Origin of the sequence: Streptomyces sp. NPDC005799, from assembly GCF_040630525.1 — a bacterium.
Taxonomy (GTDB): domain Bacteria; phylum Actinomycetota; class Actinomycetes; order Streptomycetales; family Streptomycetaceae; genus Streptomyces; species Streptomyces griseorubiginosus_B.
This window is the reverse complement of sequence record NZ_JBEXXQ010000043.1, coordinates 1-57,671: the sequence shown is the minus strand read 5'-3', so window position 1 is coordinate 57,671 and position 57,671 is coordinate 1. Positions and strand designations below refer to the sequence as shown.

Annotated in this window: 46 protein-coding genes and 1 tRNA gene (1 of these 47 running past the window's edge); 31 read left to right on the top strand and 16 right to left on the bottom strand. The window is 70.8% G+C overall.

Going from position 1 to position 57,671, the window contains the following annotated elements; all coding sequences use genetic code 11:
* On the bottom strand, nt 1-244 hold the start of the coding sequence (locus ABZ453_RS34820) for a zinc-binding dehydrogenase (protein WP_359021364.1). It extends 674 nt beyond the left edge of the window; only the first 244 of its 918 coding nucleotides appear in the window; its start codon is at nt 242-244; its stop codon lies beyond the left edge, outside the window.
* Nucleotides 245-336: 92 nt separating this feature from the next.
* Between ABZ453_RS34820 and ABZ453_RS34815 the strand changes: the two genes are divergently transcribed.
* Both ABZ453_RS34815 and ABZ453_RS34810 read left to right on the top strand, forming a co-directional pair.
* Nucleotides 337-777, top strand: a complete 441-nt coding sequence (locus ABZ453_RS34815) for a MarR family transcriptional regulator (RefSeq protein WP_359021362.1) — start codon at nt 337-339, stop codon at nt 775-777.
* A 19-nt stretch (nt 778-796) separates the two neighbouring features.
* Nucleotides 797-1,324: an isochorismatase family protein gene (locus ABZ453_RS34810; protein WP_359021360.1), complete on the top strand. Its 528-nt coding sequence runs from the start codon at nt 797-799 to the stop codon at nt 1,322-1,324.
* A 199-nt stretch (nt 1,325-1,523) separates the two neighbouring features.
* Here ABZ453_RS34810 and fdhD read toward each other — a convergent pair whose 3' ends face one another.
* Genes fdhD through ABZ453_RS34785 form a run of 5 tightly spaced genes read right to left on the bottom strand, consistent with a single transcriptional unit; the run spans nt 1,524 to nt 7,946 of the window.
* On the bottom strand, nt 1,524-2,372 hold the full coding sequence (fdhD, locus tag ABZ453_RS34805; RefSeq protein WP_359021358.1) for a formate dehydrogenase accessory sulfurtransferase FdhD: 849 nt from the start codon (nt 2,370-2,372) through the stop codon (nt 1,524-1,526).
* Nucleotides 2,373-2,379: 7 nt separating this feature from the next.
* Nucleotides 2,380-3,240: a 2Fe-2S iron-sulfur cluster-binding protein gene (locus ABZ453_RS34800; RefSeq protein ID WP_359021356.1), complete on the bottom strand. Its 861-nt coding sequence runs from the start codon at nt 3,238-3,240 to the stop codon at nt 2,380-2,382.
* Nucleotides 3,237-5,054: an NADH-ubiquinone oxidoreductase-F iron-sulfur binding region domain-containing protein gene (locus ABZ453_RS34795; RefSeq protein ID WP_359021354.1), complete on the bottom strand. Its 1,818-nt coding sequence runs from the start codon at nt 5,052-5,054 to the stop codon at nt 3,237-3,239. Before ABZ453_RS34795 ends, ABZ453_RS34800 begins: the two co-directional genes overlap by 4 nt.
* A 4-nt stretch (nt 5,055-5,058) precedes the next feature.
* Complete coding sequence (locus tag ABZ453_RS34790; protein WP_359021351.1) at nt 5,059-6,978, bottom strand: molybdopterin-dependent oxidoreductase; 1,920 nt, start codon at nt 6,976-6,978, stop codon at nt 5,059-5,061.
* Nucleotides 6,975-7,946 (bottom strand): 2-dehydropantoate 2-reductase, encoded by a 972-nt coding sequence (locus ABZ453_RS34785; protein ID WP_359021349.1) that lies wholly within the window; start codon nt 7,944-7,946, stop codon nt 6,975-6,977. The genes ABZ453_RS34790 and ABZ453_RS34785 overlap by 4 nt, the downstream gene beginning before the upstream one ends.
* Nucleotides 7,947-8,212: 266 nt before the next feature.
* Here ABZ453_RS34785 and ABZ453_RS34780 point away from each other — a divergent pair, with 266 nt between their 5' ends.
* The 20 genes from ABZ453_RS34780 (at nt 8,213) to ABZ453_RS34685 (ending at nt 31,846) form a co-directional block, all read left to right on the top strand.
* On the top strand, nt 8,213-9,547 hold the full coding sequence (locus ABZ453_RS34780) for an OFA family MFS transporter (RefSeq protein WP_359021347.1): 1,335 nt from the start codon (nt 8,213-8,215) through the stop codon (nt 9,545-9,547).
* Nucleotides 9,513-9,650: a hypothetical protein gene (locus tag ABZ453_RS34775; RefSeq protein WP_208781035.1), complete on the top strand. Its 138-nt coding sequence runs from the start codon at nt 9,513-9,515 to the stop codon at nt 9,648-9,650. The genes ABZ453_RS34780 and ABZ453_RS34775 overlap by 35 nt, the downstream gene beginning before the upstream one ends.
* Nucleotides 9,651-9,802: 152 nt before the next feature.
* Nucleotides 9,803-10,741 (top strand): beta-ketoacyl-ACP synthase III, encoded by a 939-nt coding sequence (locus ABZ453_RS34770; protein ID WP_359021344.1) that lies wholly within the window; start codon nt 9,803-9,805, stop codon nt 10,739-10,741.
* Between the two features lie 143 nt (nt 10,742-10,884).
* On the top strand, nt 10,885-11,562 hold the full coding sequence (locus ABZ453_RS34765; protein WP_359021342.1) for a GntR family transcriptional regulator: 678 nt from the start codon (nt 10,885-10,887) through the stop codon (nt 11,560-11,562).
* Between the two features lie 199 nt (nt 11,563-11,761).
* Entirely contained in the window at nt 11,762-12,943 is a 1,182-nt protein-coding gene (locus tag ABZ453_RS34760) for an ROK family transcriptional regulator (protein WP_359021412.1), read from the top strand.
* A gap of 137 nt (nt 12,944-13,080) precedes the next feature.
* Nucleotides 13,081-14,598 carry a sugar ABC transporter ATP-binding protein gene (locus ABZ453_RS34755; RefSeq protein ID WP_359021340.1) on the top strand — a complete coding sequence of 506 codons (1,518 nt, stop codon included), beginning with the start codon at nt 13,081-13,083 and terminating at the stop codon, nt 14,596-14,598.
* A complete protein-coding gene (locus tag ABZ453_RS34750; protein WP_359021338.1) occupies nt 14,595-15,614 on the top strand; it encodes an ABC transporter permease in 1,020 nt (339 codons plus the stop codon). Before ABZ453_RS34755 ends, ABZ453_RS34750 begins: the two co-directional genes overlap by 4 nt.
* A gap of 52 nt (nt 15,615-15,666) precedes the next feature.
* The gene (locus ABZ453_RS34745) at nt 15,667-16,707 is read left to right on the top strand and encodes a substrate-binding domain-containing protein (RefSeq protein WP_359021411.1); all 1,041 of its coding nucleotides are present in this window, start codon (nt 15,667-15,669) and stop codon (nt 16,705-16,707) included.
* Nucleotides 16,708-16,766: 59 nt separating this feature from the next.
* Nucleotides 16,767-17,975 carry a Gfo/Idh/MocA family oxidoreductase gene (locus ABZ453_RS34740; protein ID WP_359021336.1) on the top strand — a complete coding sequence of 403 codons (1,209 nt, stop codon included), beginning with the start codon at nt 16,767-16,769 and terminating at the stop codon, nt 17,973-17,975.
* A 13-nt stretch (nt 17,976-17,988) separates the two neighbouring features.
* Complete coding sequence (locus tag ABZ453_RS34735; protein ID WP_359021334.1) at nt 17,989-18,987, top strand: sugar phosphate isomerase/epimerase family protein; 999 nt, start codon at nt 17,989-17,991, stop codon at nt 18,985-18,987.
* Nucleotides 18,988-19,085: 98 nt separating this feature from the next.
* A complete protein-coding gene (locus ABZ453_RS34730; protein ID WP_359021332.1) occupies nt 19,086-21,590 on the top strand; it encodes a carbohydrate-binding protein in 2,505 nt (834 codons plus the stop codon).
* Nucleotides 21,591-21,604: 14 nt separating this feature from the next.
* Entirely contained in the window at nt 21,605-22,945 is a 1,341-nt protein-coding gene (locus tag ABZ453_RS34725; RefSeq protein ID WP_359021409.1) for a ThuA domain-containing protein, read from the top strand.
* A gap of 157 nt (nt 22,946-23,102) precedes the next feature.
* Nucleotides 23,103-24,314, top strand: coding sequence for an inositol-3-phosphate synthase (locus ABZ453_RS34720; RefSeq protein ID WP_359021330.1), 1,212 nt, complete (start codon nt 23,103-23,105; stop codon nt 24,312-24,314).
* A gap of 296 nt (nt 24,315-24,610) precedes the next feature.
* Entirely contained in the window at nt 24,611-25,504 is an 894-nt protein-coding gene (locus ABZ453_RS34715; RefSeq protein WP_359021328.1) for an SCO3242 family prenyltransferase, read from the top strand.
* Entirely contained in the window at nt 25,501-26,472 is a 972-nt protein-coding gene (locus tag ABZ453_RS34710; RefSeq protein ID WP_359021326.1) for a sugar phosphate isomerase/epimerase family protein, read from the top strand. The genes ABZ453_RS34715 and ABZ453_RS34710 overlap by 4 nt, the downstream gene beginning before the upstream one ends.
* Nucleotides 26,469-27,314 carry an EboA domain-containing protein gene (locus ABZ453_RS34705; protein ID WP_359021325.1) on the top strand — a complete coding sequence of 282 codons (846 nt, stop codon included), beginning with the start codon at nt 26,469-26,471 and terminating at the stop codon, nt 27,312-27,314. Before ABZ453_RS34710 ends, ABZ453_RS34705 begins: the two co-directional genes overlap by 4 nt.
* Entirely contained in the window at nt 27,314-28,162 is an 849-nt protein-coding gene (locus ABZ453_RS34700; RefSeq protein WP_359021323.1) for a TatD family hydrolase, read from the top strand. Before ABZ453_RS34705 ends, ABZ453_RS34700 begins: the two co-directional genes overlap by 1 nt.
* A 3-nt stretch (nt 28,163-28,165) precedes the next feature.
* Nucleotides 28,166-29,335 (top strand): metabolite traffic protein EboE, encoded by a 1,170-nt coding sequence (gene eboE, locus ABZ453_RS34695; protein WP_359021321.1) that lies wholly within the window; start codon nt 28,166-28,168, stop codon nt 29,333-29,335.
* Nucleotides 29,332-30,771, top strand: a complete 1,440-nt coding sequence (locus tag ABZ453_RS34690; protein ID WP_359021319.1) for a nucleotide pyrophosphatase/phosphodiesterase family protein — start codon at nt 29,332-29,334, stop codon at nt 30,769-30,771. The genes eboE and ABZ453_RS34690 overlap by 4 nt, the downstream gene beginning before the upstream one ends.
* 46 nt (nt 30,772-30,817) lie before the next feature.
* Nucleotides 30,818-31,846, top strand: a complete 1,029-nt coding sequence (locus tag ABZ453_RS34685) for a sugar phosphate isomerase/epimerase (RefSeq protein WP_359021317.1) — start codon at nt 30,818-30,820, stop codon at nt 31,844-31,846.
* A gap of 66 nt (nt 31,847-31,912) precedes the next feature.
* Here the strand turns inward: ABZ453_RS34685 and ABZ453_RS34680 are convergent, their stop codons facing one another.
* From ABZ453_RS34680 to ABZ453_RS34660, 5 genes are all read right to left on the bottom strand, one after another.
* The gene (locus ABZ453_RS34680) at nt 31,913-33,304 is read right to left on the bottom strand and encodes an OFA family MFS transporter (protein WP_359021315.1); all 1,392 of its coding nucleotides are present in this window, start codon (nt 33,302-33,304) and stop codon (nt 31,913-31,915) included.
* A 2-nt stretch (nt 33,305-33,306) separates the two neighbouring features.
* Nucleotides 33,307-34,695: an OFA family MFS transporter gene (locus ABZ453_RS34675; protein ID WP_359021313.1), complete on the bottom strand. Its 1,389-nt coding sequence runs from the start codon at nt 34,693-34,695 to the stop codon at nt 33,307-33,309.
* Between the two features lie 121 nt (nt 34,696-34,816).
* Nucleotides 34,817-36,961: an acetate--CoA ligase family protein gene (locus ABZ453_RS34670; protein WP_359021407.1), complete on the bottom strand. Its 2,145-nt coding sequence runs from the start codon at nt 36,959-36,961 to the stop codon at nt 34,817-34,819.
* Nucleotides 36,962-36,965: 4 nt separating this feature from the next.
* Complete coding sequence (gene frc, locus ABZ453_RS34665) at nt 36,966-38,198, bottom strand: formyl-CoA transferase (protein ID WP_359021311.1); 1,233 nt, start codon at nt 38,196-38,198, stop codon at nt 36,966-36,968.
* 11 nt (nt 38,199-38,209) lie between these two features.
* Entirely contained in the window at nt 38,210-39,907 is a 1,698-nt protein-coding gene (locus ABZ453_RS34660; protein WP_359021309.1) for a thiamine pyrophosphate-binding protein, read from the bottom strand.
* Nucleotides 39,908-40,051: 144 nt separating this feature from the next.
* Between ABZ453_RS34660 and sucC the strand changes: the two genes are divergently transcribed.
* The 4 genes from sucC to ABZ453_RS34640 all read left to right on the top strand — a co-directional run bounded on the left by sucC (nt 40,052) and on the right by ABZ453_RS34640 (nt 43,956).
* Nucleotides 40,052-41,182 carry an ADP-forming succinate--CoA ligase subunit beta gene (gene sucC / locus ABZ453_RS34655; protein ID WP_359021307.1) on the top strand — a complete coding sequence of 377 codons (1,131 nt, stop codon included), beginning with the start codon at nt 40,052-40,054 and terminating at the stop codon, nt 41,180-41,182.
* An 11-nt stretch (nt 41,183-41,193) separates the two neighbouring features.
* Complete coding sequence (gene sucD, locus ABZ453_RS34650; protein ID WP_359021305.1) at nt 41,194-42,093, top strand: succinate--CoA ligase subunit alpha; 900 nt, start codon at nt 41,194-41,196, stop codon at nt 42,091-42,093.
* Nucleotides 42,094-42,145: 52 nt separating this feature from the next.
* On the top strand, nt 42,146-43,687 hold the full coding sequence (locus ABZ453_RS34645) for an aldehyde dehydrogenase family protein (protein WP_359021303.1): 1,542 nt from the start codon (nt 42,146-42,148) through the stop codon (nt 43,685-43,687).
* Between the two features lie 184 nt (nt 43,688-43,871).
* Nucleotides 43,872-43,956, top strand: a tRNA-Leu gene (locus ABZ453_RS34640).
* A 69-nt stretch (nt 43,957-44,025) separates the two neighbouring features.
* Here ABZ453_RS34640 and ABZ453_RS34635 read toward each other — a convergent pair.
* The 4 genes from ABZ453_RS34635 to ABZ453_RS34620 form a co-directional block, all read right to left on the bottom strand.
* Nucleotides 44,026-45,075, bottom strand: a complete 1,050-nt coding sequence (locus tag ABZ453_RS34635; RefSeq protein WP_359021302.1) for a hemolysin family protein — start codon at nt 45,073-45,075, stop codon at nt 44,026-44,028.
* A complete protein-coding gene (locus ABZ453_RS34630) occupies nt 45,072-46,487 on the bottom strand; it encodes a hemolysin family protein (protein WP_359021300.1) in 1,416 nt (471 codons plus the stop codon). Before ABZ453_RS34630 ends, ABZ453_RS34635 begins: the two co-directional genes overlap by 4 nt.
* Before the next feature lie 314 nt (nt 46,488-46,801).
* On the bottom strand, nt 46,802-47,257 hold the full coding sequence (locus ABZ453_RS34625) for a TerB family tellurite resistance protein (protein ID WP_133041939.1): 456 nt from the start codon (nt 47,255-47,257) through the stop codon (nt 46,802-46,804).
* A 136-nt stretch (nt 47,258-47,393) separates the two neighbouring features.
* Complete coding sequence (locus ABZ453_RS34620) at nt 47,394-48,434, bottom strand: sporulation protein (protein ID WP_359021298.1); 1,041 nt, start codon at nt 48,432-48,434, stop codon at nt 47,394-47,396.
* A 380-nt stretch (nt 48,435-48,814) separates the two neighbouring features.
* Between ABZ453_RS34620 and fusA the strand changes: the two genes are divergently transcribed.
* Complete coding sequence (gene fusA, locus ABZ453_RS34615) at nt 48,815-50,857, top strand: elongation factor G (protein ID WP_359021296.1); 2,043 nt, start codon at nt 48,815-48,817, stop codon at nt 50,855-50,857.
* A gap of 45 nt (nt 50,858-50,902) precedes the next feature.
* Here fusA and ABZ453_RS34610 read toward each other — a convergent pair whose 3' ends face one another.
* A complete protein-coding gene (locus ABZ453_RS34610; protein WP_359021294.1) occupies nt 50,903-52,672 on the bottom strand; it encodes a coagulation factor 5/8 type domain-containing protein in 1,770 nt (589 codons plus the stop codon).
* 211 nt (nt 52,673-52,883) lie between these two features.
* Here ABZ453_RS34610 and ABZ453_RS34605 point away from each other — a divergent pair, with 211 nt between their 5' ends.
* The 4 genes from ABZ453_RS34605 to ABZ453_RS34590 are packed head-to-tail and all read left to right on the top strand — an operon-like array spanning nt 52,884 to nt 57,436.
* A complete protein-coding gene (locus ABZ453_RS34605; RefSeq protein WP_359021292.1) occupies nt 52,884-54,200 on the top strand; it encodes a sugar ABC transporter substrate-binding protein in 1,317 nt (438 codons plus the stop codon).
* A gap of 5 nt (nt 54,201-54,205) precedes the next feature.
* Nucleotides 54,206-55,195, top strand: a complete 990-nt coding sequence (locus ABZ453_RS34600; protein WP_359021290.1) for a sugar ABC transporter permease — start codon at nt 54,206-54,208, stop codon at nt 55,193-55,195.
* 7 nt (nt 55,196-55,202) lie between these two features.
* On the top strand, nt 55,203-56,042 hold the full coding sequence (locus ABZ453_RS34595; RefSeq protein WP_359021405.1) for a carbohydrate ABC transporter permease: 840 nt from the start codon (nt 55,203-55,205) through the stop codon (nt 56,040-56,042).
* Nucleotides 56,043-56,071: 29 nt separating this feature from the next.
* Nucleotides 56,072-57,436, top strand: coding sequence for a GH1 family beta-glucosidase (locus tag ABZ453_RS34590; RefSeq protein WP_359021287.1), 1,365 nt, complete (start codon nt 56,072-56,074; stop codon nt 57,434-57,436).
* Nucleotides 57,437-57,671: the final 235 nt, after the last annotated feature.

Genomic DNA, 57,671 nt, shown 5'->3' with positions numbered 1-57,671 from the left:
ACAGGCCGGTCACCCGGTCTCCGGCGGCGAAGCGGGTGACGCCCTCGCCGGCCGCCACCACCTCCCCGGCGATCTCGCCGCCGAGCGGGACGGGCTCGGCCGCCTCGGTGACCTTGCGGACGACGGGGAGTGTGACGCCGACGGCCTCGCAGCGGACGAGGAGCTCACCGGGGCCGGGCTCCGGGACGGGGGCCTCTTCCACGAACAGGGGGCCACCGGCGGACTCGTAGCGGACGCGCCGCATCACACCTCCAGGAATCGCAAGAAATCGTTGGGATCCCCAACGGTATCGCGCATTCATTGGGAACTCCAACGAGTTTTGGCTAGGCTGCCGCCATGTCCGACGCCCCGCTCGCCGCGATCCGCTCCCTGCCCAGCTGGCTGCTCGGCCGTGCGGCCGCCCGTGGACGCGCCCTGGTGGCCGAGGCGCTCTCGGCGGAGGGCTTGAGGATGTGGCACCACGTGGTGCTCTCCGCCGTCCGCGACCTCGCCCCGGTCGCCCAGGCCGACCTCGGACGGAGCGTCCGGCTCGATCCGAAGGACCTGGTCGGCGTCCTCAACGACCTCCAGGCCGCCGGACTGGTCGTCCGCGAACCGGATCCCGCGGACCGCCGCAAGAACGCGGTGTCCCTCACCGGGGAGGGCGCACGGTCGCTGGCCCGCTGCGAGAAGGCGGCGCGCGCGGCCAACGACGAACTGCTCGCCCCGCTCTCGGCGGCCGAACGTGACCGGTTCATGAAGATGTTGATCCGGATTTCCGGTACTACGGAGGGCTGACGGCGGATAACGTTCCGTCATGACCGCACCCCTCGCCCTCGATCCCGCGCGCAGCGCCCTCGTCCTGGTCGATCTGATGGACCGGATCGTCGCGCTGCCCCTGGAGCCCCGCAAGGGCCCCGAAGTCCTGTCCACCGCCGAGGAGTTGGCGGCCGCCTTCCGCTCGGCGGGCGCGACCGTCGTGCTCGTACGTGTCGAACGCCCCGGCGTCGCCGAACAGCCGCCCGGCAGCGGTCTGGTGGCGGGCCTGGCCCAGGACGGCGACGTCGAGATCGTCAAGCGCACCATCGGCGCCTTTCAGGGCACGGACCTGGACGCCGTACTGCGCGAGCGGGGCGTCACGACCCTGGTCTTCGGCGGGATCGCCACCAACCTCGGCGTCGAGTCCACCGCCCGCGCGGCCGGCGACCTCGGCTACGACCTGGTCTTCGTCGAGGACGCCATGTCGGCCTTCACGGCGGCCGAACACGACGCGTCGACCCGCCTGGACTTCCCGAGACTGGGGACGGTGGTACGGGCGGCGGAGGTGCGGTTCGTCGCCGGCTGACCCATCTCCGGTGCGCACTGCCGGGCGGGCGGTCCTGACCTGCAGAACGGCCGATTTCGCGGACGGCAACGGCCCACCCACGCCCACTGGAACGGACGCGTCGGCCGCGAAGAGAGCCAGAGTGCCGGCGGGACCCCTGTGCGGCGCAGGGGGCGCTCCCCGCCGGTCGGGGCCCCGCCGCCGTGTCGCGGGGAGCCGGTCAGGCCTGGGCGGCCGCGGTCCGCAAGGTGAGCCGGTGTTCGCCCGCGTACACGTTCATGGAGCTGCCCCGCAGGAAGCCCACCAGGGTCAGGCCGGTCTCGGCGGCCAGGTCCACGGCCAGCGAGGACGGCGCGGAGACCGCGGCCAGCACCGGGATCCCCGCCATGACCGCCTTCTGCGCCAGCTCGAAGGAGGCCCGCCCGGAGACGAGGAGGACCGTGCGGGACAGGGGCAGGTTCCCGCTCTGCAGGGCGCGGCCGACCAGCTTGTCGACCGCGTTGTGCCGGCCCACGTCCTCCCGGACGTCCAGCAGCTCGCCGTCCTCGGTGAACAGGGCCGCCGCGTGCAGACCCCCGGTCCGGTCGAAGACCCGCTGGGCCGCGCGGAGCCGGTCGGGGAGGCCCGCGAGCAGTTCGGGATCGAGGCGGACCGGGGGAGTGTCGGCTATCGGCCAGCGGGCCGTCGTGCGCACCGCGTCGAGGCTCGCCTTGCCGCACAGGCCGCAGGACGAGGTCGTGTAGACGTTCCGTTCGAGGGTGATGTCGGGGATCGCCACGCCCGGCGCCGTGCGCACGTCGACCACGTTGTACGTGTTCGAGCCGTCGACCGTGGCGCCCGCGCAGTACACGATGTTCTGCAGGTCCCCCTGCTCGGCGAGCACGCCCTCGCTGACCAGGAAGCCCGCCGCCAGCGCGAAGTCGTCGCCCGGGGTGCGCATGGTGATCGCGAGCGGTTTGCCGTTCAGCCGGATCTCCAGCGGCTCCTCCGCGACCAGGGTGTCCGGGCGCGAGGAGACGGCCCCGTCCCGGATGCGGATCACCTTGCGTCGTTCCGTGACTCGTCCCATGTGTGCCTCAGTCCCGGTTCTGTACGTGCTGGTAGCCGAAGCGGCCCTTGATGCAGAGGTTGCCGTGGGTCACCGGGTTGTCGTGCGGCGAGGTGACCTTCACGATCTCATTGTCCTGCACGTGGAGCGTGAGGTTGCAGCCCACTCCGCAGTACGCGCACACCGTGGTCGTCTCCGTCTGCTTGGTCTCGTCCCACGTACCCGCCGCACGCATGTCGAACTCCGACTTGAACGACAGCGCTCCGGTCGGGCACACCTCGATGCAGTTCCCGCAGTACACACAGGCCGAGTCGGTCAGCGGGGCGTCCTGCTCGACGGCGATCCGGGCGTCGAAGCCGCGGCCGGAGACGGAGATCGCGAAGGTGTTCTGCCACTGGTCGCCGCAGGCGTCGACGCACTTGTAGCACAGGATGCACTTGCCGTAGTCGCGCACGTACAGATCGTTGTCGACCCGCGGTTCCTCGCCTAGCCGGGCCGCCTCCGGGCCGAACCGGTCCGGCTTCGCCCCGTACTCCTTGATCCATCCGGCGACCCGCGGAGTCGTCGACAGGTCGACCGAGGAGGCCAGCAGCTCGAGGACGATCTTGCGGCTGTGTCGGGCGCGCTCGGTGTCCGTGCGGACGACCATTCCGGGCTCGGCCCCGCGTGAGCAGGCCGGTACCAGGGTCCGGGAGCCCTCGACCTCGACCACGCAGACCCGGCAGGCGTTCTTGGGGCGCAGGGTGTCGCCCTGGCACAGGGTCGGTACGTCCTTCCCGGCCGCCCGGCACGCGTCGAGGACGGTCGAGCCCTCCGGGACCCGGACCTCCTGGCCGTCCAGGGTGAACTCCAGCAGCCGGCGCGGAATCCCGAGCGGTGTCACGGTCATTCGTAGGCCCCCAGACGGTCGATGGCGGATTCCACGGCGTTCCACGCGGTCTGTCCCAGACCGCAGATCGAGGCGTCCCGCAGGGCGCGCCCCACCTCCCTGAGCAGTGCGATGTCGTCGGCCGCGGCCGCCCCCGTGCGCCCCGCGATCCGGTGCAGCGCCTCCTCCTGCCGTACCGTCCCGACCCGGCACGGCACACACTGCCCGCAGGACTCGTCCCGGAAGAACTCGGCGATCCGCAGCAGCAGCCGGGGCAGCGGAACGGTGTCGTCGAAGGCCATGACGACGCCCGAGCCGAGCGTGGTGCCCGCTTCCCGGGTGCCTTCGAAGGTGAGCGGGATGTCCAGTTCGTCGGGCCGTACGAAACCGCCGGCGGCCCCGCCGAGGAGGACGGCCCTGAGGCCGGGGCGCACCCCGGCCAGCCGAAGCACCTCGCCCAGCGTCGCGCCGAACGGCAGCTCGTAGACGCCGGGCCGGTCCACGCTGCCGGAGACGCAGAACAGCTTCGGCCCGGTGGACTTCCCGGTGCCGATCGCCGCATAGGCCGGGGCACCCATGGTCAGGATCGGCAGGACGTTCACCAGCGTCTCGACGTTGTTCTCCACGGTCGGCCTGCCGAACAGGCCCTTGTGAACCGGGAAGGGAGGCTTGGAGCGCGGTTCGCCCCGGTACCCCTCGATGGAGTTGAACAGGGCCGTCTCCTCGCCGCAGATGTAGGCGCCCGCACCGCGCCGGATCTCGATGTCGAAGGCATGGCCCTGGCCGAGGACGTCGTCGCCGAGGAAGCCACGCGCGCGTGCCTGCGCGATCGCGTGCTCCAGACGGCGCAGGGCGCGTGGGTACTCGCCGCGCAGATAGACGTACCCCTGGTGCGCGCCGGTCGCGTACGCGGCGATCGTCATGGCCTCCACCAGCGCGTACGGGTCGCCCTCCAGGAGCACCCGGTCCTTGAAGGTGCCCGGCTCGGATTCGTCGGCGTTGCAGACCAGGTAGTGGGGGTGGTCGGGCTGCGACGCCGTGGCCTGCCACTTGCGGCCGGTGGGGAAGGCGGCGCCGCCACGCCCGACCAGGCCGGAGTCGGTCACCTCGCGGATCACCCCGGCGGGACCGAGCTCGAAGGCGCGGCGCAGGGCGGTGTAGCCGCCGTGGGCGCGGTAGTCGTCGAGGGAGGACGGGTCGACCGTCCCCACCCTGCCGAGCAGGACGAGTCCCGGGTCCCCGGCCTGCGGCACCGCCGTCGCCGCCGGCGGCTCCTCGGGCGCCGAGTCGGGGGCGGTCGCGGCGAGGACGGCCTCCCGCACGGTCGCCGGCGCCGACACCGCCGTACGCACCGGATCGCCCGCCCTGACGGCGAGTGCGGCCGGGGCACGTTCGCACAGGCCGAGGCAGGGGCCGCGCTGCACCGAGACGCCGGGACCGAGTCGTGCCTCGACCCCGGCGCTGAGGCCGGCCGCGCCCGCCGCCGTGCACGCGAGGTCCGTGCAGAGGTGGAGAACGGTCGCGGGGCGGGGCCTGAGCGAGAACATCGCGTAGAACGTGGCGACCCCGTACGCCTGTGCCGGCGGCACGGTCAGCCGCCGGCACAGGTAGTCCAACCCGCCCTCGCTGATCCAGCCGATGCGGTCGTTGAGGACGTGCAGCCCCGGCAGCAGCAGGTCGCGTCGGTCCCGGGCCGCGCGGCCGCCGCGGGCCCACCGCAGGTCGGCGTCGGACCGGTCGGCGCCCTCCCAGGAGGACTCCGGAGGCCCCAACAGGGTGTCGACGGCGGCCCGTTCGTCGTCCGTCGGCTTGCTGTCGCCGAAGTGCAGATCCATCAGGTCACCTCACGATGGTCGCGACGGGGAGCTTCTCGATCCGGATCGCCGAGGCCTTGAACTCCGCCGTCCCGGCGATCGGGCAGTTGGCCGCGATCGTCAGCTGGTTGGTGTCCACCTCGTCGGGAAAGTGCATGGTCATGAACGCGAGCCCGGGACGCAGTGCCGGGTCGATCCACACCGGCGCCACGACCGACCCGCGCCGCGAGGACACCTGTACCTCCTCGCCGACCACGACCCCGTAGTGCTCGGCGTCCTCCGGGGACAGCTCGACGTACTCGCCGCGCCGCAACGGGGAGGCGTAACTCCCGCTCTGGACACCGGTGTTGTAGGAGTCGAGACGGCGTCCGGTGGTGAGCCGGATCGGGTACTCCTCGTCGGTGAGGTCGACCGGCGGATCGTGCCGCACGATCCCGAAGGGCGCCGGCATCCCGCGCCTGACCGGGTCCTTCTCCCACAACCGGCCGTGCAGAAAGGTCGGTTCGAGCTCCTCGGTGCTCGGGCACGGCCACTGGATGCCCTGGTGCTCCTCCAGACGCCCGTACGTCATCCCGTAGTGGTCCGGCGAGACGGAGCGCAGCTCGTTCCAGACGGCCTCCGAGTCGGCGTACTTCCAGTCGTGGCCCAGACGTGCGGCCAGCTCGCAGATGATGTCGACGTCCTCGCGGGCGACGCCGGGCGGAGTGACCGCTCGCCGGACCCGCTGGACCCGCCGCTCGCTGTTGGTGGTCGTGCCCTCGGTCTCCGCCCAGCCGGCCGTGGCGGGCAGGACGACGTCCGCGAGCTCGGCCGTCCTCGTCAGGAAGATGTCCTGGACGAGGAGGAAGTCGAGCTGCCGCAGGCGCCGTACGGCCTGCTCGCTGTCGGCCTCCGACTGCGCCGGGTTCTCCCCGACGCAGTAGACGGCCCGGAGGGAGCCCTCCTCCATCGCCTCGAACATCTCGGTGAGGTTCAGCCCGTAGTGGGGTTCGATGACCGTGTCCCACGCCGACTCGAACTTCAGCCGGGTGTCCGCGTCGAGGATGTCCTGAAAGCCGGGCAGCCGGTTGGGGATCGCGCCCATGTCGCCGCCGCCCTGCACGTTGTTCTGACCGCGCAGCGGCTGCAACCCGGCGCCGTAGCGGCCCACTTGACCGGTCAGCAGGGAGAGGTTGATGAGCGCGCGGACGTTGTCGGTGCCGTTGTGGTGCTCGGTGATGCCGAGGGTCCAGCACAACTGGGCGCGCTCGGCGCGGGCGTAGGCATGCGCCAACTTCCGTATCGCGCGCGCCGGTACGCCCGTCACCTTCTCGGCGAGCGACAGTGTCCACGGCTCGACGAGCGCCCGGTACTCCTCGAAACCGGTGGTCGCCCGCTCGATGAACGCCTCGTTGGCCAGGCCCGCGTGGATGATCTCCCGGCCGATCGCGTGCGCCATCGGGATGTCGGTGCCGACGTTCAGTCCGAGCCAGCTCTCCGCCCACTCGGCGGTGGAGGTGCGCCGCGGATCGACCGCGTACATCCGCGCGCCGTTCCTGATGCCCTTCAGCACGTGCTGGAAGAAGATCGGGTGGGCGAAGCGGGCGTTGGAGCCCCACATCACGATGACGTCCGTGTGCTCGATCTCCTCGTACGAGGACGTCCCGCCGCCGGAGCCGAACGCGGCGGAGAGCCCGGCGACGCTCGGGGCGTGGCAGGTCCGGTTGCAGGAGTCGACGTTGTTGGTGCCCATGACGACCCGGGCGAACTTCTGCGCCACGTAGTTCATCTCGTTGGTGGCGCGGGCGCAGGAGAACATGCCGAACGCGCCGCGGTTGCGGTCCAGGCCGTTGGCCGCCCGGTCCAGGGCCTCCTCCCAGCTCGCCCGCCGGAACGGCTCGTCACGGGAGTCCCGCACCAGGGGGTGGGTGAGGCGGGTGTAGGTCTTCGGCTGACGCTTCCTCATGCGGCGCTCCTCAGCGCGAGCAGGTCCGAGATGGCGTGCACGGTGCGCAGGGTGGGCACCTCCACACCGGTGATCTCCGCCAGCTCGACGACTGCGGCGAGCAGCGCGTCGAGTTCGAGCGGCTTGCCGCGCTCCAGATCCTGGAGGGTGGAGGTGCGGTGGTCGCCGACGCGTTCGGCGCCGGCCAGCCGGCGTTCGATGGAGACGCCGACCTCGCAGCCGAGGGCCTCGGCGACCGCGAGCGTCTCGGCCATCATGGTCTCGATGACCTTGCGGGTGCCGCCGTGCCGGCACATCTGCCGCATGGTGGCGCGGGCCAGCGCGCTGATCGGGTTGAACGAGATGTTGCCCAGCAGCTTGAGCCAGATGTCGTTGCGCAGGTCCGGCTCCACCGGGCACTTGAGACCGCCGGCGACCATGGCCTCGCTGAAGTCGAGGCAGCGCTTGGAGACGCTGCGCTCGGGCTCGCCGACGGAGAACCGGGTGCCTTCGAGGTGCCGTACGACTCCCGGCCCCGCCAACTCCGTCGCCGCGTAGACGACACAGCCGACGGCCCGTTCGGGCGCGAGCACCGCACTGACCGCGCCGCCGGGGTCCACGCTCTCGACGCGGTGGCCGTCGTAGGGGCCGCCGTGCCGGTGGAAGTACCACCAGGGGATGCCGTTCTGGGCGGCGACCACCGTGGTGGTGTCGTGCAGAAGGGGCTCGATGAGCGGCCCGCACGCCGCGTACGAGGTGGCCTTCAGACCGAGGAAGACATGGTCGACCGGGCCGATCTCGGCCGGGTCGTCGGTGGCGTGGGCGTGCGCGGTGAAGTCGCCGCGCGGACTGAGCACCCGTACTCCGTGCCGCCGCATGGCCGCCAGGTTCGGTCCACGGGCCACCAGATGCACGTCGGCGCCGGCGCGGTGGAGCGCGGCACCGACGTAGGCGCCGATCGCACCGGCGCCGAGGACTGCGACTTTCATGACGAGACAGCTCCGTTCGGTCGAGGGATACCGAGGAGAGGGCAGCATTGCCGAATCTTGTCGACCGAATATTGTCTACAGTATGGAAGTTGGGGGGACAAGGCTTCGCGCAGCACCTGGGACACCGGGCGCCGGGACGGCCCGTGACCGTTCGTCGTCCGCCGCCGACCGTTCGTCGCGCCGTGCATACCGCTCATCGCATACGGTCGACGCTTTGCCCTCCCGTACCTTCCCAACTCCCGTACGGATTCCTAGGGTTCGGGATCATGAGCCCCCCTGTAGCGCCGCCCGGCTGGAGCCGCTGGCTCGTCCCCCCGGCCGCCCTCTCCGTCCATCTCTCCATCGGCCAGGCCTACGCCTGGAGCGTCTTCAAGCCGCCGCTCGAATCCGCGCTGAACCTCGACGGCACGGAGAGCGCGCTGCCGTTCCAGTTCGCCATCGTGATGCTCGGTCTGTCGGCCGCGTTCGGCGGCACGCTCGTCGAGCGCAAAGGGCCACGCTGGGCGATGACCGTGGCGCTGGTCTGCTTCTCCTCCGGCCTGCTGCTGTCCGCGCTCGGCGCGGAGACCAAGCAGTTCTGGCTGATCGTCCTCGGCTACGGCGTGGTCGGCGGCGTCGGCCTCGGCATCGGCTACATCTCGCCCGTGTCGACACTGATCAAGTGGTTCCCGGACCGGCCCGGCATGGCCACCGGCATCGCCATCATGGGCTTCGGCGGCGGCGCGCTGATCGCCTCCCCCTGGTCGGCGCAGATGCTGTCCTCCTTCGGCACCGACAACTCCGGGATCGCGCTGGCGTTCCTGGTCCTCGGGCTGTCGTACGCCGTCTTCATGTCGCTCGGTGTGCTGCTGGTGCGGGTGCCGCGCACCGAGAAGCCGGTCCAGGACGCACCCAGCGCCCTCGAGGGCGTGCAGGTCTCGGCGGCGAGCGCGGTGCGCACCCCGCAATTCTGGTGCCTGTGGCTCGTGCTGTGCATGAACGTGACGGCGGGCATCGGCATCCTGGAGAAGGCCGCGCCGATGATCACGGACTTCTTCGCGAACAGCTCGGCCGCCGTGTCGGCGTCCGCCGCCGCCGGTTTCGTCGCGCTGCTGTCCGCAGCCAACATGGCGGGCCGCATCGGCTGGTCGTCCACCTCCGACCTGATCGGCCGCAAGAACATCTACCGCGTGTACCTGGGCGTCGGCGCGGTGATGTACGCGCTCATCGCACTGTTCGGCGACTCCTCCAAGCCGCTGTTCGTGCTGTGCGCGCTGGTCATCCTCTCCTTCTACGGTGGCGGCTTCGCGACCATCCCCGCCTATCTGAAGGACCTCTTCGGCGCCTACCAGGTCGGCGCGATCCACGGCCGGCTGCTCACCGCCTGGTCCACCGCCGGTGTGCTCGGTCCGCTGATCGTCAACTGGATCGCCGACCACCAGAAGGACGCCGGCAAGACCGGCTCGTCCCTCTACACCCTGTCCTTCGTCATCATGATCGGCCTGCTCGTCGTCGGCTTCGTCGCCAACGAGCTCGTCCGGCCGGTCGACCCCCGTCACCACATCCCCGCACCGAGGAGGGCCGCCGATGTCGGAGCACGACAGCAGCCAGAGTCCGCCTGACCGGCGCCCGCTGATCGCCTTCGCCTGGCTGTGGGTGGGCGCACCGCTCGTCTATGGCGTCTACGAGCTCGTGGAGAAGGCGACGAAGCTGTTCACCGGGTGACCGTTCGGCAGGTGTTCGGGCGTCCGAGGGCCTGACAGAAGCCCACAACCCGGGCGCCCGATTCCTGTCGCCTCGGCTGCCGCCGTACTCGTGAGTCACTGATCAGACTGGTGGATCCCGCAACCCGAAGCAGCAACGAGGGGGATCCACCCATGAACGGCTCGCGCATCGCCGCCGTCGGCCATTACCAGCCCGCCAAGGTGCTCACCAACGAGGACCTGGCGGGCATGGTGGACACCAGCGACGAGTGGATCAGGTCCCGGGTGGGGATCCGTACCCGGCACATCGCCGGGCCGGAGGAGCCGGTCGACGAACTCGCCGCGCACGCCGCCGCGAAGGCGCTCGCGGCGGCGGGCCTCGCGCCCGGCGACATCGACCTGGTGCTGGTCGCCACCTCCACGGCCGTCGACCGCTCGCCCAACATGGCCGCCCGGGTCGCCGCCCGGCTCGGCATCCCCTCGCCCGCCGCGATGGACGTCAACGTGGTCTGCGCCGGCTTCACCCACGCCCTGGCCACCGCCGACCACGCGGTGCGCGCCGGTGCCTCGGCCCGCGCCCTGGTCGTCGGCGCCGACAAGATGTCGGACGTGACCGACTGGAGCGACCGCACCACCTGTGTGCTCGTCGGCGACGGGGCGGGGGCCGCCGTGGTCGAGGCCGCCGACCGTCCGCTGATCGGGCCGGTGCTGTGGGGCTCCGTGCCCGAGATGGGGCACGCGGTGCGGATCGAGGGGACGCCGGCCCGGTTCGCGCAGGAGGGGCAGAGCGTCTACCGCTGGGCCACCACCCAGCTGCCGTCCATCGCCCGCAAGGCCTGCGAACGCGCCGGGCTCGCGCCCGAGGAACTCGCCGGGGTCGTCCTGCACCAGGCCAACCTGCGCATCATCGAGCCCCTCGCAGAGAAGATCGGCGCCGTCAACGCCGTCGTCGCGCGGGATGTCACCGAGTCCGGGAACACGTCCGCGGCGAGCATCCCCCTCGCCCTCTCCAAGCTGGTCGAACAGGGCGCCCTCTCCACCGGCGACCCGGTCCTGCTCTTCGGCTTCGGCGGCAACCTCTCGTACGCCGGACAGGTCGTCCGCTGCCCGTGAGCGGGGGTGTGCCGGGCAGCCGTGTGACGAGACCAACTCGCCGTCCCCCTGGCGGTTGTGCGCCGTAGACTGTAGACGAAAGACAATCGATACTGGCTTTCCGGCTGCAGTTGCCCCGCGCTGCCCAGGAGGGGGACCGACCGATGTTGTCGACAGGACTGCCGCAGGGCGCGGTGCCCAAGCTCGAACGGCCCGGACCGCTGCGCGACCGCGTCTACGAGGCACTGCTCGAACTCATCACCACGCGCGCCCTGCAGCCCGGCCAGCACCTGGTCGAGAGCGAACTCGCCGGTCACCTCGGTGTGTCCCGGCAGCCGGTGCGGGAGGCGCTGCAGCGGCTGAACACCGACGGCTGGGTCGATCTGCGGCCCGCCCAGGGCGCGTTCGTGCACGAGCCGACGGAGGAGGAGGCCGACCAGCTCCTGACCGTCCGTACGCTGCTGGAGGCCGAGGCCGCCCGGCTGGCCGCCGCCAACGCGGGCAGCGCCGGCATCGCGGTCCTTCAGGAGCTGTGCACCGAGGGGGAGAAGGCGGTCGCCGCCGACGACGTGGACGGCGCGGTGGCGATGAACGCCCGCTTCCACGCCAAGATCATGGATCTCGCCGGCAACGCGGTCCTCGCCGAACTGGCGGCCCAGGTGGACCGCCGGGTGCGCTGGTACTACACGCCGATCGCGCGCCAGCGCGGCCGGCAGTCCTGGATCGAGCACCGCGAGCTGATCGCCGCGATCGCGGACCGGGACGAGCAGCGGGCCACGCGGCTGATGCGCGACCACACGGAACACACCCGGCGGTCGTACCACGAGCGGGAGGAATCCTGACCCGGGCGGGAGGGTCGAGCCGGCCTGACACCAAAGGACGGCCGGGTCTGGACTCCGCTCCCTTCTTTGTCCTGTGAGTGGAGAAAGTTGTAGCGAATTCGCGCACGGCTTCTTCTCAGGCTCGGCGTTCCTTGCTACGTTCCCCTCGAAAGCCGGAACACTGGTGGCCGACTGAGGCGGGGAGGGGCTCGTGAGACGCATGACGGCACGACCCGCCAACGCACATCAGGCCAAACTGCTCAAGCTGTTGCGCGACGCAGGACCCAACTCCCGTGCGCAGCTTGGCGATCAGGTCGATCTCTCCCGGTCCAAACTGGCCGTTGAGGTGGACCGACTGCTGGAGACGGGCCTGGTCGTGGCCGACGGACTCGCCGCCTCGCGCGGCGGCCGCCGCTCCCACAACGTCCGGCTCAATCCGGAACTGCGCTTCCTCGGCGTCGACATCGGCGCGACCTCGGTCGACGTCGCCGTCACCAACGCCGAGCTGGAGGTCCTCGGCCACCTCAACCAGCCGATGGACGTCCGCGAGGGCCCGGTCGCGGTCTTCGAGCAAGTCCTGTCCATGGCCGCGAAGTTGAGGGCCTCGGGGCTCGCGGAGGGTTTCGACGGCGCCGGCATCGGCGTCCCGGGACCGGTCCGCTTCCCCGAGGGCGTCCCGGTGGCCCCGCCCATCATGCCGGGCTGGGACGGCTTCCCCGTACGGGAGGCGCTCAGCCAGGAACTCGGCTGCCCGGTCATGGTCGACAACGACGTGAACCTCATGGCGATGGGGGAGATGCACGCGGGCGTCGCGCGTTCCGTGGGCGACTTCCTCTGCGTCAAGATCGGCACCGGCATCGGCTGCGGCATCGTCGTCGGCGGTGAGGTCCACCGCGGGGTGACGGGCAGCGCGGGCGACATCGGGCACATCCAGGCCGTGCCCGACGGGCGCCCGTGCGCCTGCGGCAACCGAGGCTGTCTGGAAGCCCACTTCAGCGGGGCGGCCCTCGCCCGGGACGCCGTGGAGGCGGCCGGGCAGGGGCTGTCGGAGGAACTCGCCTCGCGCCTTGCGGCGCACGGCACCCTCACCGCGGTGGACGTCGCCGCCGCGGCCGCCGCCGGTGACGCCACCGCCCTCGATCTGATCCGCGAGGGCGGCAACCGTACCGGCCGGGTCATCGCCGGCCTGGTCTCCTTCTTCAACCCGGGCCTGGTGGTGATCGGCGGCGGGGTGACCGGCCTCGGCCACACCCTGCTCGCCGCGATCCGCACCCAGGTCTACCGTCAGTCGCTGCCGCTCGCGACGGGCAACCTGCCCATCGTGCTGGGGGAGTTGGGCCCGAACGCCGGAGTCATCGGCGCCGCCCGCCTCATCAGCGACCATCTGTTCTCACCCGCGTAAGCGCTCGTTCCCAGTACGGCTCACGTGTACGGCGCCCTGTCGTGCCGTGCCCCGAACACACCTGCCCGCAGGCGCGCCGACCGAGCCTGCCCGCACGCACCCTGCAACCGGCCCGCACGCCCGCCAAGGGGATCCGCATGGCACCAGAACCACCGCTGCTCAGCATGTCCGGCATCACCAAGTCCTTCCCCGGAGTCCGGGCCCTCGACGGAGTCGACCTCGACGTCCAGGCCGGTGAGGTGCACTGTCTGCTCGGCCAGAACGGGGCCGGCAAGTCCACCCTGATCAAGGTCCTGTCCGGCGCCCACCAGCCCGACACCGGCACGATCGGCTGGCGCGGCGAGCCGGTCACCCTCCGCTCGCCCATCGCCGCCATGCGCCTCGGCATCGCCACCATCTACCAGGAACTCGACCTGGTGGAGCACCTGTCGGTCGCCGAGAACGTCCATCTCGGCCACGAGCCGACGGCGGCCGGGTTCGTCGTCCGGGCGAAGACGGCGAAGGCGTCGACCGCCGCTCTGCTGAGGCGACTCGGACATCCGGAGGTAGACCCGGCCCGGCTGGTGGGGGAGTTGTCGGCGGCCCAGCAGCAGATCGTGTCCATGGCACGGGCGCTCTCCCACGACGTACGGCTCATCGTGATGGACGAGCCGTCGGCCGCCCTCGACCCGGACGAGGTCGACAACCTCTTCCGTATCGTCGGCGACCTGACCGCCGAGGGAGTCGCCGTCGTCTACATCTCCCACCGGCTGGAGGAGATCCGCCGCATCGGCGACCGGGTGACCGTGCTGAAGGACGGACGGGCGGTGGCCCGCGGGCTGCCGGCGAAGTCGACGCCGACCCGTGAGGTGGTCGCGCTGATGACGGGCCGCAACGTCGAGTACGTCTTCCCCGAGCGGCCCGCCTCGGTACCGGACTCGGCACCGGTGCTGGAGGTTCAAGGGCTCGCGCGGGAAGGCGAGTTCGCGCCTCTGGACCTGGAGGTGCGGCCCGGTGAAATCGTCGGCCTCGCCGGACTCGTCGGCTCCGGGCGTTCGGAGATCCTGGAGACGATCTACGGCGCCCGCAGGCCGACCGCCGGTCACGTACGGGTCGACGGGGATCCGTTGCGGCCCGGGAGCGTACGCGCCGCGGTCCGGGCGGGGCTCGGGCTCGCCCCCGAGGAACGCAAGGCGCAGGCCCTGCTGATGCTGGAGTCCGTCACCCGCAATGTCTCGGTCTCCTCCCTGTCCCGTTTCTCGCGCGCCGGCTGGATCGACCGGGGTGCCGAACTGGGGGCGGCGCGGGCGGCTGCGCGCGAGCTGTCCCTGCGGCCCGACAACCCCTCCGTGCCCGTCCGCACCCTCTCCGGCGGCAACCAGCAGAAGGCCGTCCTGGCCCGCTGGCTGCTGCGCGGCTGCCGTGTCCTGCTGCTCGACGAGCCGACCCGGGGCGTCGACGTCGGCGCCCGCGCCGAGCTGTACGCGGTCGTCCGGCGCCTGGCCGACGAGGGCCTCGCCGTCCTGCTGGTCTCCAGCGAGGTGCCCGAGGTGCTCGGCCTCGCCGACCGCGTCCTGGTGCTCCGCGAGGGACACGTCGTCCACACGGCACCCGCCCGGGAGCTCGACGAACACCGCGTACTCGACCTCGTCATGGAAGGAAGTCCGGCGTCATGACGCAGCACGCCTCCCCGCCACGGGACAACACCGACAAGATGCCGACGACAGGCCAAGTCCCCGTCTGGCGCGGCCTGTTCGCCCGCGCCGACGTCCGCACCCTCTCCCTCCTCGGCGTCCTCGCGGCCCTGGTCCTGATCGGCGGCATCACCAAGCCCGACGAGTTCCTCGACACCCGCAACCTCCAGCTCGTCCTCACCCAGGCCTCCGTCATCGGCGTCGTCACCGTCGGCATGACCTTCGTCATCACCTCCGGCGGCATCGACCTCTCGGTCGGCGCGATCGTCGCCCTGGCCTCGGTGTGGGCGACGACGGTCGCCACACAGGACTACGGCTTCGCCGGGGTCCTCTTCACGGCGGTGATCGTCGGCGTGGGCTGCGGCCTGGTGAACGGACTGCTCATCGCGTACGGCAACATGGTCCCCTTCATCGCCACCCTCGCCATGCTCGCCTCGGCCCGCGGCCTGGCCCTGCAGATCACCGACGGCCGCACCCAGATCGTCACCATCGACGGCATCCTCAAGCTCGGCGAGCGCGACTCCTACGTGCTCGGCGTCCCGCCGCTGGTCCTGGTCTTCGCGGTCGTGACGATCATCGGCTGGCTGATCCTGAACCGCACCACCTTCGGGCGCCGCACGGTCGCCGTCGGCGGCAACGCGGAAGCCGCCCGGCTCGCCGGCATCGACGTCCGCCGTCAGCGGCTGTATCTGTACCTGCTGTCCGGGCTGTGCTGCGGCATCGCCGCCTTCCTGCTGATCGTCCTGTCCGGCTCCGGCCAGAACACCAACGGCAACCTCTACGAACTCGACGCCATCGCGGCCGCCATCATCGGCGGAACGCTGCTGAGCGGGGGACGCGGGACCATCACCGGCTCGGTGCTCGGCGTACTGATCTTCACGACGATCACCAACATCTTCGCCCTGAACAACCTGCAGAGCGACGTCCAGCAGATCGCCAAGGGGGCGATCATCGTCGCCGCGGTGCTGGTGCAGCGGCGTGGCGCGAGCACGTCCTGAGGACCTGAGGAAAGGTTTCGGTACTATGTCACATTCCACCGGTGCCAGTGCTGTGTCACAGGGCACCAGCCGCAGAGGCCTCCTCTTCGGAGCCGCCGCCGTCTCCACCACCGCTCTGCTCACCGCTTGCACGAGCAACGAGAGCAAGGACGAGAAGACCGCGGCCGACAACCGGCCCGCCGCGGACGACAAGCCGGGCAAGCACGTCACCATCGGCTTCGCCGGCCCTCAGGCCGACCACGGCTGGCTCAACGCCATCAACGACAACGCGGAGAGCCGCGCCAAGAAGTACTCCGACGTCACCCTCGAGATCACCGAGGGCTCCAACGACACGGCCGCGCAGATCGGCCAGATCGAGACCCTGATCAACAAGAAGGTCGACGTCCTGGTCGTGCTGCCCGCCGACGGCAAGGCCCTCACCCAGGTCGGCCTGAAGGCGATGCGCGCCGGCATCCCCGTCGTCAACCTGGACCGTATCTTCAACTCCCCGCAGGCGTACCGCTGCTGGATCGGCGGCGACAACTACGGCATGGGCCTCAACGCCGGCACCTACATCGGCGAGAAGCTGAAGGGAAAGGCGAACGCCAAGGTCGTCGAGCTGGCCGGACTGGACAACCTGGAGCTCACCAAACAGCGCAGCAAGGGCTTCGACGACGCCCTGAGGAACTACCCCAACATCAGGAAGGTGGCCCGTCAGGCCGCCGAGTTCACGGTCGAGTCAGGCCAGGCCAAGATGGCCCAACTCCTGCAGGCCCAGCCCAAGTTCGACGCGCTGTGGAACCACGACGACGACCAGGGCGTGGGCGCGCTGCGCGCCATCGAGCAGGCCGGGCGGGACGACTTCCTGATGGTCGGCGGCGCCGGAGCGCTCTCCGCCTTCCAGGCCATCAAGCAGGACAACGGCGTACTGAAGGCGACCGTCCTCTACCCGCCCACCATGGCCGCGTCCGCGATCGACCTGGCCCGCGCCCTCGGCCAGGGCAAGGGCGTGAGCGGCATGGCGGAGTTCGAGATCCCCGCCTCGATCACGCTCTACTCGGCCGTCGTCGACAAGGACAACGTCGAGCAGTACATGCCCACCGGCTTCCGCTGACCGCCCCGCACCCCCCACGGCACAGCCACGAACAGGACGAGGACGAGGAGGACATCCGTATGGCACAGCCCCAGCAGTCGGACGGACCGGAGGCCGCGAAGCCGCCCCTGCGCGTCGGCATGGTCGGCTACGCCTTCATGGGCGCCGCCCACTCCCAGGGCTGGCGCACCGCGGGGCGCGTGTTCGACCTGCCGCTGCGGCCGGTCATGGCCGCGATCTGCGGGCGCGACGCGACGGCCGTACGGGCGGCGGCCGACCGGCACGGCTGGGCGACGGCCGAGACCGACTGGCGGGCCCTGATCGCACGCGACGACATCGACCTCGTCGACATCTGCACCCCCGGCGACAGCCACGCCGAGATCGCCCTCGCCGCCCTCGCCGCAGGCAAGCACGTCCTGTGCGAGAAGCCGCTCGCGAACACGGTGGAGGAGGCCTCGGCGATGGCGGCGGCGGCCGAAGCCGCCCACCGGCGTGGTCAGTTGGCGATGGTCGGCTTCAACTACCGCCGGGTGCCGGCGACCGCCCTGGCCCGGCGGATGGTGGCGGAAGGGCGCCTCGGACAGCTGCGGCACGTCCGGGTGACGTACCTTCAGGACTGGCTCGTCGACCCGGAGTTCCCGCTCACCTGGCGGCTGCGCAGGGAACTGGCCGGCTCCGGCTCGCTCGGCGATCTCGGCGCGCACATCGTCGACCTCGCGCAGTATCTGGCGGGGGAGAGGCTCGCGGGCGTGTCCGCCCTGACGGAGACCTTCGTACGGGAGCGTCCGCTGCCCGTCGGCGCCACCAGCGGCCTGTCCGCGGCCTCGTCCGCAGGCACCGGGCAGGTCACCGTCGACGACGCCGCCCTGTTCACCGGCCGCTTCGCCTCCGGCGCCCTCGCCTCCTTCGAGGCGACCCGCTACGCCACCGGCCGCAAGAACGCCCTGCGCATCGAACTCAACGGCGAGCGCGGCTCGCTGGCCTTCGACCTGGAGCGGCTCAACGAGCTATCGTACCACGACGGCACGGAGCCGGGAACGCACGCCGGCTTCCGCCGCATCCTCGTCACCGAACCCGACCACCCCTACCTGGACGCCTGGTGGCCGCCGGGCCATGGCCTCGGCTACGAGCACACCTTCGTCCACCAGGCCCGCGACCTCGTCCACGCCGTCGCGGAGGGCCGCCGGCCCGAACCCTCCTTCGCGGACGGGCTGCAGGTGCAGCGCGTGCTGGCGGCGGTGGAGGAGAGCGCCGAGAAGAACTCCGTCTACACGCCCGTCGCCGTCTGAGGAGGTCCCGGACATGCCACGCCAGTTCACGCTCTTCACCGGTCAGTGGGCGGACCTGCCCCTGGAGGAAGTCTGCCGCCTCGCCCGCGACTTCGGCTACGACGGCCTCGAACTCGCCTGCTGGGGCGACCACTTCGAGGTCGACAAGGCCCTCACCGACCCTTCGTACCTCCGGTCGAGGCACGAGTTGCTGGAGAAGTACGGCCTCGAGTGCTGGGCCGTCTCCAACCATCTCGTCGGGCAGGCCGTCTGCGACGCCATCATCGACGAACGCCACCAGGCCATCCTGCCGGGCGAGATCTGGGGCGACGGGGACCCGGAAGGGGTACGGCGGCGCGCGGCGGACCGCATCAAGGACACCGCGCGGGCCGCGGCGGCCTTCGGCGTCGACACCGTCATCGGCTTCACCGGCTCCGCCATCTGGCACCTGGTCGCCATGTTTCCGCCCGCGCCCGAGTCGATGATCGAGCGCGGCTACGAGGACTTCGCCGAGCGTTGGAACCCGATCCTCGACGTCTTCGACGCGGCGGGCGTGAGGTTCGCCCACGAGGTCCATCCGAGCGAGATCGCCTACGACTACTGGACAACGCACCGGGCTCTGGAGGCCGTTGGGCACCGTCCCGCCTTCGGCCTGAACTTCGACCCCTCGCACTTCGTGTGGCAGGACCTGGACCCCGTCGGCTTCCTGTGGGACTTCCGCGACCGGATCTACCACGTCGACTGCAAGGAGGCCCGCAAGCGCCTGGACGGCCGCAACGGCCGCCTCGGCTCCCATCTGCCCTGGGGCGACCCGCGCCGGGGCTGGGACTTCGTGTCCGCGGGCCACGGCGACGTCCCCTGGGAGGACGTCTTCCGGATGCTGCGCTCCATCGACTACCAGGGCCCGATCTCCGTCGAGTGGGAGGACGCCGGCATGGACCGGCTCCAGGGCGCCCCCGAGGCCCTGACCCGCCTCAAGGCCTACGACTTCGAGCCGCCGTCGGCCTCCTTCGACGCGGCGTTCGGCAACTGAGCCTGAACCGAAGCCAGTTCATTTTCCGCATCTCCGGGATGACGGCGCATCCCGGCGTTCGCACCCGCCCGTACAACCGGCCCCCCATGGAGGCATTCGTGCACGGGAACGACCGAACCACCCGCACCGAAGGACTCACAACACACAGACGACGCTTCCGCCGAGCGGTCGCCCTCCTCGGCGGCACGCTCCTCGCGGGCGCCTCGCTCACCCTGACCACGCCCCAGGCCGGCGCAGCCGTCGCCGACCCGGGGACCGCACCGGCGGCCTCGGCGGCGGAGGACTTCCAGCAGGTCACCCTCGCCAAGGGGGAGGCGGAGGTCGGCGAACCCATGTCGCTCGCCGTCCTCCCCGGCCGCTCCGTCCTGCACACCTCACGCGACGGCGAGCTGCGCCTCACGGACGCCGCCGGCAACACCCGGCTGATCGGCAAGCTCGCTGTCTACTCCCATGACGAGGAAGGGCTCCAAGGCGTCGGAGTGGACCCGGACTTCGCGACCAACCGGGCCATCTACCTCTACTACGCGCCCCCGTTGAACACCCCGGCCGGTGACGCCCCCGAGACGGGCACCGCGGCCGACTTCGCCCCCTTCGACGGCGTCAACCGCCTCTCCCGCTTCGTGCTGAAGGCGGACGGCACCCTCGACACCGCCAGCGAGAAGAAGGTCATCGACATCCCGGCGTCCCGCGGCCTGTGCTGCCACGTCGGCGGCGACATCGACTTCGACGCGGCCGGCAACCTCTATCTGTCGACGGGCGACGACACCAACCCCTTCCAGTCGGACGGCTACACGCCCATCGACGAGCGCGCCGACCGCAACCCCGCCTTCGACGCCCAGCGTTCCGCGGGCAACACCAACGATCTGCGCGGCAAGATCCTGCGCATCAAGGTGAACGCCGACGGCTCGTACTCCGTCCCCGACGGCAACCTCTTCGCGCCCGGCACCGACAGGACACGCCCCGAGATCTACGCGATGGGCTTCCGCAACCCGTTCCGCTTCAGCGTCGACAAGAAGACCGGAATCGTCTACGTCGGTGACTACGGCCCCGACGCGGGCGCCGCCGATCCGGCCCGCGGCCCGGCCGGCCAGGTCGAGTTCGCGCGTGTCACCGGCCCCGGCAACTTCGGCTGGCCGTACTGCACCGGCGCCAACGACGCCTACGTGGACTACGACTTCGCGACGAAGACCTCGGGCGGCTCCTTCGACTGCGGGGCCCCGAAGAACAACTCCCCGCACAACACCGGCCGCACCGACCTGCCCCCGGCCCAGCCCGCCTGGATTCCCTACAACGGCCCGTCCGTACCGGAGTTCGGCGACGGCTCCGAGTCCCCCATGGGCGGTCCGGTCTACCACTACGACGCCTCGCTCGACTCGCCCGTCAAGTTCCCCGAGGCGTACGACGGCGACTTCTTCGCCGGTGAGTTCGGCCGCCGCTGGATCAAGCGGATCGTGAGCGACGGCAGCGGCACCGTGCAGTCCATCAACGCCTTCCCGTGGACCGGCACCCAGGTGATGGACATGGCCTTCGGACCCGACGGCGCGCTGTACGTCCTCGACTACGGCACCTCATGGTTCGGCGGCGACGACAACTCCGGTCTCTACCGCATCGAGAACGCGACCGACGGCCACTCCCCGGTGGCCCAGGCCGCGGCGAGCCGCACGTCAGGACAGGCCCCGCTGAAGGTGCGGTTCTCCTCCACGGGTTCGTCGGACCAGGACGGCGACGCCCTCACCTACAGCTGGGACTTCGGGGACGGCGGCAGGTCGACCGCGGCGAACCCGACGTACAAGTACAAGAAGAACGGCACCTATACCGCGACCCTGACGGCGAAGGACCCCGGCGGCCGTACCGGCAGCGCGAGCGTTCAGATCGTCGTCGGCAACACGGCACCGACGGTGACCGTCGAACTCCCGCGTGACGGACAGCTGTTCACCTTCGGTGACGCGATCCCGTTCAAGGTGCGGGTCACCGACCCGGAGGACGGCACGGCCGTCGACTGCTCCAAGGTGAAGGTCACCTTCGTCCTCGGCCATGACACTCACGGCCACCCGATCACCTCGGCCAACGGCTGCACCGGCACCCTCCAGACCACCGCCGACGGCGGCCACGACGACAACGCCAACATCTTCGGGGTCCTGGACGCCGAGTACACCGACAACGGAGGCGGCGGCCAGGCCCCGCTCACCTCCCACGGGCGCAACGTCCTGCAGCCCCGCCACCGCCAGGCCGAACACTTCGGCGACAGCTCCGGCGTCACCGTCGTCGCCCGGGACACCGCGCACGGCGGGAAGACGGTCGGCGACATCGGCAACGGCGACTGGATCTCGTTCACCCCGTACGCCCTGAGCAACGCCACCAAGGTCACGGCACGCGTGGCTTCCGGCGGCGCGGGCGGGCGGCTGGAGATCCGCGCGGGTTCGCCGACCGGCACCCTGCTCGGCAAGGCGACCGTCCCCGTGACCGGCGGCTGGGACACCTTCCAGGACGTCAGCGCCGCCCTGTCCCGCGCACCGAAGGGCTCGACCGCGCTCTACCTGGTCTTCAAGGGCGGTTCGGGCGCGCTGTTCGAGGTGGACGACTTCACCTTCACGACGAGCTGAGGGGAGGAAACGTGATGCGCTCAACCGGCCGCTCGGCAACCGTCATCGCGGGCGCGGCACTGGTCCTCGGCTGCGTCTCGGGTCCCGCCGCCTCGCACCCCGCCGACGCCGGGAAACGGGTGCTGGTCTTCTCCAAGACCGCCGGCTTTCGGCACGACTCCATTCCGGCCGGCGTGGAGGCGGTGCGGCAGCTGGGTAGCGGCGGCGGCTTCACCGTCGACGCGACCGAGGACGCCGGGGCGTTCACCGCCAAGAACCTGCGCCGCTACGACGCGGTCGTGTTCCTGTCGACGACCGGGGACGTGCTGAACGACGCCCAGCAGACCGCCTTCGAGGGCTACATGCGGCACGGCGGCGGCTACGTCGGCGTCCACGCCGCCGCCGACACCGAGTACGACTGGGCGTTCTACGGCGGCCTCGCGGGCGCCTACTTCCAGTCGCATCCGGCGATCCAGCCGGCGAAGGTGGCCGTCGAGGACCGGGCTCACCCGGCGACCTCGGGCCTGGAACGGACCTGGTCCCGTACCGACGAGTGGTACAACTACCGCTCCAACCCCCGGGACCGGGCCCATGTCCTGGCCTCGCTCGACGAGTCCTCGTACACCGGCGGCACCATGAACGGCGACCATCCGATCGCCTGGTGCCAGACCTACCAGGGCGGCCGGGCCTTCTACACCGGAGGCGGCCACACCAAGGAGTCGTACGCCGAACCGGCCTTCCAGCAGCACCTGTTGGGCGGTCTGCGATGGGCGACCGGCGACGTCCAGGCCGACTGCCGTCCCGAGAACGGCTACCGGCCGCTGCTCGACGGCACATCCCTGGACGGCTGGAAGCAGGCGGGCCCCGGCTCCTTCACCCTGGCCGACGACGGCACGCTGACGTCGTCGGGCGGTATGGGCCTGCTCTGGTACGCCACGTCGGGCTTCACGTCGTACTCCCTGAAGCTCGACTGGAGGATGGCCGGGCCCGACGGGGACGACAACTCCGGTGTGTTCGTGGGCTTTCCGCCCTCGGACGACCCGTGGTCGGCCGTGGACAACGGCTACGAGATCCAGATCGACGCCACCGACGTGCCCGACAGGACCACCGGGTCCGTCTACGGCTTCCAGTCCGCCGACCTGCACAAGCGCGACCGTGCGCTGAACCCGCCGGGGGAGTGGAACACGTACGAGATCCGCGTGGAGGGTGAACGGCTCCGCGTCTGGCTCAACGGCGTGCAGATCAACGATTTCACCAACACCGACCCGGCCCGGAGCCTCGCCGACGGACACATCGGCATCCAGAACCACGGAGCCGACGACCAGGTGTCCTTCCGCGACATCCGGATCAAGGAACTGCCCGGCAAGGGCGACTGAGCGGCGGCGGGCGAAGGACGCCGGACCTCCGCCCGCCGCCTTCCACCCCGCCCGGGGACCGCAGGATCAAGGAATTCCGTCACGCGGGATTCATCGATCCCCGGAGCTGTTGATTTGTGGTGCTTCGTACCCGACGCGTTCGACGAGGAGGCCGCCCATGTCCGCGTCCCTTTCCGTATCCCGGCCACGCGTCGGGGTATGGCTGATCGGGGCCCGTGGCTCCGTCGCCACCACCGTCGTCGCGGGCTGCGCCGCGCTGACCGCCGGCCTGCGACCGCCGACCGGCCTGCTCACCGAGACCCCGGCGTTCGCGGACACCGGCCTGCCGCCCCTCGCCGCGCTCGTCTTCGGCGGACACGACACCCAGGACTGCCCCCTGCCGAAACGTGCCGAGGCACTGGCGGCCGGAGGCGTCCTCCCGTCCGGCCTCCCAGCCGCCGTCCCGGCAGAACTGACCGCCGCCGAGGAGGAGATCAGACCGGGCGGCCCGGTGCCGGGCGACACCCGCACCGAGCAGGAGCTGATCGCCGCCTTCACCGCGGACATCCATGACTTCGTACGACGACGCGGTCTGGACCGCGCGGTAGTGGTGAACGTCGCCTCCACCGAGCCCCCGGCAACGGACCGTGCCCTCCCGCCGAGCTCCCTCTACGCGGCGGCGGCCCTGCGCGCGGGCTGCCCGTATGTGAACTTCACCCCGTCGACCGGCCTGCACCACCCTTCGCTGGCAGCCGCCGCGGAGCGGAGCGGCCTGCCGTACGCCGGGCGCGACGGCAAGACGGGCCAGACGCTTCTGCGTTCCGTCCTGGGCCCGATGTTCACCCAGCGCGCCCTGTCGGTCCGCGCCTGGTCCGGCACCAACCTCCTCGGCGGCGGCGACGGCGCGGCACTGGCCGACCCGGCCGCGGCCGCCGCCAAGAACGCCGGCAAGGAGCGCGTCCTGGCCGAGACGCTCGCGGTGACTCCCGAGGGCGAGGTCCACATCGACGACGTCCCCGCGCTCGGCGACTGGAAGACCGCCTGGGACCACATCGCCTTCGACGGCTTCCTCGGCACCCGCATGATCCTCCAGACCATCTGGCAGGGCTGCGACTCGGCGCTGGCCGCGCCCCTGGTGCTCGACCTGGCCCGGCTGACGGCCCGAGCGCACGAGGCGGGCCAGGCCGGGCCTCTGGGCGAACTGGGCTTCTACTTCAAGGACCCGGTGGGTGAGGGACCGGCCGCGCTGGGGGAGCAGTACGCGGCGCTCCTCGGGTTCGCGGAGCGACTGCGGGCGACGGGCGGGGGCCGGGGCTCCGACGGTTGGTCCGCCGATTCCCGCCGGCGCGCGGTTCACGGTGGTTCGGACCGGCAGGGGGACCCGCGATGAGCCGGCTGCGAGCGTGGGACCTCGGCCGGTGGACGGGCCGGAGAGTCGGCCGAAGTACCGGTGTCATGGCCCCGAAGCCGGTTTCCCAGTCGGATGCCGTTCAGGGAGGGGGTGGCGGTGGAGCTGTGGATGCGGCTGAGCGGGAGCCGGCTCGGCGGACGCCCACGGGGGCCGGAAGGACCGGCGGTGCAGCTGTGGATGCCGCTGAACCGATGCCGGCTTGTCGGACGCCTGCCGTAGGCGCCGGATGGCGGGCCGGTACAGGCCGGACGGTCACTGCCCGATCGGCCGGACCCATGCCGTCGCCGGACGCTGGGCGCACCGCCTCCCTCGCCGAACACACCCTCGCCTGGGCCGAACTGCTGCGGCTCCCCGCCCTGTTCACCGTCCCGGGTGACGCCCTCGCCGGCGCGGCCGCGACCGCCCCGGCCCCGAACGTCCGCACTCTCCTCGCCATCGGATCCTCCCTCTGCCTCTATGAGGCCGGCATGGCCCTCAACGACTGGTCCGACCGTGAGGAGGACGCGATGGAGCGCCCCCACCGACCCCTCCCCTCGGCCCGCGTCCACCCGGCCGCCGCCTTCTCGGCGGCCTGCGTCCTCACCGGAGCCGGCCTCGCGCTCGCCGCCCGTGCGGGCCGCCCCGCTCTGGTGGTCGCCGCCCCCCTCGCGGCCACGGTCTGGGCGTACGACCTCGGCCTGAAGCGCACCCCGGCCGGTCCAGCCGCCATGGCCGCCGCCCGCGGACTCGACCTGCTGCTCGGCGCGGCAGCCACGACCGGCCACCCGCGCAGCGCTCTCCCCTCCGCGGCACTGCTCGCCACCCACACCCTCGCGGTGACGGCCGTTTCCCGCCGGGAGACGACAGGCGGCTCACCCCTCGCCCCGCTGGCAGCCCTCGCCACCACCGGTGTCCTCACCCACCTCCTCACCCGCCGCCCCTCCCCGAAAGCCGCCCTGCGCTCGACGCTCGGCGCCGCCTACGCCGTCGCCGCGGCCCGCCCCTACGCCCACGCGGCCCTCAACCCGTCACCCCAGCTCACCCAACGAGCCGTCGGAAGCGGTGTCCGCGCCACGATCCCGCTCCAGGCCGCACTCGCCGCCCGCTCGGGCGCCCGGTCCACCGCGATGCTGGTGGCCGCGCTCGCCCCGCTCGGCAGGCGGTTCGCGAGGACGGTGAGCATCACATGAGCACCGAGAAGACGCACCGGCCGAACGGCACGCCGACCCCGGGGTCGGCAGCCGCCATCCCCGTCCGTTTCGGCTACGGCACCAACGGCCTCACCGACCTCCGGCTCGACGAGGCCCTCGGCCTCCTCGCCGACCTCGGCTACGACGGCGTGGGACTCACCCTCGACCACATGCACCTCGACCCCCTCGCCCCCGACCTCACCTCCCGGACCCGCCGCGTCGCCCAACGCCTTGACGTCCTCGGCCTGGACGTCACCGTCGAGACCGGCGCCCGCTACGTACTCGACCCGCGCCGCAAGCACGGCCCCTCCCTGCTGGACCCCGGCCCCGACGACCGGGCCCGGCGGGTCGGGCTGCTGATCCGCGCCGTCCAGGTCGCCGCCGACCTCGGCGCTCATGCCGTGCACTGCTTCAGCGGGATCACCCCGGCCGGCACGGACCCGGACACGGCGTGGAAACGTCTGGCCGAGTCACTGACCCCCGTCCTGGAGGCCGCCGCCGACGCGGGCATTCCCCTCGCCGTCGAACCGGAACCGGGCCATCTCCTCGCCACCCTCGCCGATTTCCACCACCTCCGCCGCACCCTCGGGGACCCGGAACACCTCGGTCTGACGCTCGACATCGGTCACTGCCAGTGCCTCGAACCCCTCTCTCCCGCCGACTGCGTCCGCGCCGCCGGTCCCTGGCTCCGGCACGTCCAGATCGAGGACATGCGCCGCGGCGTCCATGAGCACCTCCCGCTCGGAGAGGGCGAGATCGACTTCCCGCCCGTCCTCGCGGCCCTGGCCGCCACCGGCTACCAGGGCCTGACCGTCGTCGAACTGCCCCGCCACTCCCACGCGGGCCCCCACTTCGCCGAACACTCCCTCCCGCTCCTCCGTCGCGCGGCGACGAAAGCCGCTCAGTCGCCCGACGCCGCACCGCACGGCGATCCCTCCGCCATCCCCGAAGGGAGCAGCACCCCATGACGCATCGGCACACCACCCGGAACATCCCCCGGGCGGCCCACGCGGAGACCGACCGGGACGCGATGTCGCAGATCGACCCCGGGAACACCACTGGGGCCCGCGCGGCGGCCGGACGGACGAGCATCGGCGACCCCGAGCGCGCGTCCACCTCCCCTCCCGAGGACACGGCCCGGGCCGCCCTCACCCCACCGTCCGCCCTGTACCGCCACCTCGTCGCCCGCCTCGGCAAGTCCGCCCGCGCCTGGCTCGAGCAGGCCCTCTCCGAGGCCGCCGCCCAACCCGGCGTCCACGGACCCATCTCCGCGTGGGAGTTGCGCATCGCCGAGGCCGGTCGCCGCTGCGGACCCGAGCACGCCGACGCCGTCCGTGTGCTGATCCTGCACGCCGCCCGCGCCGGCACCGACGCGCTCAGCCGGGTCTACTTCCAGGGCACCGCCGCCGAACGCCGGGCCGTCCTGTACGCCCTGCCCCATCTGGTCGCCGGCCCCGGCGCCGTTCCGCTCGTCGAGGACGCACTGCGCACCAACGACACCCGCCTCCTGGCCGCCGCCGTCGGCCCGTACGCCGCCCGGCACCTCAGCCCCCATCTGTGGCGCCACGCCGTCCTGAAGTGCCTGTTCACCGGGGTCCCCGTGGACGAGGTCACCGATCTGGACCGGCGGGCCCGCGGGGACGGCGAACTCGCCCGCATGCTCGCCGACCACGCCGCCGAACGCACCGCCGCGGGCCGGGCGGTGCCCCAAGACCTGTACCGCGTCCTGACCCTGAGCGACCCCACGGCCACCCCACCCGCGCCGGCCGCCGCACCCGGCGTGCGCGGCAGCGACGGCAAGGAGTCCTGATGCGCATCTTCGACCCCCACATCCACATGACCTCCCGCACCACCGACGACTACGCCGCCATGCACGCCGCCGGCGTCCGCGCCGTCGTCGAACCCTCCTTCTGGCTCGGCCAGCCCCGCACCTCTCCCGCCACCTTCTTCGACTACTTCGACTCCCTCCTCGGCTGGGAACCCTTCCGTGCCGCCCAGTACGGCATCGCCCACCACTGCACCCTCGCCCTCAACCCGAAGGAGGCCAACGACCCCCGCTGCGCCCCCGTCCTCGACGAACTGCCCCGCTATCTCGTCAAGGACCAGGTCGTCGCCGTCGGCGAGATCGGCTACGACGCGATGACCGCGGCCGAGGACACCGCGCTCGCCGCCCAGCTCCAGCTCGCCGCCGACCACGGCCTGCCCGCGCTGGTGCACACCCCGCACCGGGACAAGCTCGCCGGTCTGCGCCGCACCCTCGACGTCGTCCACGAGTCCGCGCTGTCCCCGGACCGCGTCCTGGTCGACCATCTCAACGAGACCACCGTCAAGGAGGCCAAGGACAGCGGCTGCTGGCTGGGCTTCTCCGTCTATCCCGACACCAAGATGGACGAGGAGCGCATGGTCGCGATCCTGCGGGCCCACGGCCCGGAGCAGGTACTCGTGAACTCGGCCGCCGACTGGGGCAGGAGCGATCCCCTCAAGACCCGCAGGGTGGCCGACCTGATGCTGGCCGAAGGCTTCGGCGAGGACGACGTCGACCGGGTGCTGTGGCGGAACCCCGTCGCCTTCTACGGACTCAGCGGCCGCCTGAACCTGGACGTCACGGCCACGGCCTCCGCCCACGAGGGCAACTCCATCCTCCGTGGCGGGGCGTGAGCCATGCGCTTCCGCCATCCCGACGGCTCCACCGTCCACCTCGCCTACTGCACCAACGTCCACCCCGCGGAAACCCTCGACGGCGTCCTCGCCCAGCTCCGCGAGCACTGCGAACCCGTCCGCCGGCGCCTCGGCCGTGACCGTCTCGGCATCGGCCTCTGGCTCGCCAAGGACGCGGCGCACGCCCTGGTCACCGACCCGTCCGCCCTGCGCGGCCTGCGCACCGAACTCGACCGCCGGGGACTCGAGGTCGTCACACTCAACGGCTTCCCCTACGAGGGTTTTGGCGCCGAGGAGGTCAAGTACCGCGTGTACAAGCCCGACTGGGCCGACCCCGAACGCCTGGACCACACCACCGCGCTGGCCCGCATCCTCGCCGGGCTCCTGCCCGACGACGTCACCGAGGGCACCATCTCCACCCTGCCGCTCGCCTGGCGCACCGCCTGTGCCGAAGACCGCGCCCAGAAGGCCCGCACGGCCCTCGTCACCCTCGCCGAACGACTCGACGCCGTCCATGAGTTGACCGGCCGCTCGATCCGCGTCGGCCTGGAACCCGAACCCGGCTGCGTCGTCGAGACCACCGCGGACGCGATCGACCCGCTCACCCGCATCGGCCGCGACCGCATCGGTGTCTGCGTCGACACCTGCCACCTCGCCACCTCCTTCGAGGATCCGCACACCGCCCTGGACGCGCTCACCGAAGCGCGCGTCCCCATCGTCAAATCCCAGCTCTCCGCCGCCCTGCACGCCGAACACCCCCGCCTCCCCACCGTCCGTGCCGCCCTCGCCTCCTTCGACGAACCCCGCTTCCTGCACCAGACCCGCACCCTGGCGGACGGCGGCCTGCACGGCACCGACGACCTCGGCGAGGCCCTCACGGCCGGCGTCCTGCCCGACACGGCACCCTGGCGCGCCCACTTCCACGTGCCCCTGCACGCGGCCCCCGCCGCACCCCTGACCTCCACGCTCCCCGTCCTGCGGGCCGCGCTGTCCCGCCTGGTCGGCGGCCCGCACCCGCTCACCCACCACCTCGAGGTGGAGACCTACACCTGGCAGGCCCTCCCACCCGAACTCCGGCCCCGCGGCCGCCCCCAACTCGCCGACGGCATCGCCGCCGAACTCACCCTCGCCCGCGACCTGCTGACCGGCCTCGGCCTGAAGGAGCTGCCATGAGCACCCACCGGGCCGCGGCCGGCCCCACCCCCCTCCTCGTCCTGGACGTCGTGGGCCTCACCCCCCGTCTCCTCGACCACATGCCCCACCTCAAGAAGCTCGCCCAGTCCGGCTCCCGCGCCCCGCTCGGTACCGTCCTGCCCGCAGTGACCTGCGCCGCCCAGTCCACCTTCCTCACCGGCACCCACCCGTCCGAGCACGGCATCGTCGGCAACGGCTGGTACTTCCGCGAACTCGGCGACGTCCTGCTGTGGCGCCAGCACAACGGCCTGGTCGCCGGGGACAAGCTCTGGGACGCCGCCCGCCGCGCCCACCCCGGCTACACGGTCGCCAACATCTGCTGGTGGTACGCCATGGGCGCCGACACCGACATCACCCTCACTCCCCGTCCGATCTACTACGCCGACGGCCGCAAGGAACCCGACTGCTACACCTGGCCCCCGGCCCTGCACGACGAACTCACCGAGAAACTCGGCACCTTTCCCCTCTTCCACTTCTGGGGGCCCGGCGCCGACCTGGTCTCCAGCCAGTGGATCATCGACGCGACCCGCCACATCCTGCGCACCCGCCACCCCGACCTGGCCCTGTGCTACCTCCCTCACCTCGACTACGACCTGCAACGCTTCGGCCCCGACGACCCGCGCTCCCGCAAGGCTGCCACCGACCTGGACACCGCCCTGGCCCCGCTCCTGGACGACACCGCCGCCGAGGGCCGCATCGTCGTCGCCCTGTCCGAGTACGCCATCACCCGCGCCGACCGGCCCGTGGACATCAACCGCGCCCTGCGCCGCGCCGGCCTGTTGGACGTCCACACCCAGGACGGCATGGAGTACCTGGACCCGATGGCATCCCGTGCCTTCGCGGTCGCCGACCACCAGATCGCCCACGTCTACGTGCGCCGTCCCGAGGACCTCGACACCACCCGGCAAGCCCTCGCCGACCTGCCCGGCATCGACCAACTCCTCGACGACCAGGGCAAGAAGACCCATCACCTCGACCATCCGCGCTCCGGCGAACTCGTCGCCGTCGCGGAGCCGGACGCCTGGTTCACGTACTACTACTGGCTCGACGACGCCCGCGCGCCCGACTTCGCGCGACTCGTCGACATCCACCGCAAACCCGGCTACGACCCGGCCGAGCTGTTCATGGACCCACTCGACCCCTACGTCAGGGTCAAGGCCGCGACCGCGCTCGCGCGCAAGAAACTCGGCATGCGTTACCGCATGGCGGTCGTGCCCCTCGACCCGTCACCTATTCGCGGCAGCCATGGCCGCCTTCCCAGGAGCGACGACGACGGTCCGCTCCTCATCTGCTCCACCCCCCGCGCCGTCGGCGACCGCCTCGCGGCCACCGACGTGAAGTCACTTCTGCTCCATCTCGCCGGTCTGGACCGACCGGCCCCGCAGGACCCGTCCGTTCCGACTGGTCCCCAGTGAAGCACTCACCACTGACAACGCCCTCCGACACCGAGGAGTTCCAGGCATGAGCCGCATCCCCCAGACCGATCCCGAACTCACCCACCGCCTGACCAGGAGAGGCATGCTCGGCGTGGCCGCCGGCGCCACCGCGGCGGCCCTGCTCGGCGCCGCGTCCCCGGCGACGGCCGCCGAGTCCGCCTCCGCCGGCCGTGGCCGTCCCGTCCTCCCGCCCGGCCGGCTCGGCATCCAGCTGTACAGCCTGCGTGACAAGGTCTCCACGCTCGGCTTCGCTCCCGTCTTCACCGAACTGGAGAAGTACGGTTACGACGAGGTCGAGTTCGCCGGATACACGCAGGGCTCGGCCGGCCCCATCACGCTCGCCCAGCTCCGGCGGCTGGCCCGGAACCACGGTCTGACCCCGATCGGCAGCCACGTCGGCTACTACTCCGACGACCCGAACGCCTACACCTTCGCCCAGAACCTCACCAAGGTCCTGGACGACGCCCAGGCACTCGGCCTCAAGCACATCGGCACCGCCTCCGGACCGTTCCGCTACGGCTCCACCGTCGACGCCTGGAAGCGCGCCGCCGAGGAGTTCAACACCTACGGCGCCGCGGCGAAGGCGCGCGGCATGAAGTTCTACCAGCACAACCACTCCGACGAGTTCTCCTTCGCCACCGACAACCCGAGGGTCCGCCTCTACGACGTGCTCCTCGCGGAGACCGACCCCGACCTGGTGTTCCTGGAGATGGACATCTTCTGGGCCTATGCCGGCCAGTTCCGGTTCTCCAAGCGGCCCGACGGCAGCCCCGCCCCGTTCGAACCCCTCGACTACGTCCTCAGGCAGCCCCACCGCTACCCCCTCTTCCACGTCAAGGACGGCGTGAGCGACCCGTCGAACCAGTTCGGCTACCGCATGGTGGACGTCGGCGACGGCGACATCGACTACCAGAGGTTCATCTCCGCCGTGACCAGGCTCCGCGGTGAGCGCCTGGCCCACCACTGGCAGACCGAGCGCGACCAGCCCGACGAGTCCTTCACCTTCGCCCGCCGCTCCAGCGCGTACCTGCACTCCCTGCGCGAGAAGTGCTGAACCGTACGCCCGGCACGAGCAGGCCCTCCCCGCACCCGGAGAGGGCCTCCTCACGCGCGCGTGCCGTCAACTCGCCGACTGCGGTTGGGCCGTGAGCACGTCCGAGCCGCTGCGCCCCGGCTGCCGCAGCCGCAGGGCGATCGCCGCCGCGACCATGGAGACGCCGCCGGCCAGCGCGTACGCCCCGTCGTATCCCCAGGCCGCGACCACCATGGAGCCGAGGCCGCCGCCGAAGAGGCCGCTGATCAGCTTGCCGCTGTAGACCAGGCCGTAGTTGGTGGCGTTGTAGTTCTCCCCGAAGTAGTCCGGGGTCAGCGCCGCGAACATCGGGTAGAAGGCGCCGCCGCCGAAGCCGGAGAGGAAGGCGAATAACAAGAACAGCCACTCGCTCTTCATCTCACCGGCCAGGATCACGCCGAACTGGGCGAGGCCCAGCACGACGATCACGAACACCAGGGTCGACTTGCGGCCCCACTTGTCGGACAGCCAGCCCACGACACCGCGGCCGATGCCGTTGATGACCGCCATGACACCCATGGAGGACGCCGCGACCAGCGGGCCGAAGCCGATCTGCCTGGCGTAGTCGACCTGGAAGGAGATCCCGAAGATCGACACACCGGCGGTCATCACGATGGCCACCCACATCAGCGGCAGCATGCCCGTCCTGATGGCCTCCTTCGGCGTGAACTGCCTTACCGCCGGAGGGTTCTTGGCCAGACTCGCGGCGTTCTTGCGGTTTCCGGCGAACGTCAGCGGGTCGATGTCCGCGGGCCACCAGTTCTTCGGCGGGTCCTTGAAGAACATCGCGCATCCGGCGACCACGATCATGACGTAGCAGCCGATCAGGTCCAGCACACGGTGGTAGTTCCCGGTGTCGAAGGCGTAGTTGAAGATGAAGATGAACGGCAGCGACCCGTAGGCGAAGCCGCCGTTGACGAAGCCGGTCCGGGCACCCCGGCGCTCGGGGAACCACTTGCCGACCATGTTGATGCAGGTCGCGTAGACCAGACCGGAGCCCAGGCCGCCCACCACGCCGAAGCCGAGGATGGCCAGCCACACGTTGCTCAGGTGCGACAGGGCGAGGAAGCCGACCAGGCACATGGCGGAACCGATGTACATGGCCCTGCGCGCCGTCAGGACGCCCTTCTCGCGCATCCAGCCCGCGGGGAAGGCGATGCCCGCCTGGAAGAACACCCAGACGCTGAGGATCCAGAAGGTGTTGGACTGCGTCCAGCCGTGCGCGTGGGACAGGGTGTCCTCCGCGGAGCCGTAGGCGTATTCGGAGACGCTGATGGCCATCATGGCGATCCACGGGAGGTACACCATGAGCTTGCGGGAGTGGCCGAGGATGTCCCGGTCGGTCTCGCCGACGCGGTAGACGCGGCCGCCCGAGTCGGTCACCTCACGGTAGGGACGGTGTGTGGCTGCCGTGTCGGCCGAGAGCGGATCTGCAGTCATGCTTATGCCATCTCCTCGCCGAGCGGGTGCGGGTTGGGGACGATGCGCCGGGCACTGGGCCGGCCCGGGGCCTTGAGGAAGAGCGCCAGCACCGCGGAGGCCAGGCCGATGGAGCCGGCCAGGACGAACGCGCCGTGGTAGTCCCACTCGCCGACGACGACGGCGCCCAGACCGGAGCCCACGAGTCCGGAGACCAGCTTCGAGCTGTAGACCATTCCGTAGTTGGTGGCGTTGTTGTTCTCGCCGAAGTAGTCGGCCGTCATGGCCGCGAACAGGGGGAAGATCGCCCCGCCGCCGAAGCCGGAGACCATGGAGCAGAACAGGAAGAACGGCATGCTGCCCATCTGGCCGGACACCAGCACGCCGAACTGCGCGGTGCCCAGCACGACGCACACGATGACCAGCGTGTTGCGCCGGCCGTAGCCGTCGGAGATCCAGCCGATGACCCCGCGCCCGGTGCCGTTGACGATGGCCTTCAGGGACATCGCCGTGGCCACGATCCCGCCGGCGAAGCCCATGTCCATGCCGAAGGGCACCTGGAAGGCGATGCCGAAGACATTGATGCCGGCCGTGCACAGCAGACAGAACCACATCATCCACAGGACGGGCGTACGGGCGGCCTCCTTCGGGGTGTACTGCCTGACCGCCGGCGGGTTCTTCTCCAGCGCCCGGCGGATCTTCGGGTCGTCGGTCTGCCTCAGCGGGTCCACGTGCGGCGGCCACCAGTTCTTCGGCGGGTCCTCGAAGAACCAGCCGGCCGACGCCACCAGCAGGCACAGTCCGATGCCCGCACAGGCGAGCACGGTCCGGTAGTTGCCGAGGTCCATGCAGGAGGTGAACAGGAAGACGAAGGGCACGGACCCGTAGGCGAAACCGCCGTTGACGAAGCCCGTCTTGCCGCCCCTGCGCTCCGGATACCACTTGCCGACCATGTTCACGCAGGTCGCGTAGACCAGGCCGGCGCCGATGCCGCTGCACATCCCGAAACCGACGTAGGCGACGGCCACGTTGGGCGCGTACGCCAGCGACAGATAGCCGAGCATGGTGCCGACGGCGCCGATCATCATCGCCGTACGCGCGGGCAGTCGGCCGCTCTCGCGCAGTCGTCCGGCGGGGAAGGCCACGGCCGCCTGGAAGAACACCCAGACGCCCATCAGCCAGAAGATGTGTCCACTGCTCCACAGATGCGCCTCGTGGAGCGTGTCCTCCGCCGAGGTGAACGCGTACTCGGCGGAGCTGATGCCCATCATGCCCACCCAGGGCAGGACGACCATCCACCTGCGGGTCCGGCCCATCAGATCGACATCCGTCTCGCCGATCCGGTAGACGCGGCCGTTGCGGTCCATCACCTCCCTGTAGGGGACGGACGCCGTACAGTCGGTCGTTGTCATCGTTGAGTGCCCCTTGCGTCGAAAGTTCTGGCCAGCGCCCCCTGTCCAATGCCTTTCGTGTGCGCACGGGTCCCGGGGGCCGGCCGACCGCACTGTCGGCCGGCCCCGCGCGTGGGTCACCTCATGAACCGCCCCCCAGCAAACCCGCGGCCCGGGCCCAGCGGTACTTCGCCCCGAGCACGGCCACCGGCTTCTCGGTCGTGTACGGGTACGCCACGACCCCGCGCTCGTAGAGGTACTGGCAGGCCTCCTCGACCTCGACGTCACCCGCGAGGGAGGCCACCACGGGCTTGACGATCCCGCGCTCGCGGAACTCGGCCACCACGCGCGCGGTGAGCTCCGCGAAGACCATCGGGGGAGTGACGATCGTGTGCCAGTAGCCGAGGACCAGCGCGTGGATGCGCGGATCCTCCAGGCCGAGCCGGATCGTCGCCTCGTACGTCGACGGCGGTTCGCCGCCCGTGATGTCGACCGGGTTGCCCGCGGCGCCGAACGGCGGGATGAACATCCTGAAGGCCTCGTCCAGGTCCGGCGGGATCTCCATCAGGGACAGGCCGTTGTCGGTCACCGCGTCGGACAGCAGCACACCGCTGCCGCCGGCCCCGGTGATGATCACGACGTTGTCGCCCCGGGGAGTGGGAAGCACCGGCAACGCGCGCGCGTACTCGAGCATGTCGTTCAGCCCGGGCGCCCGGATCACGCCGGCCTGCCGCAGGATGTCGTCGTACACGGCGTCGTCGCCCGCGAGGGCCCCGGTGTGCGACCCGGCCGCCTTCGCGCCCGCCGCCGTACGGCCCGCCTTCAGGACCACGACCGGCTTCCTCGGTACGGTCGCCCGCGCGGCCTCCACGAAGGCGCGGCCGTCCTTGAGGTCCTCCAGGTGCATCGCGATGCACTCGGTGTGCGGGTCCTCGCCGAACCACGTCAGCAGGTCGTCCTCGTCCAGGTCGGACTTGTTGCCGAGGCCCACGATGGCCGACACACCCGTCTTCGTGGTGCGGGCGAAGCCCAGGATGGCCATGCCGATGCCCCCGGACTGGGAGGTCAGCGCCACCGGGCCCTTGACGTCGTACGGTGTGCAGAACGTGGCGCACAGGTCCTGCCAGGTCGAGTAGTAGCCGTAGATGTTGGGGCCGAGGAGGCGGACGCCGTGCCGCTCGGCGATCGACACGATCTCCGCCTGGAGTTCGTGCTCGCCGGTCTCCGCGAAGCCGGAGGGGATCAGCACGGCGTTGGGGATCTTCTTGCGTCCCACCTCCTCCAGGGCCGAGGCCACGAACTTGGCGGGGATCGCGAAGACCGCCACATCCACCTCACCGGGAACGTCGGTGACACTCTTGTACGCCTTGCGGCCCAGGATGTCATCGGCCTTGGGGTTCACCGGATGGATCTCCCCGGCGAAGCCGCCGTCGACGAGGTTGCGCATGACCGAATTACCGATCTTGCCCTGCTCGTTGGAGGCACCGATCACGGCGACCGAGGACGGCTGCATCAGCCGGCGCATGGAGGTGAGGATCTCCTCGCGCGCGTAGCTCCTGCGCGGTGGCGGCTGCTTCTCCGCGAGGATCACCCGGATGTCGGCGGCGACCGCGCCCTCCGGAGTCGCGATCACCGGGTTGAGGTCGACCTCCGCGATCTCCGGGAAGTCCGCGACCAGTTGGGACACCCGCCGGATCTGCTCCGCGATGGCCCACCGGTCGGCGCCCGCCCGACCGCGCACCCCGCGCAGGATCTCCGCGGACCGGATCGAGTCCAGCATGGACAGCGCCTCGTCGGCACTCACCGGCGCCAGCCTGAACGTGACGTCCTTGAGGACCTCGACGAGAACGCCGCCGAGCCCGAAGGCGACGACCTTTCCGAAGGTCGGATCCGTCACCGCGCCGACGATGACCTCCTGCCCCTTGGGCAGCAGTTCCTGGACCTGCACACCCTCGATCCGCGCGTTCGCGTCGTACGCGCGCGCGTTGTCGATGATCTCGTGGAACGCCGCCCGTACGTCCCCGGCGCCCTCGACGCCGACGACCACACCGCCGGCGTCGGTCTTGTGGAGGATGTCCGGCGAGACGATCTTCATCACCACGGGCCCGGCGAAACGCGCCGCGTACGCGACCGCCTCGTCCACGTCGGTGGCCAGCTCCTCGCCCGGTACGGCGATCCCGTACGCGTCGGCGATCACCTTGCCCTCGGGCGCGGTCAGCGCGGTCCGCCCCTCGGCGCGCACGGTGTCGAGGAGCGCGCGCACCCGCAGCTCCCGGTCTTCCGCCATCACGTCAGATCACTCCGTTCGACTTGAGCAGGCGCAGTTCCTCGTCGCCGAGGCCGAGCTCGCCGACGTAGACCTCTTCGTTGTGCTCGCCGAGCAACGGTGAACCGGTCACCTCGACGGGGGAGTCGGACAGCTTCAGCGGGCTGCCCACGGTGGTGAACGCGCCGCGCTCGGGGTGCGGGACGGTGACCACCATCTCGTTGGCGACCAGCGAGTCGTCCTCGATGATCTCCTTCGTGGACAGGATCGGCCCGCACGGGATGTTGTGGGCGTTGAGCCGCTCCAGTACCTCCCACTTGGGCAGCGTCGAGGACCACTCCTCGATCAGCTGGAACATCTTGTTGAGCTTGGGCAGACGGGCCTGAGGGGTCGACCACTCGGGGTCGTCCGCCAGCTCCGGCCGGCCGATGAGTTCGCTGATCGGCTGCCAGCCGACGGGCTGCACGATGACGTAGACGTAGTCGTTCGGGCCGCCCGGCGCGCATTTGACCGCCCAGCCGGGCTGACCGCCGCCGGAGGCGTTTCCCGAGCGGGGAACTTCGGTGCCGAAGTCGTCGTTGGGATATTCAGCGAGCGGGCCGTGGGCCAGGCGCTGCTGATCGCGCAGCTTCACCCGGCAGAGGTTGAGCACGGCGTGCTGCATGGCCACGTTCACCCGCTGACCGCGCCCGGTGTGCTCGCGCTGGAACAGCGCCGCGAGTATCCCCGCAACGGCGTGGACACCCGTGCCCGAGTCCCCGATCTGGGCCCCCGTCGCCAGCGGTGGCCCGTCCTCGAAACCGGTGGTCGACATCGACCCGCCCATGGCCTGCGCGACGACCTCGTACGCCTTGAAGTTGGTGTACGGGCCGTCACCGAACCCCTTGATGGAGGCATAGACGATCCGCGGATTGATCTCCTGGATGCGGTCCCAGGTGAAGCCCATGCGGTCGACCGCGCCCGGTCCGAAGTTCTCGACCATGACGTCCGAGCGCCGGATCAGCTCGGTGAGGATCTCCTTGCCGCGCTCGGTCTTGGTGTTGAGGGTGATGCTCCGCTTGTTGCAGTTGAGCATCGTGAAGTAGAGGGAGTCGACGTCCGGCAGATCGCGCAGTTGCTTGCGGGTGATGTCACCGCTTGGCGCCTCCAGCTTGACGACGTCGGCGCCGAGCCAGGCCAGCAGCTGGGTCGCGGAGGGCCCGGACTGGACGTGGGTCATGTCGAGGACCCGGATGCCCTCAAGTGCCTTGGTGGTCACGGGCGTTCACCTCACTTGTACATCGTCTGGTTCATGGTTCCGGGGGCGTACGCGTCCGGGTCGACCCAGACGTTGATCAGCGACGGCTTGCCCGACTCACGGGCGCGGCGCAGGGCGGGGCCGATGTCGGCGGGGTCGCGGACCTCCTCGCCGTGACCGCCCAGCATCTGGGCGAACTTGTCGTAGGGGACGTCGCCGAGGGTGTTGCCGACCCGCTCGCGCTCCAGGCCGTACTTCTGGGCCTGGCCGTAACGGATCTGGTTCATCGAGGAGTTGTTGCCGACGATGCCGACGAAGGGGAGGTCGTAGCGGACGAGGGTCTCGAAGTCCCAGCCGGTGAGGGAGAAGGCGCCGTCACCGAAGAGGGCCACCACTTCCTTGTCGGGCCGCGCCTGCTTGGCCGCGAGCACGAAGGGGATGCCGACGCCGAGGGTGCCCAGCGGCCCCGGATCCATCCAGTGGCCCGGTGACTTGGGCTGCACGACCTGCCCGGAGAAGGTGACGATGTCGCCGCCGTCGCCGATGTAGATCGAGTCCTTGGTGAGGAAGTCGTTGATCTCGCTGACCAGGCGGTAGGGGTGGATCGGAGAGGCGCCCGACCTCAGGCTCGGCAGCCGCTTCTCGAGTGCGGTCTGCTCGGCGGCGCGCAGCTCGTCGAGCCACTCCTTGCGCTTGGCGGCGCCCCCGTTGCTGTATCCATGAAAGGCGTGTCCGGAGGCGGCCTCGGTCACCGACTTCAGCACCAGGCCCGCGTCACCGACGATCCCGAGGTCGATGTCGCGGTTCTTGCCGACCGTGCGGTAGTCGAGGTCGATCTGCACGACGGTCGCGTCCGGCGAGAGCCGCTTGCCGTAGCCCATGCGGAAGTCGAAGGGCGTACCGACGACCACGATGACGTCCGCGCCCGAGAACGCGTAGCGGCGCGAGAGCTGGAAGTGGTGCGGGTCGCCCGGCGGGAGGGTGCCGCGGCCGGCGCCGTTCATGTACGCCGGGATGTTGAGGGTCCGCACCAGCTCGACGGCGGCCTCGGTGCCGCGGGTCGTCCACACCTGGCTGCCCAGCAGGATGGCCGGCTTCTCGGCGTGCACCAGCAGGTCCGCGAGCTTCTCGATCGCCTCGGGATCACCTGCCGAGCGCGTCGAGGCCCGGTAGGCACCGGCCTTCGGCACGCGTGCCCTCGACACCGGCACCTTGGCGTCGAGGACATCGCGCGGGATCTCCAGGAAGGAGGGGCCGGGCGCGCCGTGGTAGCACTCGCGGAAGGCCATCGACACCATGTCCGCCGCGCGGGCCGTGTCCGGCACCGCCGCCGCGAACTTGGTGATCGGCGTCATCATGTCGACGTGCGGCAGGTCCTGCAGTGACCCCATCTTGTGCTGCGCGAGGGCCCCCTGACCGCCGATCAGCAGCATGGGGGACTCCGCGCGGAAGGCGTTGGCGACACCGGTGACGGCGTCGGTCGTGCCCGGACCGGCGGTGACGACGGCGCAGCCGGGCCTGCCCGTGATGCGGGCGTAACCGTCGGCGGCGTGGGCGGCGACCTGCTCGTGGCGGACGTCGACGACCTCGATGCCCTCGTCGACGCAGCCGTCGTAGATGTCGATGATGTGGCCGCCGCACAACGTGTAGATGCGGTCGACCCCCTCGGCCTTGAGGGCCTTGGCGACGAGGTGACCGCCGGAAACCACGTCCTGGGTGTCGTCGGGCATGGCGAAGTCCTGTCCCTTCGTAGGGGGTTGGAAGGCTCTCACGGTACATTGCATACAGTCGACGAATACTGTATGAACCTTGTTATCCCGCATCCGGTGGGTGGTGTCCAGGGGGCGTGCGGCACTTTTGAGTCAGGAGCCGGAATGGACCTGTTCGAGCACCAGGCAAGGGAACTCTTCGAGGAACACGGCATCGTGGTGCCAAGGGCCGAGGTCACCGACTCGCCCAAACAGGCCCGCGAGATCGCGTGCAGGCTCGGTGGCCGGGTGGTGGTCAAAGCGCAGGTGAAGGCGGGTGGGCGCGGCAAGGCGGGCGGGGTGAGGTTCGCCGCGGACCCGGCCGCGGCGGAGTTGACCGCACGTCAGATCCTCGGAATGGACATCAAGGGCCACACCGTCGGCACGGTGATGCTGGCCCAACCCGTGGACATCGACAGTGAGTTCTACGTCTCGTACGTCCTCGACCGCGCGGCGGGCGGCTTCCTCGCCATCGCCTCCGCCGAGGGCGGCATGGAGATCGAGGAGGTCGCGGCCAGTCGCCCGGAGGCCGTCGCCCGCATTCCCGTCGACCCGGCCGAGGGCGTCACCTCGGCGAAGGCGAGCGAGATCGCCGAGGCGGCGGGGCTGCCGCCGCAGACGGTCGACGTCCTCGTACGGCTGTGGGAGGTGCTCGTCCGCGAGGACGCGCTGCTCGTCGAGGTGAACCCGCTCGTGCGCACCACGCAGGGGCAGATCCTCGCCCTCGACGGCAAGGTCACGCTCGACGACAACGCCCGTTTCCGGCACTCCCGTTGGGGCGCCGGGGACGTGGAGCACGGGGACGCGCTGGAGGCGGCGGCCGCCGCGAAGGGCCTCAACTACGTCAAGCTCGACGGCGAGGTCGGCGTCATCGGCAACGGGGCGGGGCTTGTCATGTCGACCCTCGACGTGGTCGCCGGGTGCGGTGCCCGGCCCGCCAACTTCCTCGACATCGGCGGCGGGGCGTCCGCCGGAACCATGGCCGACGGTCTGTCCGTGATCCTTTCGGACCCGGACGTGAAGTCGGTCTTCGTCAACGTCTTCGGCGGCATCACCGCCTGCGACGCGGTGGCGGACGGGATCGTACAGGCCCTGGACAGCGTGCGGTTGACCAAGCCGCTGATCGTGCGGCTCGACGGCAACAACGCGACCCGGGGCCGAGCCATCCTCGACGAACGCCCGCATCCTCTGGTGCAGCAGGCAACCACCATGGACGGCGCCGCGCGTCGTGCCGCCCTACTCGCCACCGCCGGCTGAAGGAGCCCGACATGGCCATCTACCTCACCAAGGAGAGCAAGGTCCTCGTCCAGGGCATGACCGGCGGCGAAGGCATGAAGCACACCCGGCGCATGCTCGCCGCCGGCACGAACGTCGTCGGCGGCGTCAACCCCCGCAAGGCGGGCCGCACCGTCGACTTCGACGAGCGGGCCGTCCCCGTCTACGGCTCCGTCGCCGAGGGCGTCCACGCCACCGGCGCCGACGTCACCGTCGTGTTCGTCCCGCCGGCCTTCGCCGAAGCGGCCGTCGTCGAGGCCGCCGACGCGGGCATCGGCCTCGCGGTCGTCATCACCGAGGGCATCCCGGTCCACGACTGCGTCGCCTTCACCGCGTACGCGAGGTCGAAGGGCACGCGGATCATCGGCCCCAACTGCCCCGGCCTGATCACGCCGGGCCAGTCCAACGCGGGCATCATCCCGTCCGACATCACCAAACCCGGCCGCATCGGCCTGGTCTCCAAGTCCGGCACGCTGACCTACCAACTCATGTACGAACTCCGGGACATCGGCTTCTCGACCTGCGTCGGCATCGGCGGCGACCCGGTGGTGGGCACGACACACATCGACTGCCTCGCCGCCTTCCAGGACGACCCCGACACCGAACTCGTCGTGCTCATCGGCGAGATCGGCGGCGACGCGGAGGAACGCGCGGCCGCGTACATCCGCGAACACGTCACCAAGCCCGTCGTCGGCTACATCGCCGGGTTCACCGCCCCCGAGGGCAGGACGATGGGGCACGCGGGAGCCATCGTGTCCGGCTCCTCCGGCACCGCGCGGGCGAAGAAGGAGGCGCTGGAGGCGGTCGGGGTCGGTGTGGGAAGCACGCCGACCGAGACGGCGAAACTCGTCCTCGCCCGCCTCGAAGACCTGCCCCCGGTCCGTCATAGTTGAGCTGAGCCACGCATCCCCGCCCCCGACTGTGCACCGAGAGCGGAGCAACCCGATGGCAACCACCCTCACCCTCAAATCAGGCACGTCCTGGACCGACGCCTGGCAACGCTGTCTGGCCGTGGCCCCCGAGGCCTTCCGGGACGACCGCGTCCTCAACCTCTGGAACGCCACCTGGCAGGCCGACGGCCGGGCGCTGCCCGCCACCAGCCCCGTCGACGGCAGCCCCATCGCGGGCCCGCCCCGCCTGGACGGCGACACCGCCCACCGGGCCGTGCGCGCGGCGCTCGACGAACACCGGGCCTGGCGGTACGTCCCCCTCGACGAACGCCGCGCCCGCGTCGCGGCCACCCTCGACGCCCTCACCGAACACCGCGAACTGCTCGCCCTGCTGCTCGTCTGGGAGATCGGCAAGCCCTGGCGGCTCGCCCAGGCCGACGTCGACCGCGCGATCGACGGCGTGCGCTGGTACGTCGACGGCATCGAGCCGATGCTGGCCGGCCGGGCCCCGCTGGACGGCCCGGTATCCAACATCGCGAGCTGGAACTATCCGATGAGCGTGCTCGTTCACGCCATGCTGGTCCAGGCACTGGCGGGCAACGCGGTGATCGCCAAGACCCCGACCGACGGCGGCCTCGCCTGTCTCACCCTGGCCTGCGCGCTCGCCGCCCGCGAGGGGATTCCCGCCACCCTCGTCAGCGGCAGCGGGAGCGAGCTGTCCCAGGCGCTCGTACGGGCGCCCGAGATCGGCTGCGTCTCCTTCGTCGGCGGCCGCGACACCGGTGCGGCGGTGGCCACGGCCGTCGCCGACCTCGGCAAGCGGCACGTACTCGAACAGGAGGGACTCAACACCTGGGGCATCTGGAACCACTCGGACTGGGACGCGCTCGCGGCCGTGATCCCGAAGCTCTTCGACTACGGCAAGCAGCGCTGCACGGCGTACCCGCGCTTCGTCGTCCAGCGGCAGCTGTTCGACGACTTCCTGGCGGCGTACCTGCCCGCGGTCCGTACGATCAGGGTCGGCCACCCGCTCGCCGTCGAGCGGCCCGAGGACCCCTGCCCGGAGCTGGACTTCGGCCCGCTCGTCAACGCCGCCAAGGCCAAGGAACTGCGTGACCAGGTCACCGAGGCCATCGACCGCGGCGCCGTGCCGCTGCACCGCGGCAGCGAGGCCGACGCCCGCCTCCTGCCCGGCCAGGACACCTCGGCGTACGTCCAGCCGGTCACCCTCCTGAACCCGCCACCCTCGTCCCCGCTGCACCACGCGGAGCCGTTCGGCCCGGTCGACACCATCGTCCTGGTCGACACGGAGGCGGAGCTGCTGGCCGCGATGAACGCCTCCAACGGTGCTCTGGTGGCCACCCTCTCCACCGACGACCGGGCCACCTTCGACCGGCTGGCGCCGCAGATCCGCGCGTTCAAGGTCGGCCACGGAAAACCGCGCTCCCGAGGCGACCGGGACGAACTCTTCGGCGGTTTCGGGGCGTCCTGGCGTGGGGCGTTCGTCGGCGGTGAGCTCCTGGTGCGCGCCGTGACGCAGGGGCCGGCCGGGGAGCGGCTGCCCGGGAACTTCCCGGACTACCACCTCATGCCGTGACCGGCGGCCGGGCGGCGCCCCCGGTGTCCTCGCCCCGGGGCGCCGCCCGGCGATCACCCGACGGTCACCGTGGTCCGCGGGACCGGCCCACGGGACGGATATGCAGGTGAAGGCCACTGCGAAACCTTGGTATTGTTGTGCGTGTCGCCCCGGGGAACACCTCCGGTCAAGCGGCAGACACCTGGTCCGGGTGGCGGAATGGCAGACGCGCTAGCTTGAGGTGCTAGTGCCCTTTATCGGGCGTGGGGGTTCAAGTCCCCCCTCGGACACTCACTGCATTTCCCTCGTGCGGGTCGAGCCCAGTCTCGGCCCGCACGAGCTGTTTCACGGCCCCCCGGTCAACCGCGGACGTGAGCGTCGCCGGACCCCGCGGGCGCCGGCTGCCGCAGGAAGCGGGACAGCAGGTCGTCCAGGGTGACCATGCCGGTCAGGTGGCCCTTCTCGTCGCGGATCGCCGCCAGGGAGGCACGACGGTCGCGCAGGACGTCGATCGCGTCGGCGACCGTCGTCTCCACGATCAGCTCGGGCACCGGACGGGCCAGGTGACGGGCGTCCGTGGCACGGCCCCGCGCGCGGGCCACCAGGGCGTCGCGGGCGTGGACGGAGCCGAGGACCGTGTCGCCGTCGAGGACCAGCAGCCGGGTGCGGTCACTGCCGGCCGCCACGCGGAGCACCTCCTCGGCATCGGCCGTGCCGTCCACCGAGGTGATCCGCGCGGCGGGGACCTGGAGGTCGCCGACCGGTGTCTCGGACTCGGTCAGCGAGCGCGTGATCAGCTCGGAGTCCTCCCTGCCGATCAGGCCCAGCCGCTCGGACTCCACGACGAGATGGGTGAGCTGCTCCCGGTTGTGGACCGAGGCGAGCTCCTCACGCGGAGTGACCCGGCACAGCCGTACCAGCGCGTTGCTGACGGTGTTGAGCAGCACGATCAGCGGACGTACGGCCTTGACCATCGCCCGGAAGGGCGGCGCCAGGAGCATCGCGGAGTCCTCCGGGTGGGCGATGGCCCAGGACTTGGGAGCCATCTCGCCGACCACCATGTGCAGGAACACCACGACGATCATGGCAACGGCGAACGCGATGCCGTAGCTGACCGCGCCGGGCAGCCCCAGGCCGTGCAGCAGCGGGTCGAGGGCGTGCGAGATCGCGGGCTTGGACACGGAGCCCAGACCCAGGGTGCAGACGGTGATGCCGAGCTGGGCGCCCGCAAGCATCAGGGACAGCTCCCGCATGCCGGAGAGGGCCGCCTGCGCACCGCGCTGTCCCGTGGCCGCCGCCCTCTCCATGCGGTGCCGCCTGGCCGCGACCAGCGCGAACTCGGCGGCGACGAAGAACCCGCTGCCGATCAGCACCAGGACCGTGACGAAGAGCGCCATCGGGAAACTCATGCCTGCCCCTCCTCACGTCCGCCGACGACATCTGCCGGAGCCTGCCGCTCCACACGGATCTGCTCCATACGGCCCCGTTCCAGACGCACCCGTTCCGGCACGTGTCGGTCCAGGCTCCGTACCTCAAGGACGGCCCGTCCGCCGTCGGGCAGTTCGACGGTGAGCCGGTCGCCGATCGCCGGGAAGCGGCCCAGCCGGTCCACGATCAGCCCGGCCACGGTGTCGAAGTCGTCCTCCTCGGGCAACTCGACGCCGGTCGCCTCGGCCACCTCGTCGAGCCGCCGTCCGGCGTCGACCAGCCAACCGTCGCCGTCCGGCACCGCGATCGCGGTGACCGGGTCGGACTCGTCCGCGATGTCGCCGACCAGTTCCTCGGCGATGTCCTCGTAGGTGACGATGCCCGCGACCCCGCCGTGCTCGTCCAGGACGACGGCGAACTCGTCGTCCGCCCGACGCATCTGCTCCACGGCGTCCGGCAGCGGAAGGGTGTCGGGCAGCAGCAGCGGGCGCCGGGCGAGCACACCCGCTGTGATCGTGCCCGCGGTGGCCGTGCCCGCGGTGGTACCGGCCGGCCGGTCGGCGGGCAGCCGCATCAGTTCGCGTACGCCGAGGACACCGGCGACGTCGTCGGGGTGATCACCGAGTACGGGGTAGTTGGAGTGGCCGTGCCGGGCGATCAGGCCCACCGCCTCGGCGGCGCTCGCGTCCCTGCGGACGAAGACGGCGTCCGCGCGCGGAACCATCACTTCGTCCAGGGTGCGCTCGGAGAACTCAAGGGCGTGATCCAGCAGCGCGGCGGTGTCCTTGGGCAGCTGCCCCTGCTCGTGGGACTCGCCGATCAGATGGCCGAGCTCCTCCAGGGTGGCGCCGTGATGCAGCTCCTCGACCGGTTCGATGTGGGCCTTGCGCAGCAGCCGGTTCGCCGCCTGGTCGAAGACGCGCACCACGGGACCGACGACCTTCAGGTACGCCAGCGTCGAGGAGGCCAGCGCCTTCGCCAGCCGCTCGGGCACGGCGATCGCGAGGTTCTTCGGGGCCAGCTCGCCGAGCACCATCTGCACGACCGTGGCACCCACGAAGGCGAGCACCACGGAGATGCCCGTGACCGCCGCGTCCGGTACGCCGATGCCGGACAGGGCGGGCCTGATCAGCGCGGACACGGACGGCTCGGCGATGAAACCGACGACCAGCCCGGTCACGGTGATGCCCAGCTGTGCACCGGAGAGCATGAACGACAGCCGCTCCAGCACCTTCAGCGCCCGGGCGGCACCGCGGTCACCGGCCTCCGCCTCACGGGCGAGGGCGAGGCGGTCGGCCGAGACGTAGGCGAACTCCTGCGCGACGAAGTAGCCGGTCCCGGCCGTCAGCACGAACACGGCCAGCAGGCCCAGGACGGCGGTGGCGGCACTCATCGAACACCACCCCGCCGGGTGCCGCGATCAGGCTCGGTGCGGCGGGATGGTCCGGGACTGTGCCCCGGGGAGTCCGTCGGTGTGGCGGACAAGGGATGGCTCCTCATGGTTCGGTCGGTATCAGGACAACGCGCGTGCCCCGACAGGAGTTCCCAGCCGACGATCAGGCGACTGCAAAGAAGGCGGCAGTAAAGACGGCGGCAGTAAAGACGGCGACTGCAAACCAGCGGGGCCCGACGCCGCTTCCGGCCGCCGTGAACCGGCGGGGCCCGGCCCGGCGGGATGCCGTCGGCCGGGCCCCTCGCGTGGCCGGATCAGAGGTCGAACTCGTGCGGGGGCAGGTCCAGGGTGAAGCAGGCCTCCCGTACGACGGCCTGCTCGGTCTTGTCGAAGTCGCCGTCGGCGCCACCGATGACGATGCCGATCTGGATGACGGCACGGGCCTCGGCGGGCTTCTTCTTCGCCTTGGCGATCTCCTGCAGGACGCTGACCTTGCCGAAGGCGAAGTCCGCGGTGAGCTTGTCGAGGTTCTCCTCGAAGCGGCGGCGCAGGTCGTCGGCGGGGAAGTTCTGCAGGACCTCGTTGGTGGCGATCAGCTGGGCCACGCGCTGCCGCTCGGCCGGGTCGATGGTGCCGTCGGCGGCGGCGACCAGGGCGCACATCGCCATGCTGGCGTCACGGAAGGCGCCGCTCTTCAGGTCGTTCTTCTTCGCCACGAGCTGGGTCTGCATCGTCGACGCGGATTCCTTGATGCGGTCCCACAGGGCCATGAGAACTCCAGACGTTCGGTGAGGCCCGGTACGCCCGGTGCCTCTTCGGCTACTACAGCAACGTAGAAACTAGCGGCCGGGGGGATAAGTTCCGACCGTTCTCGGAATGTTCACGCGGCCCCCCGGACCAGCGGGTTCAGTCCTCCTCCTCGTCCTCTCCCTCGAAGAAGTCCCCGATCTCGTCCACGACTTCGGCCGCCACCATGCCGCCGACGACACCGACCGCCAGTCCCGCCGCGCCCGCGGCCACCGCCGTGCCGACGCCCGGTCCGGAGCCGTGCCCGCCGTGCCCGTACCCGTCTCCATGACCATGTCCGTACCCGCTTCCATGACCGCGTCCGTGTCCGTGCTCGTGACCGCCGTCATACGCGTCCGCGTGCCCGTACGCCGAGTCCGCGCCGAATGCGGAGCGGTGGTCGAGCAGCTGGCGGATCCAGCCGTCGACCTCGGCGTTCCAGTCCCGCCCCGGCACCTCGTGACCGACGGTGAAGCGGGTCAGGGCGTCATGTCCGGCGGAGAGGAACCCACTGCGCTTGTCCGCCTCCAGGACGACCTCCACACCCGAGGGGCCGGCCAGGAAGGTCACCTCGAGCTCGTTCACCGCGTGCGCGTACTGCGGCGCGGGAGACAGTTCGATCTCCTGGTAGAACGGCAGCAGCTGTCCCGTACCGCCGATGCGGCCGTACTCCAGATCGGCCGACCGGAACCCGAAGCCCAGCTGTCCCAACGCCTCCAGGACCGCCTCCTGTACGGGCAGTGGGCGGACGGCCAGCGGGTCGAGGTCGCCCTTGTCCCTCGCCCCGGCCACCGCCAGCTCGGTGCGCACGCCGAGGACGATGCCCAGCGGTTGGCCGTACAGCTCGCTGATCGGTGTCTCCCACGGCAGCGTGACCGCGAACGGCACACTGCGCCGCTCCTGCTCGCCGAGCCGGAACCCGCCGCCCAGCGTGTACCGCTCGAAGGCGACGAAGCCCTCGCTCTCGCCCTCCTCGTGCTCGGCCTCCACCCGGGCGACCAGGTCGACGGCGATGTGCTCGATCTCCACTGCCGAGTCACCGCCCTGGAGGTGCACCTGCCCGGACAGCACCCCGCCGGGGGCCACGGCCCCGCCGTCCAGCACCGTGTCCACCGAGGGGCCGCCCACCCCGAGGGCCCCCAGCAGCCGTTTGAACACCATCCGGACGTCTCTCCTTCGCTCACCCATCCAACCGTTCGACAGATGAACTCGTCCGCCCGGTAAAGAAGTTCCCAAGTCACCCGGATGGGTGATCGCCATTTCGGGTCACCGGAAAATCCCGTGCCCGGCCGTGTCCTGGTTCCCTACACTCGCCACGCACCGCGCGTCGCAGGGACGCGCAGGACCAGCGACGAGGGGAGACCGGCCGTGCAGTACCGCACCGCTGTCGTCGTTCCCCGCTCGCGGTTCGAGGTGATCCTGGTGTCCTCGTCCGTCCGGTGCCCGCTGCGCGGCCGGTACCGGATGCCCGTGACGAACGTCTGACGTTCCGTCCGGGAATCGCGCCGCCCTTTTCCGGACACCAGAAAGGCCAACGGGCCGTGCGCACCAACGTCAACCCTCTCACCGCCGTCCGCAACCTCGGCATCCTCGCCCACGTCGACGCGGGCAAGACCACCGTGACCGAGCGGATCCTCTACGCCACCGGCACCATCCACCGGCGGGGAGAGGTCCATGACGGCACCACCGTCACCGACTTCGACCCGCAGGAACGCGACCGTGGCATCACCATCTTCGCCGCGGCCGTCAGCTGCGCCTGGGACGGGCACCGGATCAACCTCATCGACACTCCGGGGCACGTGGACTTCGCCGACGAGGTCGAGCGCTCCCTGCGGGTGCTCGACGGGGCGATCGCGGTGTTCGACGCCGTGGCCGGCGTGGAGCCGCAGAGCGAGTCGGTGTGGCGGCAGGCCGACCGGCACGGTGTGCCGAGGATCGCGTTCGTCAACAAGATGGACCGCGCGGGCGCCGACCTCGACAGCGCCGTCGCCTCCATCCGCGAACGGCTCCATCCGACGCCGTTGGTCGTCCAGTTGCCGGTCGGCACCGAGGACCGCTTCACCGGCGTGGTCGACCTGCTGCGCCTGCGCGCCCACGTCTGGTCCGACGGCGGCGACACGGCGCAGGTCGTGCCGGTGCCCGAGGACCTGCGCGAGGAGGCGCGGCGGCGGCGCCGACTGCTGGAGGAGGCCGTGGCCGAGCTGCACCCGGGGGCACTGGAGGAGTTCGTCGAGCGGGAGACGCTGTCGGCCGGGACGCTGGCCGGAGCCCTGCGGGACCTGACCCGGAGCGGCGACGCGGTGGTGGTGCTCTGCGGCTCCGCCTACCGCAACCGAGGCATCGAACCGCTGCTCGACGCCGTCGTGGCATACCTGCCCTCGCCGCTGGACGTGCCCGCCGTACGGGGCACGCACGACGGTACGGCGCAGGAGCGCGCGGCCGATCCGCGGGCGCCGTTCGCGGCCCTGGTGTTCAAGGTGAACGCCACCCCGACGGGACGGCTCACCTGTCTGCGCGTCTACTCCGGAACGATCGAGAAGGGAGACACCGTGTGGGACGCGGGCACGCGCCGCACCGAACGCGTCGGGCGCATTCTGCGCGTCCAGGCCGACCGCCACGCGCGCGTGGACCGCGCGGTCGCCGGGGACATCGTCGCCGTGATCGGGCTGAAGACGGCCCGCGCCGGTTCGACGCTGTGCGCCCCGGGCGCCCCGCTCGTCCTCGAACCCCCGGGCGTCACCGAGCCGGTGGTCTCGGTGGCCGTCGAGGCACGCAGGTCCACGGATGCCGACCGCCTGGCGTCGGCGTTGGCACGGCTGGCCGAGGAGGACCCGTCACTGGTCGTACGGACGGATCCCGAGACCGGTCAGACCGTCCTGTCCGGCATGGGCGAACTGCACCTGGAGGTCGCTGTGGAGAAGCTCCGGCTGGCGCAGGGGCTTGAGGTCAACGTCGGTCGTCCGAAGGCCAGTCACCGTGAGACGGTCGGGCGCGGGGTGTCCGGGTTCGTCTTCCGGCACGTCAAACAGGACGGTGGCGCGGGGCAGTTCGCCCATGTCGTCCTCGATGTCGAGCCGCTCCAGGACGGGTTCGAGTTCCGGTCGGCGATCGTCGGCGGACGGGTGCCGCAGGAGTACGTCCGGGCGGTCGAGGCCGGCTGCCGGGACGCCCTCGCGGAGGGTCCGCTCGGAGGGCATCCGGTGACCGGGCTGCGGGTCACCCTGACCGACGGGGCGACCCATGTGAAGGACTCCTCGGACACCGCCTTCCGCACGGCGGGCAGGCTGGGCCTGCGCGAGGCACTGCGCGCGTGCTCGATGCTCCTGCTGGAGCCGGTCGTCGAGGTCGCGGTGACCGTGCCCGAGGACGCCGTCGGCGGCGTCCTAGGTGACCTCGCCGCACGCCGTGGACGCGTGTCGGGCTCGGCCGTGCGCGGTGGCTCGGCGGTCGTGACGGCGACCGTGCCGCTGGCCGAACTCTTCGGCTACGCGACGCGGTTGCGCAGCCGGACGCAGGGCCGGGGCACCTTCACGGCACGCCCCACGGGCTACGCGCCGGCCCCGGCGGTGACGCCGGCCCGGTGACCGACAGGGCGGCCCCTCCCGTACGCGGGCGGGGCCGCCTCTCGCTCACGGGTACGACACCACCGTCGACGGCGTCGTCGAGGTACCGGACGTCGGCGCGCCCGTGTCGTTGATGACGTGTTCGTACTGGCCGTTGCCGCCCAGCGAGACCACCAGCAGGTCGTGGAAGCGCACCCCGGGACGGTTCGGCGCGGCGAAGCCGCTGTGCTGGACGATCGCCGGGTCGACGTTGTAGTAGCAGTAGCTGCCCAGGCCCCAGCCCTCGTGCTCGGTGACGTCGTCGCCGACCTTGTAGGCGGCGTAGCCCCTCACCGGGCCGTTCTGGACGGCGGCCTGGTTCGGGGCGTCGTACGCCTTCTCGTTCTGGAAGAAGATGGTCCGGCCGCGCCGGCCGTACCACTGGACGTCGTACTTGTTGAAGTGCTCGACGAACAGGCCGGTGCACAGCACGTCGTCGCCGTTGACGACGATGCCGTAGTCCGCCCGGTTGGTGTCCCAGCCGACGCCGTCGCCGTGGTCGGCGCGCCAGACCCAGGTGTGGTCGACAATGGTGTGACGGCTGTTGACGACCATGCTGGTGGTGGCCTTGCCGGCGCCCGCGCCCCCGATACGCACGAACACGTCCTGGACGGTGGTCGGGTTGGCGGAGTGGTCCCGGGACGCGCCTCGGGGGCCGACTTCCAGCAGCGTCGCGGAGTTGACCGGCCCTGCGTCGATCAGGAGGCCGGCCAGGCGCACGCCGTCGACGTCGGCGACCCGCAGGGCCGTGACTCCGTTGTCCGGCACGAGAGTCGCGTACCCCAGGCCCAGGACAACGGTGTTGGCGCGGTTCACCTGGACGGCCCGGTCGAGGTGGTAGATGCCCGGTGTCAGCAGCAGGTGCAGTCCTTGTGCGAGCGCCTGGTTGAGGGTCGCCGCGGAGACGCCGGGCTTCGCCACGTAGAACTGCGACAACGGCAGCGACGTGCCACGCGGAGTGCCGCTGCCCCAGGTGACACCGCGGGCGTTGGTGCGTTTGGCCGGCAGGAAGACCCGGAACTCCGAGCCGTCGACGTACAGGAAGGGTTTCTCCCGGGAGAGCGGGGTGGTGTCGAGCGTCGTGTACGGCGGGTTCGGGAAGCTCTGCGCGGGGGCGCCCTCGACGCCCGAGAAGACCATGTTCCAGACACCGTTGAGCCAGCTGCCGATCGCGCTGTCCCGGGTGTACCACTGCTGCTGCGAGTACGGCCCGACCTGGCCGTCGACGCGGCTGTCGGCGATGTAGCCGCCGCTGGCCCAACCGTAGCCCGTGGGGGAGAGGTTGAGGCCGCCGCGGACGTGCATACGGCGGAAGGGGGCCGCCTGAGCCACGGCCCACCGGTTCGTGCCGTTCGCGGGGACGAGCGCCAGGTTCTCCGCCGAACGCCAGAAGTTCTGCGTGGCGTTGCCGTTGAACCAGCCGGCGTCGACCGTGACGTCCCCGTTGATGGTGGTGTCGTCGGGGGACAGGCCGAGGCCGGCGATCGAGGTGTAGAAGCCGAGTTGGGCGTTGAGGCCGTGGTAGGTGCCGGGCTTGAACAGCAGGGCGTAGCGGCCGGTGCCGAACTGCGCCGACTCCTGCTGCCGGAACACCTCGTCGAGCCGGGACTGGATGCCGGGGGTGGACGGGTCGAAGACCAGGACGTTCGGGCCCAGGTCTCCGCCGCCGGGGAGGAAGCGCGGCTTCCTGGGAGGCTTGGGGGCGGCCGAGGCGGGTGCGGACAGGCCGAGCACCGCGGGGGCGGTGGCGGCAGCGGCGCCGAGGACGGTTCTGCGGCCGATGGCGGGCAGGGGCATGGGGCGGCTCTCCTGTTCAGGAAGTGAACCTGGTGGGGTCTGGGAGCGCTCTCTCGCCGGTGAATGCTTCAACTACCCGAACGACCGCGTCAAGAGGTGCGACCAGAGTTCCGCAAGCCGTGCCGTACCCCTTGACGAGGGCATCCCTTGAGGTTTAACTCACGTCCTAAATTAAGCCATGAGTGCATTCCCTGAAGGGACACCGGGAACCATGCGCAGCATCCGAGCCGCGGCCGTAGGCGCCGTCACCTTGTCACTCGCCCTTGCCGCCTCGGCCTGCGGAGGCGGTTCGTCCAGTGGCAGCGGGTCCGACGACTCGCCCAGGACGCTCACGTACTGGGCCTCCAACCAGGGCGCGAGCATCGCCGTCGACAAGAAGGTCCTGCAGCCCGAACTCGACAAGTTCCAGAAGCAGACCGGGATCAAGGTGAAGCTGGAGGTCGTGCCCTGGTCCGACCTGCTGAACCGGATCCTCACCGCGACCACCTCCGGCCAGGGCCCCGACGTCCTGAACATCGGCAACACCTGGAGCGCCTCCCTGCAGGCCACCGGCGCGCTGCTGCCCTGGGACGCGAAGAACTTCGCCAAGATCGGCGGCAAGGACCGCTTCGTCGACTCGGCGCTCGGCTCCACGGGCGCCGAGGGCAAGGACCCGGCCGCCGTACCGCTGTACTCGATGGCCTACGCCCTCTACTACAACAAGCAGATCTTCGCCGACGCCGGCATACCCAAGCCCCCGGCCACCTGGGCGGAACTGGTCGCCGACGGCAAGAAGATCCAGGCCAAGGGCAAGTCCGCGCTGGGCGCGGAGGGTTCGAACCTGTCGGAGAACATCCACCACGTCTTCGTCTTCGCCAAGCAGCACGGCGCGGACTTCTTCACCGCCGACGGCAAGGCCGACTTCACCAGCGACGGCGTGGTCACGGCGGTCAAGCAGTACGTCGACCTGATGGCCAAGGACAAGGTCATCCCGACCGGCGACGCCGAGTACGCGCAGAACCAGTCCGTCAGCGACTTCGCCAAGGGCAAGCAGGCCATGCTGCTGTGGCAGTCCGCCGCCGCCAACCTCAAGTCCCAGGGCATGGACGCGAGTGCGTACGGCATCGCCCCCGTCCCTGTGCAGTCCGGCACCCCGGGCACCGGAACCCAGGTCAACTCGATGGTGGCCGGCATCAACCTGGCCGTCTTCAAGAACAGCCACAACCTCGACGGCGCCACGAAGTTCGTGAAGTTCATGACCAGCGACGCGGAACAGAAGATCCTCAACACCGCCTACAGCTCCATCCCGCCGGTGAAGGCCGCGCAGGAGGACGCCGCCTTCAACTCCCCGTCGAACGCGGTGCTGAAGGACACCCTCGCCAAGAGCGCCGCGGCGCTGCCGCAGGTGGCCGACGAGTCGCAGTTCGAGACCGCGGTCGGTACGGCGGTCAAGGACCTGTTCGCCGACGCGGCGGCCGGACGCGCGATCACCACCGACTCGGTGAAGTCCGCGCTGGAGAAGGCCCAGCAGCAGATGCCGGCGAAGTGAGCCCGATGACCACCACCGCCCTCAAGGAGCCACTGAGGGGGAGTTCGGCCGGTGCGGCGGCGCGCGAACCGCGTCGCCGCACCGGACGGATCCGCCGCGCCGGGCTCCCGTACCTGCTCCTGTTGCCCGCCCTGGTCCTCGAACTCCTCGTCCACCTGGTGCCGATGGTCATCGGCATCGTGATGAGCTTCAAGGAACTCACCCAGTTCTACATCCGTGACTGGGGCACCGCGCCCTGGTCGGGCCTGTCCAACTACCGGGTCTCCGTGGACTTCGACGCCCCGGTCGGCCAGGCCCTGCTGCACTCCTTCTTCGTCACCGTGGCCTTCACCCTGCTCTCGGTGGGCCTGTGCTGGCTGATCGGCACGGCGGCGGCGGTCTACATGCAGGACACCTTCACCGGCCGCGGCCTGCTGCGGGCGCTGTTCCTCGTGCCGTACGCCCTGCCGGTCTACGCGGCCGTCATCACCTGGGTGTTCATGTTCCAGCACGACAACGGCCTGGTGAACCACGTCCTGCACGACCAGCTGCACCTCACCGGCAAGCCGTCCTTCTGGCTCATCGGCGACAACAGCTTCTACGCCCTGCTGACCGTGTCCGTGTGGAAGGGCTGGCCGTTCGCCTTCCTCATCGTCATGGCCGGACTGCAGAACATCCCACGGGAGTTGTACGAGGCCGCCGCCCTCGACGGCGCCGGCATGTGGCAGCAGATCCGCCGCATCACCCTGCCGTCCCTGCGCCCGGTCAACCAGGTGCTGGTCCTGGTCCTGTTCCTGTGGACCTTCAACGACTTCAACACCCCCTACGTCCTGTTCGGCAAGTCGGCCCCGCAGGCGGCTGACCTCATCTCCGTGCACATCTACCAAGCGTCCTTCGTCACCTGGAACTTCGGCACCGGATCCGCCATGTCCGTGCTCCTGCTGCTGTTCCTGCTGGTCGTCACGGGCGTCTACCTGGCGCTCACCTCGCGCGGACGGAGGACCGGCGATGTCTAGATCCCCCATGGCGCCCCCGAGTTCGTTCCTCTGGTCGCGCCGGGTCTTCCTCACCCTGCTCAGCGGTTTCGTCCTGGTGCCGGTCTACGTCATGGTCTCCAGCTCACTGAAGCCGCTCGCGGACGTCACGGGCAAGTTCCGCTGGCTGCCCAGCGGTCTGACGATCCGCCCGTACATCGACATCTGGTCGACGGTCCCGCTGGCGCGGTACTTCGTGAACTCGCTGATCGTGGCGGGTGCGGCGACCGTCTGCTCGGTGGTGATCGCGGTGTTCGCCGCGTACGCCGTCAGCCGCTACAGCTTCCGCGGCAAGCGCGTCTTCACGGTCACCGTGCTGTCCACGCAGATGTTCCCGGGCATCCTCTTCCTGCTCCCGCTGTTCCTGCTGTACGTCAACATCGGCAACGCCACCGGCATCGCCCTGTTCGGCTCCCGCGGCGGCCTGATCCTCACCTACCTCACCTTCTCCCTCCCGTTCTCGATCTGGATGCTGATCGGGTACTTCGACTCCGTGCCGAAGGACCTGGACGAGGCCGCCCTGGTGGACGGCTGCGGCCCGCTCGGCGCGCTGCTGCGGGTGGTGGTCCCGGCCGCGATCCCCGGCATCGTCGCGGTCGCCGTCTACGCCTTCATGACCGCCTGGGGCGAGGTCCTCTTCGCCTCCGTCATGACCAACGACACCACCCGCACCCTCGCCGTCGGCCTCCAGGGCTACTCCACGCTCAACAACGTGTACTGGAACCAGATCATGGCCGCCTCGCTGGTCGTCAGCGTGCCCGTGGTCGCCGGCTTCCTGCTGCTGCAGCGCTATCTCGTCGCCGGGCTGACGGCCGGGGCCGTCAAGTGACCGATTCTCCTGCGTCCGAAGGGACTTACGTGTCCGACCGCATCGACCTCGCCGCCTTCCCGCACGACTTCCTGTGGGGAACGGCCACATCGGCGTACCAGATCGAGGGAGCCGCGGCCGAGGACGGCCGCTCCCCGTCGATCTGGGACACCTTCTCGCACACACCCGGCAAGGTCGACGGCGACGACCACGGAGACATCGCGTGCGACCACTACCACCGCTGGCGCGAGGACATCGACCTGATGCGCCAGCTCGGCACGAACGCCTACCGGTTGTCGATCGCCTGGCCGAGGGTGGTGCCCGGCGGGGACGGCCCTGCGAACCCCAAGGGACTGGCCTTCTACGACGAGTTGACCGACGCCCTGCTGGAAGCGGGCATCACCCCGTCGGTCACCCTCTACCACTGGGACCTGCCCCAGATCCTGCAGGACCGGGGCGGCTGGCCGGAGCGGGAGACAGCCGTGGCGTTCGCCGAGTACGCCTCCGTCGTCGCCGCCCGCCTCGGCGACCGGGTCACCCACTGGGCCACCCTCAACGAACCGCTGTGCTCGGCGTGGATCGGCTACCTGGAGGGCAGGATGGCCCCCGGCTTGACCGACCTCACGGCCGCCGTACGGGCCTCCTACCACCTGCTGCTGGGCCATGGCCTCGCCGTCGAGGCGATCCGCGCCGCAGCCCCGTCCGCCGAGGTCGGCCTCGTCACCAACCTGTCCACGGTGCACGCCGCCACCGACCGTGACGAGGACGTACGGGCCGCACTCAGGCAGGACGGTCACGTCAACCGCTGGTGGCTGGACCCGGTGTACGGCCGGGGCTTCCCGGCCGACATGCGTGAGGTGTACGGCGTCGACCTCCCCGAGCGGGCGGGCGACCTGGCCAGGATCGCCGCCCCACTCGACTGGCACGGCCTGAACTACTACATGCCGGCCACCGTCGCCGACGACCCCTCGGCCCCCGCGCCGCACGTCCGCTCGGTCCGCCGCATCGGCGTCCCGCGCACCGGCATGGACTGGGAGATCGACGCGCACGGTATCGAGACGCTGCTGCTCCGCCTGACGCAGGAGTACGGGGCACGGAAGATCTACGTCACCGAGAACGGCTCCGCATACCCGGACGTCGTACGCCCGGACGGCACCGTCGACGACCCCGAACGCCAGGACTACCTGGTGCGCCACCTCGCCGCCTGCGCGTCCGCCGTCCGCAAGGGGGCCCCGCTGGCCGGGTATTTCGCGTGGTCGCTACTGGACAACTTCGAGTGGGCGTACGGCTACGACAAGCGGTTCGGCCTGGTGCACGTGGACTACCGGACACAGAAACGGACCATCAAGGGCACCGGGTACCGGTACGCGGACATCATCCGGGCGCATCGGGGGCAGGCCCGGAAGGCGGCCTGAGGCGTCAATGCCGCGTGGCCGAGTCATGCGATCGGGTGAGGTTCCGGGTGGTGGGGCACGGCGCGGGACTGCGGGCCGTTCGACCGGATGAGCAGCACTTCGACACCGCGACGACGCCAACGGGGGGGTGCCCCTATCTCTTTCGTCAAGGGGCGGGGCGGTTGATTGGTGATGTTTCAGGCGGCTTGGGGGACGGCTTGAGGTTCGAAGAACGTGCCGTCGCGGAGCATGGCGA

Coding starts and splice junctions, on each gene's coding strand:
- ABZ453_RS34610 (WP_359021294.1), bottom strand. CDS start 52,672: ATGCCCCTGCCCGCCATCGGCCGCAGAACCGTCCTCGGCGCCGCTGCC.
- ABZ453_RS34720 (WP_359021330.1), top strand. CDS start 23,103: ATGTCCGCGTCCCTTTCCGTATCCCGGCCACGCGTCGGGGTATGGCTG.
- ABZ453_RS34715 (WP_359021328.1), top strand. CDS start 24,611: ATGCCGTCGCCGGACGCTGGGCGCACCGCCTCCCTCGCCGAACACACC.
- ABZ453_RS34785 (WP_359021349.1), bottom strand. CDS start 7,946: ATGAAAGTCGCAGTCCTCGGCGCCGGTGCGATCGGCGCCTACGTCGGT.
- ABZ453_RS34605 (WP_359021292.1), top strand. CDS start 52,884: ATGCGCAGCATCCGAGCCGCGGCCGTAGGCGCCGTCACCTTGTCACTC.
- ABZ453_RS34795 (WP_359021354.1), bottom strand. CDS start 5,054: ATGGATCTGCACTTCGGCGACAGCAAGCCGACGGACGACGAACGGGCC.
- ABZ453_RS34775 (WP_208781035.1), top strand. CDS start 9,513: ATGTCGGAGCACGACAGCAGCCAGAGTCCGCCTGACCGGCGCCCGCTG.
- ABZ453_RS34790 (WP_359021351.1), bottom strand. CDS start 6,978: ATGAGGAAGCGTCAGCCGAAGACCTACACCCGCCTCACCCACCCCCTG.
- ABZ453_RS34630 (WP_359021300.1), bottom strand. CDS start 46,487: ATGAGTGCCGCCACCGCCGTCCTGGGCCTGCTGGCCGTGTTCGTGCTG.
- ABZ453_RS34595 (WP_359021405.1), top strand. CDS start 55,203: ATGGCGCCCCCGAGTTCGTTCCTCTGGTCGCGCCGGGTCTTCCTCACC.
- ABZ453_RS34690 (WP_359021319.1), top strand. CDS start 29,332: ATGAGCACCCACCGGGCCGCGGCCGGCCCCACCCCCCTCCTCGTCCTG.
- ABZ453_RS34755 (WP_359021340.1), top strand. CDS start 13,081: ATGGCACCAGAACCACCGCTGCTCAGCATGTCCGGCATCACCAAGTCC.
- ABZ453_RS34760 (WP_359021412.1), top strand. CDS start 11,762: ATGACGGCACGACCCGCCAACGCACATCAGGCCAAACTGCTCAAGCTG.
- ABZ453_RS34735 (WP_359021334.1), top strand. CDS start 17,989: ATGCCACGCCAGTTCACGCTCTTCACCGGTCAGTGGGCGGACCTGCCC.
- ABZ453_RS34675 (WP_359021313.1), bottom strand. CDS start 34,695: ATGACAACGACCGACTGTACGGCGTCCGTCCCCTACAGGGAGGTGATG.
- ABZ453_RS34725 (WP_359021409.1), top strand. CDS start 21,605: ATGCGCTCAACCGGCCGCTCGGCAACCGTCATCGCGGGCGCGGCACTG.
- ABZ453_RS34705 (WP_359021325.1), top strand. CDS start 26,469: ATGACGCATCGGCACACCACCCGGAACATCCCCCGGGCGGCCCACGCG.
- fdhD (WP_359021358.1), bottom strand. CDS start 2,372: ATGGGACGAGTCACGGAACGACGCAAGGTGATCCGCATCCGGGACGGG.
- ABZ453_RS34660 (WP_359021309.1), bottom strand. CDS start 39,907: ATGCCCGACGACACCCAGGACGTGGTTTCCGGCGGTCACCTCGTCGCC.
- ABZ453_RS34740 (WP_359021336.1), top strand. CDS start 16,767: ATGGCACAGCCCCAGCAGTCGGACGGACCGGAGGCCGCGAAGCCGCCC.
- ABZ453_RS34765 (WP_359021342.1), top strand. CDS start 10,885: ATGTTGTCGACAGGACTGCCGCAGGGCGCGGTGCCCAAGCTCGAACGG.
- ABZ453_RS34710 (WP_359021326.1), top strand. CDS start 25,501: ATGAGCACCGAGAAGACGCACCGGCCGAACGGCACGCCGACCCCGGGG.
- ABZ453_RS34620 (WP_359021298.1), bottom strand. CDS start 48,434: ATGGTGTTCAAACGGCTGCTGGGGGCCCTCGGGGTGGGCGGCCCCTCG.
- ABZ453_RS34780 (WP_359021347.1), top strand. CDS start 8,213: ATGAGCCCCCCTGTAGCGCCGCCCGGCTGGAGCCGCTGGCTCGTCCCC.
- ABZ453_RS34670 (WP_359021407.1), bottom strand. CDS start 36,961: ATGGCGGAAGACCGGGAGCTGCGGGTGCGCGCGCTCCTCGACACCGTG.
- ABZ453_RS34700 (WP_359021323.1), top strand. CDS start 27,314: ATGCGCATCTTCGACCCCCACATCCACATGACCTCCCGCACCACCGAC.
- ABZ453_RS34625 (WP_133041939.1), bottom strand. CDS start 47,257: ATGGCCCTGTGGGACCGCATCAAGGAATCCGCGTCGACGATGCAGACC.
- sucC (WP_359021307.1), top strand. CDS start 40,052: ATGGACCTGTTCGAGCACCAGGCAAGGGAACTCTTCGAGGAACACGGC.
- ABZ453_RS34600 (WP_359021290.1), top strand. CDS start 54,206: ATGACCACCACCGCCCTCAAGGAGCCACTGAGGGGGAGTTCGGCCGGT.
- sucD (WP_359021305.1), top strand. CDS start 41,194: ATGGCCATCTACCTCACCAAGGAGAGCAAGGTCCTCGTCCAGGGCATG.
- ABZ453_RS34815 (WP_359021362.1), top strand. CDS start 337: ATGTCCGACGCCCCGCTCGCCGCGATCCGCTCCCTGCCCAGCTGGCTG.
- ABZ453_RS34770 (WP_359021344.1), top strand. CDS start 9,803: ATGAACGGCTCGCGCATCGCCGCCGTCGGCCATTACCAGCCCGCCAAG.
- ABZ453_RS34685 (WP_359021317.1), top strand. CDS start 30,818: ATGAGCCGCATCCCCCAGACCGATCCCGAACTCACCCACCGCCTGACC.
- ABZ453_RS34810 (WP_359021360.1), top strand. CDS start 797: ATGACCGCACCCCTCGCCCTCGATCCCGCGCGCAGCGCCCTCGTCCTG.
- ABZ453_RS34645 (WP_359021303.1), top strand. CDS start 42,146: ATGGCAACCACCCTCACCCTCAAATCAGGCACGTCCTGGACCGACGCC.
- ABZ453_RS34800 (WP_359021356.1), bottom strand. CDS start 3,240: ATGACCGTGACACCGCTCGGGATTCCGCGCCGGCTGCTGGAGTTCACC.
- ABZ453_RS34680 (WP_359021315.1), bottom strand. CDS start 33,304: ATGACTGCAGATCCGCTCTCGGCCGACACGGCAGCCACACACCGTCCC.
- ABZ453_RS34750 (WP_359021338.1), top strand. CDS start 14,595: ATGACGCAGCACGCCTCCCCGCCACGGGACAACACCGACAAGATGCCG.
- eboE (WP_359021321.1), top strand. CDS start 28,166: ATGCGCTTCCGCCATCCCGACGGCTCCACCGTCCACCTCGCCTACTGC.
- ABZ453_RS34635 (WP_359021302.1), bottom strand. CDS start 45,075: ATGAGTTTCCCGATGGCGCTCTTCGTCACGGTCCTGGTGCTGATCGGC.